Here is a 56,599-nt window from a genome sequence, read left to right as displayed (position 1 = left end):
CGGGCGACGATCAAGGTGCTGTGCATGGGCGTGCCTACCCTTCTTCGGGGAATGGTCGGGCCGTTCGCGGGAGGGCGTCGTCCGCGCGGATGTGCGGGGCCGTGGACGGCGGCCCGGGTACGGGGCTCCCGCCGCCGACCGGGTTTATCGGTCGGATTCCATGGTTGGGCCTCGGCGCGACACTATTCAAGGCGCGCCAATTCAGTCTTCGGTCAGGAAACGCAAAGACGGAAGGGGATTGTCGGCGCTCTGCCACGGCAGCGTCAGGGAAACGTCAGATGCCGAGGTCGCGCGACGCGGGCGCGCCCGGGGAAACCGTACGGGCATGAGAAAGGCGGGCCCCGGAATCGGGGCCCGCCTTTCTCATGGAAGCGCTGTATCTCCGTACGGGGACCGGGACGGTTCGGTACCCGGCCGGTCGCCGTGAGTATTCCCGGGGTGTTCCGGCGCTGTTTCGTCCGCTGTTTCGTCCGCTGTTCCGGAAGGTGTCCGGGCCGGTGTTTCCGAGCGGCGTTCCCGGCGGTGACCCCCTTGTCGGCGCCGGTGTTCCGCCGGCCGCGTCAGGGGTGGCCGAGACGGAATCCGACACCCCGGACGGTGATGATCCAGTCGCTGCCCCCGAGTTTGGTCCGCAGGCTGCTCACGTGCGTGTCGACGGTGCGCCTGGACCAGGAGTCGCCCCACACCTGCTGCATGATCCGCTTGCGCGGGATCACCGTCCGCGGGTGGGAGGCGAGGAGGCACAGCAGGTCGAACTCCTTGCGGGTCATCTCGACCTCCCGGCCGTCGAGGCTCACCTCCCGCAGGCCGACGTCGATGCGCAGCGATCCGTGCGAGATCACCGCCGCGGTCTGCGGCTTGGCGTGGACGCGGCGCATGACCGCCTCCATGCGGGCCATCAGCTCGCGGCACCCGTAGGGCTTCACCATGTAGTCGTCGGCGCCCGCCTGGAGGCCCAGCACCCGGTCGAGTTCGCTCCCCCAGGAGGTCACCGCGATCACCGCCACGTCGGACAGCAGACGGATGCCGCGGCACACCTCCAGACCGTCCATGTCCGGCAGTTCCAAGTCGATCAGGACGATGTCGGCGTCCTCGCACGCCTGCAGTGCCGCCGACCCTGTACCGACTCCTTCGACCTGATGGCCGTGCCGATGCAGTTCCCCCCGTAAGGCTTCCATGGCCCCACGGTCCTTCTCAACAACGAGTACGCGCCAGGCCTTCGATGAACTCTGCGGGAAGTCTAATCCGCGTGGCATGGAGATACCCGTAACGCGTTGACTCACTACTATCCCCCAATTTGGTTGCCCAGTCATCTGTGCAGCTCAAGTCAACGGAGGCAACTCTACAAACCAGCCCATCGGTTTGTCAGTAAAATACCGGCCAAGGATGAACGGGGCAAAGCGCGCATCGGGTGCGAAGTGTGCGCAATCGTATGCGGTGTTCATCGCCGTGAAGATCTGTTCCACCATCCCGCACAATGTATTCCGGTTGCAATGCTTACCCCGGGGAAAGTGTCGCCGAACAGGTAATTACACAGCGTTTCAGTCGTGCGCAAGATCGACCGTTCCCTGGCGGAATCCAAGATTCCCGGCGGCGTGTTCGCGCAGAGTGCGGAAGCCCTTTCGCGGCGTTGCCGGAGCGCCCGTCCGGGGCGTTTTCCCCCCGCTCGGCGGGCCGTGTGGCGGGCGCGGCGCGGCGCCCGGCGCGCGGCGCGGCGTGACGGGTTGTGGCTCCGTCGGGACCGGGTGTGCCTGGTCACCCGCCTCCGGCTCGTCGGCGCGTGGCCGAAACCCGCTGCCGGGATGCGGATGAACGACCGAGTGGTCGCACGGCGGTTCGAGCGGGCGGTCGCGTCGCCCGGCGGCCCCGGCGGTCCGTGGACACCCCCGGCCGGGCGGCGGTACGCTGAGCCGTTCGGGCGGTCCACATGCCCGGCGAGCAGGGACCTCCACGTTCGGCATACTCGCTACCGGGAGGGATGCAGCCGAATGAACAGTGACATCCAGGTGGTCGAACCCGGGAGCCCTGAAGAGGCCTGCCCGATCGGCCCGGTCGTCGAGATCGTGTTCAGCCGGTGGACCACACCGATCCTGTGGACGCTCAACGAGTGCGGCCGGCTGCGCTTCGGTGAACTGGAGCGCCGCGTCATGACGATCACCCCCAAGGTGCTCACCGACACCCTGCGGAAGCTCGAACGCGACGGCCTCGTCCTGCGCACGTCCCACCCCGGGGTGCCCCCTCGGGTGGAGTACGAGATCAGCGAACTCGGGCGCAGCCTCGCGGGCGTCTTCGAGGTCCTCGCGAACTGGTCGGGCGACAACCTGGAGAAGGTGCGCCGGGCCAGGATCGACTACGAGGAGCGCGAACCCGTGCGCCTGCGCCGCTGACACGGCCCCGGCCACGGACCCGCGGCACCGCGCACACGTACGCCCCGCCCGCCACCGGCACTTGCCGGGGCGGGCGGGGCGTACGCGCGTACGGGCGGGGAGGCCCGGGAACGCCGGGGCCGCCGGGGAGAGCGGCGCCGGTTACACCCGCGTCGCCTCGATCAGCCAGGTCGGCACGTGGATCTGCCCCCGGTCGTCGGCGTTCGGGACGACACCGAACTGCTTGAGGAAGACGGCCATGCTCTCCTCGACGCCGGAGAACGCGCCCATCTCCATGCTCGTGATCTCCCACCCGCCCGCGGCGATCGACGACGTCAGCTCGTCGTCGGGCACGGACATGGGGGCCGGCATCCCGCCGGGGACCGACGCGAAGACGAGCAGGTTCAGCCAGGCGCCCGGCCGCGTGGCGCGGTGGACGGCCTCCAGGTAGCGCTTCCGGTCGTCGGTGCTCAGGACGTGGTAGAGCGCGCTGTCGAGGACGGTGTCGAAACGGTTCTCATAGCCCGTCAGCTTGGTCGCGTCCGCGACGAAGAACTCGATGTCGAGCCCCTTGTGCCGCTCCTTCGCCAGCTTGATCGCCGTCGAGGAGGCGTCGAACGCCGCGACCTTGTGGCCGCGCCCGGCCAGGTACGCCGCGTTGTCCGCCAGGCCGCACCCGGCGTCGAGCACCGTGCCGTGGAAGCGGCCCCTGCGCTCGAACTCGACGGCCCCCGGCTGCGCCTCCTCGATGTCCCAGGGCACCCCCTTGGTGATCAGCCCGGGAACCAGCTCGCCGCCCTCGTAGACGATGTTGAAGTCGACGGATGCGAGGTCCACGTCCACCTGGGGCTGTGACTCGCTCATGGGTATCTCCTTCTCTGTTGACAGCTGCTGTGCCGCGCGCCGGGGCCGCGGAATCCGCACGGCCCCGGGAAAGCCGGTACGGCGCGGCGCGCTGGTGCGGTGCCGGGTGAATTCCCGGGCCGATACGTCCTCCGGGGCTTCCTCGCCGCGTCGCCGGACGGTAATACCGGCGCCCTTCCCGGAAAGGCGCGTACCCACAGCATTGCCCGTGCGGCCGACCCCGGTAAAGCGCCCGAGTGTCAGGACTTCCGCAGTTTTGTCAAATGTTCGACCCGGCCGCGCCGCCGCGGTCCCGGCGCCGCGCCCGTGAACGGCGGGCGCGGTACGCGGCCTGGCGCCGCCCCGCGTCAACACGCCGCCTACTCCGTGCAGTCGCCCCACCCGTCCGGCGCCGGGCCGCTGACCTCGGACTCCGCCGCCCCGACCCGCCGCAGCCCGTGCGCGGATCCTCCGCCGCCCCGGCCCGATACCGCACTTTCCGCTTGGTAACCGTAAGGAGCGTGCTGCTAGCGTCGCCTTGTCACTCCAGAAAGCACCGTGCTCCGAAAAGCACCGTGCTACGAAAAGCGCCGTGCTCCGAAAAGCGCCGTGCCACGAAAAGCGCCGTGCTTCGGCAAGTACCTCGCTCCGGAAAGCGCCCTGCCGCTCCGCACTGTGCCGTCTCGCTCCGAAAGGCAAAGAGGAGACACCCGATGACCTCTCCCCGCGCGGACGCGTCCGCGCCCGCAGGCGATGACACGAAGAGCCCGGGACTCATCCTGGCATTCCTGTGCATCGCGCAATTCATGGTTTTCCTCGACGTCTCGATCGTGAACGTCGCCATTCCGTCGATCGAACGGTCACTGGACATCTCGGCCGCCGATCTGCCCTATGTGGTCACCGCGTACGGCACGTTACTGGGCGGCTGCCTGATGCTCGGCTCGCGGCTCGCGGACACGTTCGGCCGCCGCAGGGTCCTCCAGGTGGGGCTCGCACTCTTCGGCCTCGCCTCCCTCGCGGGCGGCGCCGCGCAGGAACCGATCCTGCTGTTCGTCTCCCGGGGCGTGCAGGGCCTCGGGGCCGCGATGATCGCCCCCGCCGCCCTGAGCACCCTGACCGTCACCTTCGCCGAGGGCGAGGCGCGCAACAAGGCGCTCGGCATCTGGGGCGGCCTGGCCGGCATCGCGTCCGTCGCCGGTGTCGTGTTCGGCGGGCTGCTCACCGAGGGCCCCGGCTGGCGGTGGATCTTCTTCGTCAACGTGCCGATCGCCGTCGCCGCCGTCCTGCTCGCGCCGCGCATCCTGCCGGAGAGCAAGGGCGAACGCCGCCCGTTCGACATCCCGGGCGCCGTCGTCATCACCGGCGGCCTCATGCTGCTCATCTACTCGCTCGACGAGGCGATCACCTACGGCTGGGGCTCGGCGCGGGTCGTCCCCGGCCTGGTCGTCGCCGGGCTGCTGATCGCCGCCTTCGTGGTGATCGAGCAGCGCAGGCGCGACCCGCTCGTGCCGTTCGGCATCTTCCGGCTGCCCACGCTGCGGACGGCGAACATCGCGACGGTGTTCTTCCTCGGCAGCGTGGTGACGCTGTTCTTCTTCGCCAGCCTCTACATGCAGCAGATCCTGGAGTACGACGCCCTCCAGACCGGCCTGGCCTACGTGCCCCTCGCCGTGATGGCCGGTGTCGCCGCCGGTGTCGCCTCGCAGCTCGTCACCAAGGCCGGTGCCAAACCCGTCCTGATGGCGGGACTGGTCTTCGCGACGATCGGCCTGTTCCTCCTGTCGCGGGCCGACGCCGACGCCGCGTACGCCTCGGGCGTCCTGCCCGCGTTCCTCCTCTTCGGCCTCGGGATGGGCTTCTCCTTCGTGCCCCTCCAGATCGCCGCCCAGATGGGGGTCCCCGACCGGCAGGCGGGCCTCGCCGCCGGTCTGATCAACACCAGCCAGGAACTCGGCGGCGCCCTCGGCCTCGCCGTCGCCGCGACCATCGCCTACCAGAACCTCCCCGACCAGATCGCCGCCGCGCCCGCGCGGGCGCAGGAGCTGCTGATGGACGCCTTCCACCAGGCCTTCCAGGTGGGCGCCGTCCTGACGCTCGCCGCGTTCGTCCTCGCGCTGCTGCTCCCCAGGCTCAAGGCCGGGCCGCAGCCGGCGGCGGAGGCCCCGGCGGACGAGACGGCGCGGGCCCATGCCTGACGGCCGCCGGCGGGACGGGACGGGCACCCGGCAGATCCCGCGACTCCACCCGGGCGCCGACCGCTTCCTCGCGGGACCCCACTCCGGCGTCCTCACCACCCTGCGGCCCGACGGCTCGGCGCACCTCGCGCCCGTGCGGTTCACCTGGGACGACACCGCCGGGCTGATCCGCGTCATGACGACCGCGGCACGCGTCAAGACCCGCAATGTCCGCGACAATCCCGGCGCGCGCGCCGCCATCTGCCAGTCGGTCCAGTTCCGCTGGATCACGTTCGAGGGCCCCGCGACCGTCTCCAGCGACCCGGCGCGGGTCGCCGAGGGGGTGCGCCGTTACCTCCAGCGGTACGCGTCGCCGCCGCCGAACGTGCCCCGCATGGTCGTCATCGAGGTGGCCGTGGACCGCGTCATGGGGCTCTGGTAGCCGCAGCAGGCCCCGTCAGCTGTCCCCCCGGGGGACAGGGAACCGCAACAGAGAACAGGACATCATGAGCGACACCCAGGCAACGCCCTCCCCCTCCGGCGCCGACCCGCGACCGGGCTTCTTCCGGGCCGCGGCCCTGGCGGGCGAGACCATCGCCGCCGTGCGCCCCGACCAGTACGGGGCCGCGAGCCCCTGTCCCGACTTCGACGCCGAGCAGCTCGCCAGGCACCTGATCGCCGTGCTGCGCCGGGTCGCCGTCAGCGGCGGCGGCGGGCACCCGTTCTCCGTCGACTCCTTCGCGGACGTGCCCGCGGGCGAGTGGACCAAGGCGTGGCAGGAGGCCACGGCGGAGGCCGAGGCCGTCTGGTCCGACCCGTCGATCCTCGGCAGGACGTGCGAGCTGGGCTTCGTGACCCTGCCCGGCGCCGCCGCGATCGTCGTCTACACGACCGAGATCTCCCTGCACACCTGGGACCTCGCCAGGGCCACGGGCCAGGAACCGGCGTGGGACGACGCCGCCCTCGCCCCGTCGGTGGCCGCCATGCGGTTCGCCGTCCCGGCCGAACCCCGGGGCGGGCCCGTGCCGTTCGGCCCGGTCGTCGAGGTGCCGGACGACGCGCCGCTGATCGACCGGCTCGCGGGGTGGTACGGGCGGCAGCCGTGACGGGGTGACCGACGTGCCCGGCGGCGGGAGCCCCCGTCCCACCGCCGGGCCGCCGTCCGGGCGGGCACCCGACGCGGCCGCCGCCCGGACGGCAGGGACCAGCACCGCCCCCCGCGGTGCTGGTCCCTCCCCATCCCGCCACGCGCCTCCCCAGGACGAGACAAGGAGGTTGACCGTGGGAGAACGCCAGGGACGCGCCCTCCTCACCCGGCGGGCCCTGATCCGCTCCGCGGCCCGCCGCTTCGACCGGCACGGCTACGCCCGCACCAAGGTCAACGACATCAGCGCGGGCGCGGGCGTCAGCCCCGGCGCGCTCCACTTCCACTTCGAGAACAAGGCGGCGGTCGCCAGGGCCGTCGAGGCGGCCGGGGCCGGCATGCTCTGGTCGGCCGGCCGGATCGCCTACCGCGCCAACCCCGGGGCGCTCCAGGCGCTCACCGACATGTCGCAGGCGTTCGCGCGCCTGCTGCTGTGGGACGTCGTGGCCCGCGCGAGCTTCCGCCTCGGCACCGACACCGGCTGGGCGCCCACGCAGGCGCTCGACCACGAGTGGCACAACTGCGTCGAACGCCTCCTCGCCGAGGCGGCGCGCAACGACGAGCTGTCGTCGCACGTCGAACTCGTCGGCAGCACCTGCGCCGTCGTCACGGCCACCACCGGCGTCGGCCTGCTGATCGAGGAGGGCGCGCGGGAGCAGGCGCGTACGGCCCTGACCGGCTTCTGGCAGGTGTTCCTGCCCGGCCTCGCCAGGCCCGAGGTCGCCGCCCGCCTCGAACCGAACGGGCGCAGTTCCGTGCTCACGGACGCCGTCGCCGTCTCGGGCAGCGCCTTGGCGCGGATGCGGGAGACCGAGCCGGGCGTCGTACGGCGCGTCCCCTCGCCCTGAGGAGCCGCACGGCCGGCCGTCGCCGCGCGCGTCAGTCCGCGCGGTCGCCCGGCCGTGCGCGTACGGCCCCCGACCCCAGCCGGTAGCCGACCCCGCGCACCGTCACGATCCAGTCGCCCGGCCCCAGTTTGCCCCGCAGCGTGCTGACATGGGTGTCCACCGTCCGGCTCGACACGGACCACTCGTCCGCCCACACCTTCGCCATCAGGTCGCGGCGTGACACGACGGTCTGCGGCAGCGAGGCCAGCAGGTACAGGAGGTCGAACTCCTTGCGGGTCAGGCCGACCACCCGCTCGCCGACGCGTACCTGCCGGCCCCGCGGGTCGATCCACAGGGCGCCGCGCCGCAGCACCGAGGTGCTGCTGGGCGCGGTCGTCCTGCGCAGCACCGCCCGCATCCGCGCCACCAGCTCGCGGTACCCGTACGGCTTGACGAGGCAGTCGTCCGCCCCGGCCTGGAGGCTGAGCACGCGGTCCAGCTCCGTGTCACCTGCCGTCAGCGTGATCACCGGCGTGGTGCCGCGGCCGCGGATCTGCGCGCACACCTCCAGGCCGTCCATGTCGGGCAGCCCCAGGTCGAGGATCACCAGGTCGCAGTGGCCCCAGGCCACCAGCGCGGCCTGCCCGGTGGCCGCCGTCCCGGCCCGGTAGCCGCTGCGCGCCAGCCGCTCGGCCAGCGCGGTGGCGGCCCGTTCGTCCGGGTCGACCACGAGAACGCGCGTCTTCACTGTTCGCTCCGCATCGTCCCGCCGCAGGCCGTCCTGCGTGAGGGCGTTACTCGCCGGCCGTGCGGGTGTGCACCACCCGGTAGGAGTTGCCGTCCCGCGCGACGGCCAGCGCGTCCACGCGGGCCTCGGACGCGATGCGCTCGGCGGGCTGCGCGGACTGCGGCGCCGTCCGGAACGCGTCGTACGCCGCCTTGTCCGCCCACTGCGCGTACGAGACGACGAACGCGCCGTCCAGCCCGCGCGCCCGCAGCCCCCGCAGCACGGTGTGGCTGCGGAAGCCGGGCACCTTGAGCAGCCACTCCTGGGACGGGCCGAGCGCCTCGACCAGCGCGTCCTGGTCCTCCTCCGCGACCGTGAACACCTCGATGACGGTGTGGTCGTCGCGCGTCGGCGAGATCTCCGTGACGCCGCCGAGCTCCGGCGCCCGCAGGGTGTGGACCACCTCGTTCTGCAGGAGCCGGATGGACGTGGTGATCTCCGAGAACAGCGGCAGGGTGCGGTGCTTGAACTCCTCGCCCTGGTAGCGCTTCTCCAGGTCCTCGGTGCTGCGCCACTGGATCAGGTTCGCGGTGCCGAACCGGTCGGTCCCGCTGTGCACGGTGCTGGAGATCCACCCCGGGTACGCGGCGGAGTCGACGATCTCCCGCATGGCGCCCAGCAGGCTGTCCTGCTTTTCCGCCGCGTCGGTCGAGAACAGGTTGAGAACGGTCAGGTACTCACCGTCGGCTGCGATCTTCGGCATTGTGGTCGGTGCCTTCCATTCGGGGAACGGCGGTTCGGGATCGTGCCGCACAAGCATCGCCGCGCGGGGGCGGGTAAAGAAAGCGCGCCCGGTTCAGGACTTCTCGCGGAATGGTCAACTCTTCCCGAGTTCCGTCAAGTCTTGCGCCGCTTCGTCAGGTCTGTGAAAACCGGCCTTGGGCGGCACTCGGAATGGCGGCCATGCTCGGACAATGCATTCCGACCCGCCGGCCGCCGGTGCGGCCCAGCTGCTCGACCGCTATCTCCTCAGTCTCGACGACGACGACAAGCTCGACGACACGTGGGCCCGCGCCCTGTTCACCGACGACGCCGACGTCGCCTTCCCCATGAGCCGGCACCGGGGGCTCGCCGGGCTGGCGCAGTGGCACCGCGACGCCCTGGCCGCGTTCGCCGGGACCCAGCACCTGGGCGGCCCCGCCGTCCTCGACCCGCTCGGCCCCGACCGCGCGCGGCTGCGCGCCAACCTCGTCTCCACGCACGTCCACCACCCCGGCACGCGGGGCGAACCGCTGTTCACCACCGGCACGTTCGTCACCGGCGAGGCCCGGCGCACCGCCGACGGGTGGCGGCTCGCGGCGCTGTCGTTCCGCGTGGTCTGGACGACGGGCACCCCGCCCGTGGCCCCGCCGGCGACCCCGGGGGAGGCGCCGTGACCGGCCCGGAGCCCGGCGGCGCCGTCGGACTGGCCGCCACGTCCCCCGACATGCTGACGGCGGTGATGCTCGTGGACATCGCCCTCGTCCTGCTCGCCGGGATCCTCCTCGGCCGCCTCGCCAGGCGGCTGCGGCAGCCCGCCGTGATCGGCGAGATCACGGCCGGCATCCTGCTGGGGCCGAGCCTGCTCGGCCTGCTCCCCGGGGACCTGCCGCAGGAGATCTTCCCCACCGACGTGCGGCCGCTGCTCAACGCGGTCTCGCAGGTCGGCCTCGTCCTCTTCATGTTCGTGATCGGCTGGGAGTTCGAGAAACGGCTCATCAGACCGCACGCCAGGCTGGCGGCCGGGGTCTCGTTCTCCTCCATCGCCCTCGCGTTCGGCCTCGGCGTCGCCCTGGCCACCCTGCTCCACCCGGACCACTCGACGGTGGCGGGGGAGCACATCTCCTTCGCCGCGTTCGCCCTGTTCATGGGCACGGCGATGTCCGTGACGGCGTTCCCCGTGCTGGCCCGCATCCTGTCCGACAACCGGCTGCTCGACACCAGGGTCGGCTCCCTGGCCCTGGCCAGCGCGGCCATCGACGACGTCCTCGCCTGGTGCCTGCTCGCGTACGTCTCGGCGATGGTCAGCGCGGACGGCGACTACGGCGAGCTGGTGAGGATCGCGGCGTTCGCCGTCGTCTACACGCTGGGCATGTTCCTCGTCGTCAGGCCGCTGCTCGCCCGGCTGGTGTGGCGCTGGGCCGCGTCGGAACGCTGGGCGGCGCTGCTCGTGGTGCTCAGCGCGGGCGCCATGACCTCGGCGTGGCTGACCTCCTGGGTGGGCGTGCACGCGATCTTCGGGGCGTTCCTCTTCGGCTTCGTCACGCCGCGCGAACCGGCGCAGCTGCTCGCCGTCCACCTGCGCAAGCCGCTGGCCGACATGTCGCTGGTGCTGCTGCCGGTGTTCTTCGTCGTCACCGGGCTCGGCGTCGACCTCGGGTCGCTCACCTCGGGCGACGTGCTCGCCCTGGTGCTCATCGTCACGGTGGCCTGCGCGGGCAAGCTGCTCGGGGCGATCGTCCCGGCACGCGTCGCCGGGCTCGGCTGGCGGGAGTCGAAGGACCTCGGCCTCCTGATGAACACCCGCGGCCTCACCGAGCTGATCATCCTCAACGCGGGGGTCTCCCTCGGCGTCCTGGACGGCCGCATGTTCACCATGATGGTGATGATGGCGCTGGTCACGACGGTGATGGCGGCGCCGCTGCTGTCCGCCCGCGACACCCTGGCGGGGCTGACGCCCGGGGGAGCGGGCGACCGCCCGCCGGAGCCTCCCCGCGAGGCCGCGCTGTCGAAAACCGCTTCCCGACGGACGGAAGGTCTGCCGTGACATCCGCATCGCTCCCCTCCGCCCCGCACCTCTCCCCGGCCGCCGGGCCGCATCCCCGGCCGCCCGTCGACGGCAAGGCGCTGCGCGACGCGTGCAGCGCGTTCGCCACCGGGGTCACCGTCATCACCACGGGGACCGGCGCCGCCGGGCGCACCGAGAGCATGACGGTGAACTCCTTCACCTCCGTCTCGCTCGACCCGCCGCTGGTGCTGTTCTGCCTGCACCGGCACTCACGCCTCGGGCCGGTCCTGCGCGAGGCGGGCGGCTTCGTCGTCAACTTCCTGACGTACCGCCAGCAGCACCTGGCCTGGGCGTTCTCCGGCCGCGACTCCGCGCGCGTCGAGGAGGTCCCGCACCACCGCACCCCCGAGGGGCTCCCCGTGCTGACCCAGGCGCTCGGCCACCTCGTCTGCCGGGTGCGCGCCGAGTACGACGGCGGGGACCACGTGATCGTGCTCGGCGAGGTGGTCGAACTCGGCCCGCCCCGCGACGCGTCCGCGCGCGGCGAGGACCCGCTGATCTTCTACCGCGGGGCGATGCACGCCCTGCCCGGCGCCCCGTAAGGGTCGGCGCGGGACAGCAGACGCGCCCCTGTCCCGCCCCTGTAACGCCTCAGGAAGTCCTGACGAACTTGTCAGAGTTCTGTACCGCGGGCCGTTCAGCTCCGTGAGTTCCGTCGGAATACTGGAGAAAACCCAGGAGAAAGAGGGAAGATGGACACGTTCGACACCGATGTGTTAATCGCGGGGGCCGGTCCCTCGGGTCTTATGCTGGCCGGTGAACTCCGGCTCGCGGGAATTCCGGTCGTCGTGCTCGACCGGCTCGCCGAACCCATGCAGCAGTCCCGCGCGCTCGGCTTTTCCGCCCGTACCCTCGAAGAGTTCGGCCAGCGGGGTCTCCTGGCGAAATTCGGCGAACTCGACACCATTCCCTTCGGGCATTTCGGCGGCATACCGCTGGACTACCGGATCGTCGAGGGCGGCAACTTCGGGGTGCGCGGCGTGCCCCAGTCGTTCACCGAGAAGGTGCTCACCGACTGGGCGGTCGGCCTCGGCGCCGACCTGCGCAGGTCGCACGAGGTGGTCGGCCTTGAGGCGGCGGACGACGGCGTCACCGCCGAGGTCGCCACCCCCGGCGGCACGCGGCGGCTGCGCGCCCGCTACCTGGTCGGCTGCGACGGCGCCCGCAGCGCGGTCCGCCGCCTCGCCGGGATCGGCTTCCCCGGCACGGACGCCACCATGGAGATGAAGATGGCCGACTTCACCGGCGTGCGGATACCGATCCGCCCGACCGGCCAGGTCAACGAGGCGGGCATGGTCGTCGTCCTGCCGCTCGGCCCGGCCGCGATCCGCGCGGTCGTCTTCGAACGCGGCGCGGGCGTGCGCCCCACCCAGGAGCCGCCCACCTTCGAGGAGGTCGCCGACGCCTTCCAGCGCGTCACCGGCGAGGACATCCACGGCGCGAAACCGCTCTGGTCCAGCTACTTCACCGACGCCAGCCGCCTCGCCGCCTCCTACCGCGCGGGCCGCGTCTTCCTCGCGGGCGACGCCGCCCACATCCACCTGCCGATCGGCGCCCAGGGCATCAGCGCGGGCATCGGCGACGTGGTCAACCTCGGCTGGAAGCTCGCCGCCACCCTCAAGGGCCACGCCCCCGACGGCCTGCTCGACACGTACGAGACCGAGCGGCGGCCGGTCGGCGCCGGGATCGTCGCCAATACCCTCGTGCAGCGCTCGCTCTACCTCGGCGGCTCCGAGACGCAGGCACTGCGCGAGGTGTTCGGCGACCTCATCAGGCTCGACCAGGTGCAACGCCGCCTCGTCGGCGCCGTCACGGGCCTGGACATCGTGTACGGCACGGGCGAGGGCCACCCGCTGCTCGGCCGCCGGCTGCCCGACCAGGAGCTGGTCGTCGGCAACGCCAAGACCAGCACGTACGAGCTGCTCACGCCCGGCCGCCCCGTCCTCCTCGACCTCCACGACAGCCCCGCCCTGCGCGCGGCCGCCGCCGCGTGGTCCGACCGCGTCGACACCGTCACCGCCGTCCGCCACGACCCGGCGGCGCCCGCGGCGAGCCTGCTGGTCCGCCCTGACGGCTACATCGCCTGGATCTCCCCGGACGGCTCGCCCGACGGGCTGTCCGACGCGCTGGCCCGGTGGTTCGGCGCGCCCCTCGCCGCCGCATGACGCCCCGGCCGCGCCCGTACGCGCCCACACAGCAGGCACAGCAGAGGAACAGGAGGAGGAGCGGACGTGACCAGCAAGGCTGAGGCGGCGAAGCCGTCCCCCGCGCCCGGCGCGCGGACCGAGTGCGACGTGGTGATCCTCGGATCGGGGCTCGCCGGCTCGATCACCGGCGCGATCCTGGCGCGCAACGGCGCCGACGTGGCGCTGATCGACGCCGGGCACCACCCGCGGTTCGCCGTCGGCGAGTCGCAGAACCCGCAGCTCGTCGAGTGGCTGCACATCCTCGCGGTGCGCTACGACGTGCCGGAGATCAAGCACCTGCTCGACATCAACGCGGTCACCGAGAACATCGGCCCCCACCACGGCCGCAAGCAGAGCTTCGGCTTCGTGACGCACCGCCCCGGCCGCGAGCCCGACCCGCGCGAGGCGACGCTCTTCGTCATCCCGAAGATGCTCACCGAGGCCACGCACATGTTCCGCCAGGACACCGACTCCTACTACCTCAACGTGGCCGCCAAGTACGGCTGCACCGTACGGCAGGACTGGCGGGCCACCGACCTGGACCTGGACGACGAGGGCGTCACCGTCACCGGCGCGAACGGCGAGGTCTTCCGGGCGCGGTACCTGATCGACGCGTCCGGCTTCCGCTCCCCGCTCGCGCAGAAGCTCGACCTGCGGGAGAAGCCGAGCCGCCTCAAGCACCACGCCAGGTCGATGTTCACCCACTACGTCGGCATCAAGCCGTACGACGACGTGTGCAACTACCCGGAGGCGCTGCGCGCCCCGGCCGAGTCGCCGTTCCACGGCGGCACCCTGCACCACCTGATCGAACGCGGCTGGTTCTGGATCATCCCGTTCGACAACCACAAGGACTCCAGGAATCCGGTGTGCAGCGTCGGCCTGACCATGGACGAGCGGCTCTACCCGCGCGACACCACGATCACGCCCGACGAGGAGTTCCACCGCTTCCTCGACCAGTACCCGGCCGTGAAGCGGCAGTTCGAGGGGGCGCACCGGGTACGCGAGTGGGTGTCGGCGGACCGCATCCAGTACTCGTCGAAGCAGACCGTCGGCGACCGCTGGTGCCTGATGTCGCACGCCGCCGGATTCGTCGACCCGCTCTACTCGCGCGGCCTGTCCAACACCTTCGAGGTGGTCGACGCCCTCGCCTGGCGGCTGCTCGACGCGCTCAAGGACGACGACTTCTCCGCCGTGCGCTTCGAGTACGTCGAGCGCCTCGAACAGGGCCTGCTCGACTACAACGACAAGATCGTCAACAGCTCCTACATCTCCTTCTCCCACTTCCGGCTCTGGAACGCCGTCTTCCGCGTGTGGGCGTGCTTCACCACCCCCGCCACGATGCGGCTGCTGCGGGCGCGGCAGGACTACCTGCTCGATGGCCGCGACGACCGGCACTTCAAGGACATGGAGAAGGCCGCGTACCCGGGCCTGTGGTGGCCCGAGAGCCACAACTTCAAACACCTCCTCGACCTCACCGCCGAGACCTGCGAGAAGTACGAGGCGGGCGAGATCGACGGCGACAAGGCGGCCGACATCGTCTTCGAGGCGATCAGGGACTGCGAGTCGGTCAACACCCCGTTCGGCTGGAAGGACGACGAGGACCACCGCTTCTACCGGGCCACCACGCCCACGATGGTCAGGTTCATGTGGTGGGCCAACACCCGCGCGCCCGCGGAGATGCGCGACCTGGGCCGGGCCATGGTCACCGGCGTCGTCAAGTCGGCGCTGCGCGGCAGGAAGGTCACCTGACGCCCGGCCGCCCCGGCGCCGGACGTCCGCCGGGCGGGCGTCCGGCGCCGCACCCTCCCAGCACACCACCGCACGACACCAGACAAGGGGACAAGGCGTGACCACTCACCGAGACAACCCCACGGGCACGCCCCCACCCGGCGCCCGCACCCGGCCGCGCTTCCCCTGGTCGGGCCTGTCCCGCCGCCTCCGAGGCCGCGTCGTCCTGCCGGGCGACCCGTACTACCCCGTGGCCAAGCAGCTCGAAGTGGGCAACTTCGACCGCGTACGCCCCCAGGCCGTCGTCCACTGCGCCTCCGCCGAGGACGTGTCCCTGACGGTCCGCTTCGCCCAGGACCACGGGCTCCCGGTGGCGGTCCGCAGCGGGGGGCACAGCTTCGGCGGGTACTCCACCGGCACCGGCCTCGTCCTCGACGTCTCGCGCATGAACGAGGTCACGGTCCGCGACGGCGCCGTGGACATCGGCCCGGGCGCGCTGAACGTCGACATCCTCGCCACGCTCGCCCCGCACGGCCTCGTCGTCAGCGAGGGCGGCTGCCCGACGGTCGCCGCGGGCGGCTTCCTCCAGGGCGGCGGCTTCGGCTTCCTCACTCGCCCCACCGGCATGGCCTGCGACGCGGTGACCTCCGCCGAGATCGTCCTCGCCGACGGGCGCACGGTCACCGCCTCCGCCGACCGCGACAGCGACCTGTTCTGGGCGGTGCGCGGAGGCGGCGGCGCCTTCGGCGTCGTCACCCGCTTCACGGTCACCCCGCACAGCGGCGACCGCATGCTGATGGCCAACCTCGTCTTCGGCTGGGACACCGCGCCCCGCGTCCTCCACGGCGTCGCCCAGTGGCTGGTGGACGCGCCGCGCACGATCGGCGGCGGCGCGTACGTCGTCCAGCCGGACGCCGCGCCCGGCACCGTACCGGCGCTCAACGTCATGCTGGCCTCGCGCGGCACCGAGGAGGAACTCGCCACCGAGACCGCCAGGCTGCTCGCCCTGACCGGCCGCCCGGCCGCACGGCAGGGCGGCGCGATGACGTACCGGCAGCTGATGACGCTCGTCTTCCAGTGCGACGGACTGACCCTGGCGGAGAGCCGCCGCGCGGGCAAGACCGCCACCGGGAAGCTGACACGCCCCGCCTTCGGGCTGGAACGCAGCCGGTTCGCGCGCGTCCCGTTCGCGGAGAGCGACTGGGCCGCCGTGCTGACGGCCTTCGACGCCGACCGCACGCCGGGCCAGGCACGCTACCTGGACCTGCACATGTTCGGCGGCGCTGCGAACGACCCGGCCCGCACCGCCACCGCGTACGTGCACCGCGACGCGCTCTTCGCGGTCAACTACCGCGTCCTGGTGGACAACCCGGCCGACGTCACCCCGGCGAACACGGCCACCGCACACCACTGGACCGACAACGGCTTCACCACCATCGACCCGCTCTCGAACGGCGAGAGCTACCAGAACTGGATGGACACGAAACTGCCCGACTGGCGCGAGTCCTACTACGCCGAGAACTGGCCCCGCCTGCAAGCCATCAAGACATCCCACGACCCCAACGGCTTCTTCACCCACCCCCAGTCGATCTCCTGACCATCCACGCCTCCTGCCAGGGCCCGGCCGTCCATGCGGCGACCGCGAGCACGGACAAGACGGCCACCGCGTCCGGATCTTGAGGCGGGGCCCAGGCCGCTGCCGCACCGCACCGTACGATGGGGTGACTCAACGTCATCGCTGGCGATCAGGGAGTGGGGAGCCATGGAAGCGGCGAGCTGGGACACGGTCGGCGAGCTTGTGAAGTGGCTCGACAGGAATGACGCCAATTCGCAGGAGACCGTCCGGCTTCTGCGCATCCTCAAGATCCAGGAGGAGGCCGGGGAGGTCGCCGAGGCCGTTCATGGGGCCATGGGGTCGAATCCGCGGAAGGGAGCGAGCCACACGTGGGCGGACGTCGAGAGCGAACTCTGCGACGTCATCCTCACCGCCATGGTGGCCCTTGCCACACTCACCCCCGACGCGGAGAAGGCCTTCCGGCGCCACTTGGCGCACGTGGCCGACCGCTCGCTGAACTGAGGTTCGGGAATGGGTCAAGAAGAGCAGCATCGAAGTGAACGAACGTGGCCGTATTGCGGCCATCGTCCCAGACCGGCATCCGCTGATCGGTTCCCTCTCCTTGAGGGAGGGGCCACAGCGGTTTCAGCGGCTACATAGAGACGTGGCCGCCAAGAATAACGTAGGCAGGTTTCGTCGGACTGACCACCTTCGGTTTCCGACGGGCAGACATCGCCGATCGATTAATTCCTTTACGATGCGGCTGCTGCTTGCGGCTGAGGGCTCACGGGCGGCCTGAGTCACAGCGTTCGCGGCGACTCCCGAGACTTCTCGACGGCCTCGGCCATGCTCCGTCGTTTCACCGCAATACGAAAGCGGTTGCCAGTGCCAGAGACTGGGCCCGGCAGCCAGCGCTGAGAGACCGGACATGAAGAGCCGGTGCGAGCGAGCAGCACGGACCTCCACGTCCGGGCGTCCGCACCCCTGACGGAGCGGTAGCCGACCGACTCCGCCGCGCGCCATTTCGCTCCCCGCCGCCTGACCGGCCAGTCCGGACACGGGCCTTGTGCCGCGGCCGGCGTACTGCTGGGAGACGGGGCGGGTGTGCTGTACGACTGTCCACCAACGCTGCGGCTGATCGATCTGGCCGGAGAGCACCGGTTCGGCGACACCGTCCTGGTAGACGGCGATGCGGCCGCCGCGCTGGAGAAGACGGGACTGCGGGGTGCCGTCGATGACGAGAAACTGCCAGGTCGAGGTACCGGTCTGACAACAGCAAACGGCGAAGTCCGGTTTCAGCCAGGTGTCGATCAGGCCGACACGGCGCAGGCAGGCGTTCCGCACTTCGATGCGGTAGCCCGGAGATCAACTTCCCTTCTCGACGATGGCATCGCAAGGCTGGTGACCTAGTGGTTGTCGTCAGTCATACTGCGAGGCATGGGGGAGCGACACGAAGGTCACGGAGAACACCCGAACATACACAATGACTTCAGCGGTGACGCGGAGAATGTGGGGCAGTTCGGGTTCGTCAACGGCAATGTGAGTTTCAGTTCTGCTCAGGACCCTGACGTACTGGCCAGAGCGTTCGAAGAGGCTCTGATGCGGCATGAGCGCGAGAAGGCGGATGCCAGGTCGAGGGCGGAGCATGCTAGGCAAGTCGCTGAAGAGCGGGTCGCGCAGGCCAGACGAGACGCTGAGGAGAGAGTGCGGGAGCGCGCTTGGGCAGGGACTTGGATGGTCTCGGCGCTGTTTGGCGTCACGGGTCTCCTCCTTCTTGTGTGGGGCGGCGTGGCTCAGGGCTGGGCTTTCTCGATATCTGTGGCTCATTTCCTTTTTTGGGTCCGCATACTCGCTCCGCCTTCAAGGTAGATTCCTTCATCGCCTGGCGAAGATCGAGCAGGGGCGAAGCTTCCTGTCAGTAGGTCATATAGCGGGGGCGGGGGGTAAGGCGCACGCTGGCCGTGGCGCCCGCTGAGACGACACCGAGACCGATGACGGATTGGCCGGGTGGTGCTGCCGAGAGGGAGAGTCGGCAGGGGAGAAGGCTCGCACTGGAAGGCGCGGAACGATCATGACCTCGTGTGCGCTCGGGACTCCTTCAGGCTCCGTTACCCGGCCATGCCGGGCGATCCGCAGAACCCTGAACTCCCTGTCATCGCCGAGTGATCATTCCATCAGGCTTCTGATCACTCGCTCCCATGCATCAAGAGCGCCGTGCGGAATGCGGCCCGATTGGAACGTGAGGGTGCGCACTTCCGTCTCGGATGGGCGAGGTCGGCGAGCCGTGGCCTCAGAGATCTCCACAAGCGTCGAGACGAACGACTTGAGATCATCGCTCAGTTTCATGGGTTCGGCTTGGAGATCGCGCGTGAGGAGAAGGACTGATCCATTGATCCCGTCCAGGCAAAGAAATCCGTCAAGGAACAGCCCCAGCATCAGAACGCTGTCCGGCTTGGCCCAGGCCGGCAGCTCCAGGCCCGTCAAGAAGCGGCTGACGGGCACCATGCCGCGCGGGTTGATCACGGCGGCATCCCGTACGCTGGTCGGGACGCCGAGATTTTGCAGCGTCCATATCGCCTCTCTTTCCACCAGTCCTTCCGGTATTTCATTCGATCTGAGGACCGGCGCCAATGCGGGGCCGAAGATGCGCAACATGTCGGAGCGATTCATGTGCCTGGTATTCCGGTGATCGTTGAACGGGTCATACGAGGTCGACGCCATTCAGATGGTCCTGCGCCTCTTGTGTCAGCGCTTTCATTTTGCTCGCGCGTACTGTCGTTCGCGCGTGAACGCAGAGATGGTCGAATAGCTCCAGGAGGGAGGGAGTCGCCGTGTCGGGAGAGTCGGAACTCCGCGTGCTCGTGATCGCATCCACCGCGGCCGACGAGTTCGGAAACGCGCCGTCCTCTCCCCGGGCCACCTTGCACCGGCTCTCGCATTCTCCCGGCCCCGGCGGCGGTTCCGCGGAGACACTGTACACATCGTGGACGGCACGCGGGTCCCACCCATGACCGGGCCGTGGCCGCCGCCAGCAAGGACTGCCGCTACTCCACCAACCAGCAGGTCGTCATCGACGCCGATCGCGGATGTACTGACGAGCTTGTACGGGTCCATCGATGCGGGACGCTTCATCTGCACGAGGTGTGCGTCTGTTCACGCCGGGCCTCCGAGAGCCCCTGAACAGCAGAAAGACCCCGGCTCGGCCGGGGTCTTCGTGAGTGTCCGAGGGGGGACTTGAACCCCCACGCCCTTAAACGGGCACTAGCACCTCAAGCTAGCGCGTCTGCCATTCCGCCACCCGGACGAGGTGTGCGCGGGCCCGTGGGCCGCGGTGACACGGGCAACCATATCAAGTCCCGGGCAGTGTCACCGCCGCCAGTGCGGAGCGTGAGTGCGGGGGTGCGGAAGGTCAGGAGGCGAGCGACTTCAGCCACGACGGGCCGCTGAGCAGTTCCAGGAGGAGCAGCAGGCGGGTCAGCGGGTCCCAGTCGGGGTCGTCGGCCGCCGGGCCGTCCGAGCGGCCCGGCCGGTCGGGGTGCGACTCGTCCGACAGCAGCGCCCACACCGCCTTGCCGTGCCTGTCGGGGGTCGTCCAGCCCCAGTTGGCCGAGAGCGCCGACAGGACGTGCAGGCCGCGGCCCGACTCGCGCAGGTAGTCGGGCTCCTTCATGCGGGGCGCGCCGCGTCCCGGGTCGAAGACGGCGCACAGCACCGAGCCCTCGCAGTGCACCAGGCTGAGGAGGAACGGCTCGTCCGCCGTCGCGGGCGGCAGCGGGCGGTGGGCGCGGCTGACGGGCCTGCCGTAGCGGACCGCGTTCGTCACCAGCTCCGAGACGATCACCGACGCGTCGTCCACCAGGCGGGCCAGGCCCCAGCCGCGCAGCGTCCTCGCCGTCATCCGGCGCGCCTCGCCCGCGGCCCCGGGGGAGCAGCCGAACGGGAGGGTGGCGAATCCCGCGGCGTCGGCCGCCCCGCCCGGGGACGGCGGCACCTGCTGGGGCGCCATCGTGGCGAACGGGAGAGCTGTCATGAACGACCTCCGCGACGTGCTGGCTCCGCCCTGGGGCGGCGGCTCCGCTAAGTCCATCCTCATCCAGCTCAGCGTATCCCTGCAAGTACATCTGAAAGGACGAATGCAAGAACACCTGCAAGAACAGATGCAAGAACGCTCACAGTTGAGGCACTATTCGGTCAGTGGCCGTCCACACCCCACAAGGGACGGCCGGACCGACGGAACGTAGGAGTACGACATGCCGCAGCTCGTCAACGGTGTCCCGGCCGGCCTCATAGAAGGGGCCGCCTGGCGCAAGAGCGGACGCAGCAACCCCAACGGCAACTGCGTGGAGGTGGCGGGGCTGCCCGACGGCGCCGTGGCCGTGCGCAACTCGCGCGACCCCGAGGGCCCGGCCCTGATCTACACCCGCGCGGAGATGACCGCCTTCGTCCTCGGCGCGAAGGACGGCGACTTCGACGACCTGGTGGACCGCGCCTGACCGATTCGCCCCGAGGTGCCCGGTGTTGCCCGGGAGCAACTGTACGACTGGCTGCAACAGTGCGACACTGGGCCCGATTTCAACAACCCAGGGGACAAGACTCATGGCGTCAGCTCAACCAGGCAACGCCTCCTCGGTGCGGGACCTCCTCGCCCACCCGAGAGGCGGACCCACGGTCCTGCGGATCGTGCTCGGCACCCACCTGCGCCGCCTCCGCGAGGAGTGCCGCATCAGCAGGGAGGCCGCCGGGGACGCCATCCGGGGCTCGCACGCCAAGATAAGCCGCCTGGAGCTGGGCCGGGTGGGTGCGAAGGAACGCGACGTCGCCGACCTGCTCACGCTCTACGGCGTGCACGACGAGCCGCGCCGCGGACAGCTCCTCGCACTCGCCCGGCAGGCCAGCACGCCGGGCTGGTGGCAGAAGTACAGCGACGTGGTGCCGAGCTGGTTCGAGACGCTGATCGGCCTGGAGGAGGCCGCGTCGGTGATCCGGACGTTCGAGGTGCAGTTCATCCCCGGCCTGCTGCAGACGCCCGACTACGCCCGCGCCTGCATCAGGCTCGGCAACCCGCGGGCGAGCGAGCGGCAGGTCGAGCGCCGCGTCGAACTGCGCATGGAACGGCAGAAGATGCTGTTCAAGGAGCACGGGCCCAAGCTCTGGGCCGTCGTGGACGAGGCCGCGCTGAGCCGCACCCTGGGCTCCCTGGAGACGATGCGCGGCCAGATCCGCCACCTGCGGGACCTCGCCGACCGGCCGAACGTGACGATCCAGGTGGCGCCGTTCCACATGGGCGGCCTCGCCGCCGCGGGCGGACCGGTCACCATCCTGCGCTTCCTGGAGCCCGACCTCCCCGACATCGTCTACCTGGAGCAGCTCAACAGCGCGCTCTACCTCGACAAGCGCGACGACGTCGAGGACTACCTGGCGGTCATGGACAGCGTGTGCGCGACCGCCGAGCCGCACAGCAAGACGCCCGACCTGCTCGACGGGCTGCGCGTGCTCGACGGTCTGAAGAACAGGCCCTGAACCGCGGACGGCCGCCCGCCGCTCACTCCGGCAGGCGGTCGTCCAGCCACGCGGCGATGTCGTCCCGCACCTCGGCGCGATTCGTCTCGTTGAGGATCTCGTGCCGCGCGCCGGGCCAGGCGCGCCATGTCAGATCGCGCACGCCGCCACGCGCGAAGTCGTCCAGCAGCTCGTGGACCTGCGTCATCCCCGCGTTGCACGGGTCCTGGTCGCCGACCACCACGCGCACCGGCAGGCCGCCCGGGACGCGCGCCTGCTGCTCCGGGTCGTTGATCTTCAGCACGCCCAGCACCCAGTCGAGGCTGAGCCCCGCGCTGAACGGAAAGCCGCACGCCTCGTCCGCGACGTACGCGTCCACCTCGGCCGTGTCCCGCGACAGCCACTCGAAGCCGGTGCGGTACGGGTACGGGTCGTTGAACGACGCGAACAGGTCCGGCACGAACGACGATTCCGCTCCCCGCCCGTTCGCCTCGGTCTCCGCCCGCAGCCGCTCGGCCGCCGCCTCCAGGTCGCAGCCGGGCAGCGACCTGAACGTGCCCGACAGGACCAGCCCGGCGAGCCCGTCCCCGTGCTCCTGCGCGTAGTCGCGGGCCAGCTGGGAGCCCATGCTGTGGCCGAGCATCACCAGCGGCACGCCCGGCAGTTCGGTCTTCGCGCGCTCGCTGACGGTCCACAGGTCCGCGACCGTCGCGCGCCAGCCCGAGTCGCCCACCACGCCGATGCCGCCGGTGTGCGGGGCGGTCGCGCCGTGCCCCCGGTGGTCCGAGGCGACGACGGCGTAGCCGCGCGCGTTCAGGTACCGGGCGAACCCCTCGTAGCGCAGGGCGTGTTCCGCCGCCCCGTGCACCAGCTGCACCCACGCGCGGGCCGTGTCGCCCGGCGGCAGCCAGGTGTACGCCGCGACGGGCACGCCGTCGGACGCGAGGACGAAATCGGTCCTGGCGCCGTGCTCGTGTCCGGTGTCCATGGTCACTCCTCTGTTCGGGCCGGCCGCGTCGTCCGCGCCACTCTCGAACGCCGGTACCCAGGAACGCGGCCATCCGTGCGAGACCGGCCGGAGCATCTGTGCTCCACGCCGCATATCCCGTTGCGGGCCGCCCGCGCGGCCGAGGAGCATCGGCTGATGGCAGAGCCGCGACAGCTGCATCCCGAGATCCTCGCCTACTACTCCCGGGGCGACGAGGACGGCCGTCTGGCGGACGCCGACGGACACCCCGCCGCCGCCCGCCTCGAACTCCTGCGCACCCAGGACATCCTGCGGCGCACGCTCCCCGCGCCGCCCGCCCGCGTGCTCGACGTCGGCGGCGCGGGCGGCGTGCACTCGCGCTGGCTGCGCGACGACGGGTACGGCACCGAACTCCTCGACCCCGTACCGCTGCACGTCGAGCAGGCGCGCGCCCACGGCCTCACCGCCCGGCACGGCGACGCACGGGAACTCCCGGTGCCCGACGCCTCGTTCGACGCCGTGCTGCTCCTCGGACCGCTCTACCACCTGCCCGACCGCGCCGACCGCGTCCGCGCCCTCGCCGAGGCCAGGCGCGCCGTACGCCCCGGCGGGCTCGTCGCCGCCGCGGCCATCAGCCGCTTCGCGCCGCTGACCGACGGCCTGCTCCAGGGCCACGCGTACGCGCCGGGGCGGCTCGCCAGGATCCTCGGGCACGTCCGCACCGGCCACCTCCCGGACGGGCGCGGCGGCTTCACGACCGCCTGGTTCCACGAACCGGCGCAGCTCGCCGCCGAGTTCGCCGAGGCGGGCCTGCCGGGCGCCGTCACGCGTGGCGTGGAGGGGCCCGCCTGGCTGATCGGCGGCATGCGGGAGCGGCTGGACGACCCGGCGGCGCGCGCCACCGTGCTCACCGCCCTGCGCGCCGTCGAGACCGAGCCCGCGCTGCTCGGCGCCAGCTCCCACCTGCTGACGACGGCGCGCGCGGCCTGAGGGCCCGTGTTGACGGACGCGGGAGCGCCGGGCGATGCTCCATCGCGCCGTCACGGCACCGGACGTCCCGTGCGGTGAGGGCGCAGCGGACACAGCCGAGGGAGAGTCGAGGCCGCGTGAGCGAGAGCAGGACCAGGGTCACCGTCGTCGGCGAGGCCCTCGTCGACCTGCTGTGGCGCCCCGGCGCCACGGAACTGCGGGCCGTGCCCGGCGGCAGCCCCGCCAACGTCGCCGTGGGCCTCCACCGCCTCGAACGGCCCGCGACGCTGCTGACCACCTGGGGCGACGACCCGCCCGGCGCCCTCGTCGCCGCGCACCTCGGACGCATCGGCGTGGACGTGCGGCGCGTCCCGGCGGGCTCCGGCCGCACCACGGTCGCGCTCGCCTACCTGGACGACGACGGCGGCGCGACGTACGACTTCCTCACCGCCTGGGACCCGCGCGAGCTGCCCGTCCCCGGCGACACCGCCGTCCTCCACACGGGCTCGCTCGCCGTCGTCGTCGAGCCGGGCGCCGCCCGGGTGCGCGACCTGTGCCGCGCCCAGCGGCAGAACGGCGTCACCGTCGCGGCCGACCTGAACGTGCGGCCCGCCGTCCAGCCCGACAGGAACGCCTACCGCGCCGCCTGCCTGGCCCTCGCCGGCTCCGTGGACGTCCTCAAGGCCAGCGACGAGGACCTCGCCTGGCTGCACCCGGGCGTGCCGCCCGCCGACGCGGCCAGGCTGCTGCTCGACGCCGGGCCGCGGCTCGTCGTCGTGACCCTCGGCGCGCGGGGCGCGCTGGCCGTCACCGCCGCCCACGAGGTACGGGTCGCGGCGCCGGAGACCGAGGTCGTGGACACGGTGGGCGCCGGGGACGCCTTCCAGGCGGCGCTGCTCGACGCCGTCGCCGGGCAGGGCGGGCCGCCCACCGACCCCGGGGTGCTCTCCGCCGTGCTGACGCACTGCGCGACCGCCGCGTCCGTCACCTGCACGCGGCCGGGCGCCGATCCGCCCACGCGCGCCGAGCTGGCCGCCCTCTGACGACGGCGGCCCGCCGGGACGCGTCAGCCGTCCACCTCGCTGTCCAGCCGGAAGCCCACCTTCAGGCCCACCTGGAAGTGGGCGACCGCGCCGTCCTCGATGTGCCCGCGCACCTGCGTCACCTCGAACCACTCCAGCAGGCGGAGCGTCCGCGACGCCCGCTCGATCGCGTTCCTGACCGCCGCGTCCACGCTCTCGCTGGACGAACCGACGATCTCCGTCACCCGGTAGATGTGCTCGCTCACCATGGCCTCCGGTCGGTGGTGCGGCTGTCGGCACCGCATCTCCACCGTGCACCGGACCTGTCCGTTCCGCGACCTCGGCACCCGCCCCCGGGGGGACGCGATGCTACCCTCGCAGCGGGCCGTGACTGGCGCGTCGAAGATGGACAACCATTGGGGAGCGGCCCCTTCGGAGCGATGAGGAGCCGTGCGCCTGGGCCGTCGCGACTCACACTCAGGAGGCCCCGTCATGACCATGGATTCCCCGCAGCGATCCACCGCCGAGACGGCGTCCGCGGCGTTCCGCGACAGCCTGGACGTCATCCGCGGCGTCGAGCCGCGCATCGCCGACGCGATCGGCCGCGAGATCGACGACCAGCGCGCCTCGCTCAAGCTGATCGCCAGCGAGAACTACGCCTCGCCCGCCGTCCTGCTCACCATGGGCAACTGGATGAGCGACAAGTACGCCGAGGGCACGGTCGGCCGCCGCTTCTACGCCGGCTGCCGCAACGTGGACACCGTCGAGTCGATCGCCGCCGAGCACGCCCGCGAGCTGTTCGGCGCGCAGCACGCCTACGTCCAGCCGCACTCCGGCATCGACGCGAACCTCGTCGCGTTCTGGGCCGTCCTCGCCTCCCGCGTGGAGAGCCCGGCCCTGGAGCGCGCGGGCGTGCGCCAGGTGAACGACCTCAGCGACGCCGACTGGTCCGCGCTCCGCCGCGAGCTGGGCGACCAGCGCATGCTCGGCATGTCCCTCGACGCGGGCGGCCATCTCACGCACGGCTTCCGGCCGAACATCTCCGGCAAGATGTTCGACCAGCGCAGCTACGGCACCGACCCGGAGACGGGCCTGCTGGACTACGACGCGGTCCGCGCGGCGGCCCGCGAGTTCCGCCCGCTGATCCTGATCGCCGGCTACTCGGCCTACCCGCGCCTGGTCAACTTCCGCATCATGCGGGAGATCGCCGACGAGGTCGGCGCCACGCTGATGGTGGACATGGCGCACTTCGCCGGTCTCGTCGCGGGCAAGGTGCTCACCGGCGACTTCGACCCGGTGCCGCACGCCCAGATCGTCACCACCACGACGCACAAGTCCCTGCGCGGCCCGCGCGGCGGCATGGTGCTGTGCGACGACTCGCTCGCCGACCAGGTGGACCGCGGCTGCCCGATGGTGCTCGGCGGCCCGCTGCCGCACGTGATGGCCGCCAAGGCCGTCGCGCTGGCCGAGGCGCGCCAGCCAGCGTTCCGCGACTACGCGCAGCGCGTTGTGGACAACTCGCGCGCTCTCGCCGAGGGCCTGACGCGGCGCGGCGCCCGCCTCGTCACCGGCGGCACCGACAACCACCTCGCGCTGATCGACGTCTCCGGCTATGGGCTCACCGGCCGCCAGGCGGAGGCGGCGCTGCTCGACGCGGGCATCGTCACCAACCGCAACGCCATCCCGCGCGACCCGAACGGCGCCTGGTACACCTCCGGCATCCGCATCGGCACCCCCGCGCTCACCACCCGCGGCCTGGACACCGACGGCATGGACGAGGTCGCCGACCTGATCGACACCGTCCTGCGCCGCACCAGCCCCGGCACGGCCAAGAGCGGCGCCGCCTCCAAGGCCACGTACGTGCTGGAGGACGGGGTCGCCAAGCAGGTCGCCGAGCGCTCCGCCGACCTCCTCGCCAAGCACCCTCTGTACCCGGGCATCGACCTGAGCTGACCCGTGCACGTCCACACCACCCCGGCCACCGAGGAGGAGGCGACCGCCGCGCAGCTGCGGCTGCGCGCGCACGTCGTCCTCGACTCGTCGGGGCCGCCACCCGGCGGCCCCGGCACCCTGGTGGCCGGGGTGGACGTGGCGTACGACGACGACCGGGGCGTGGTCGCCGCCGCGGCCGTCCTGCTGGACGCGGCCACCCTCGCCGTCACCGAGACCGCCACCGCCACGGGCCGCGTCCCCTTCGCGTACCTCCCGGGGCTCCTCGCCTTCCGCGAACTGCCCGCCGTCCTCGACGCGCTCGGCAGGCTGCCCCGCGCGCCCGACCTCGTCGTCTGCGACGGCTACGGCATCGCGCACCCGCGCCGCTTCGGACTCGCCAGCCACCTCGGCGTCCTCACCGGGCTGCCGACGATCGGCGTGGCCAAGACCCCGTTCGTCTTCGCGTACGCGCAGCCCGGGCCGCGCCGAGGCGACCGCTCGCCGCTGCTCGACGGTGACGAGGTGGTCGGCGCTGCACTGCGCACGCGTGACGGCGTGAAACCCGTCTTCGTCTCCCCGGGCCACCGCACCACGACCGACGACGCCTGCGCGCACACCCTGCACCTGACGACACGCGGCTTCCGCCTCCCCGAGACGACACGCGCCGCCGACCACGCGTGCCGCGCCGCACTGCGCGCGACCGCCTGAGCCGCGATCCTCCCCCCGCCATGGTCACGGCGGATCGCCTCTGCTGTACTCGGCAGATGCCGCATTCCACCGCCGCCACCCGGGGCGCCGACTTACGGGGGCGCGCGTGCTGCCCCTCTTCCTGAGTTTCTGCCTGTTCCTCACCGCCTTCGGCCTGGGAGGGCATGGGCTGAGCACGCTCGGCAGGCGCTCCCCGGGCCGTCCGGCCACCCCACGGGTGCTGCGCGGCCTCACCGCGCTCTCCGCCGCCCTCACGACGCTGCTGTACGCCGGTGCCCTGGCGATCGTCGGAATGGTCTGGCTGGACGCGCACGACGGCGGTACCGACTCGGCGCCCGCCCGTCCGTGCCGCGTCGGCACCGCATGGCAGGAGACCGGTATCGCCCGGCACTACGCCACCTACCTACCGCCCCGGTACGTGTGCGAGACCGCCGACGGCAGCACCTTCACGACCGGCGACGTGCCCGCACGTTACGACTTCGTCCTGGCCGCCTCGGCGCTGACCACCGCCGCCCTCGCGGTCGCCGCCCGCCGGAAGTCGGACCGCCGGGACCGGACCGTCCTGACCACGGCCGACATCGGGCGGTTCACGCGTTGATGCGTCCTGCCATCGGACAGTAGGGTCGTCGAATGATCACACCCTGGGACTCCGGCGCGCCCGGCGTGCTGCGGCTGCCCTCCGGCCGCCTCGTCAGGGGCCGCGGCCTCCGCCACCCCCTGCCCGACGGCCCGGAGCCCACCTACGGCCTCTACCTGCTCGCGAAAGAGCCCCCGCCCGTCGCCTGGGAGTCCCGCCTGCTGCGCTGGCCCGACTTCCGCCTGCCCGCCGACCGGGACGACGCCGCCCGCGCCCTCCGCGACGCCTGGGATCGCGCCGCCGGCGAACGCGTCGAGCTGGCCTGCGGCGGCGGCAAGGGCCGCACGGGCACGGCGCTCGCCTGCCTGGCGGTCATCGACGGCGTGCCGCCCCGTGAGGCCGTCGCCTACGTGCGGCAGCACTACGCGCGCGGCGCCGTCGAGACGCCCTGGCAGCGCCGCTACGTCACGCGCTTCGGCGGCGTGGCCACCGGCGCGTAGCACCCGGCGGGCATCCCCGTGCGCACGCACACCTGGCAGCCGTACTGGTGGCGGATCACCCACCGGGGCGAGCGCGATCATCAGCGGCACCCGCTCGGCCCCGGCGGCCCGCGCCCCGTGCCCAACGCCGCGCTCGCCTCCGGCACGCTCGCCGACTGGGCCGCCGGACACCTCGCCGAAGCCGCCGGCGAACTGGCCGACCTGCGCGGCGAACTGCGCCTCGAATGCTTCCCCGCACCCACCGCCGAAGGCCCTTCCGCGCTCACCCTGACAACAACGCTGCACGGCTGACCCCCGCGGCCCCGGAGTGCAACGCCTCCCGCGCGGCGCGCACCCCGCCCCACGCGCCGTCACCTCTGCGGGCAATGGCTCCCACAGGCCCGCAATTCACCCCGTCTGCACAGTCCGTCGCCGTCCGGGAACGCTAAGGTGACGCCCGGCGCCGGGAGTCCGCGCCCCGTGAACCGGGAGATCGAGCCGCGTGAGGGACCTGGAGCCGCCCGACCCGCGGCGGATCGGGGCCTATCGGCTGCTGGCGCAGCTGGCCGAGGGCCGTACGGGCGTCGTGCACGTGGCCCGCACCCAGGGCGGCCCGCCCGTCGCGCTCAAGGTGATCCGGCCGGAACACGTCCACGCCCCCGGCTTCCGGCCGCGCTTCGAACGGGACGTCGCCGCCGCCCGCCACGTCCGGCACCGGTACCTGGTCACCGTCATGGCCGCCGACACGGCGGGCCGCATCATCTGGGCCGCCTACCCGCACTTCCCCGGCCCCACCCTGCCCCGCGCCGTCGCCACACGCGGACCCCTGCCCGTGCGTACCGTGCGCATCCTCGGCGCGGCCCTCGCCCAGGCACTGCGCGCGGTGCACGCCGCGGGGCTGTCCCACCGCGACGTACGGCCCGGCCATGTCCTCCTCGCGCCCGACGCGCCGCGCCTCACCGGCTTCGGCGGCAGCGGCATCCTCCCCACCGGACGCGACACGGAGGCACCCCGCGACATCCTCGGCCTCGGCCACGTCCTCGCGCTCGCCGCCGCGGGGCGCCCCGCGCACGCCCCCGGCGGGGAGGAGGCGCCCGACCTCGCCGACGTGCCGCGCGCGCTGCTCGAAGTCGTCCAGGCCTGCCTGGCGGCCGACCCCCTCGTACGGCCCACCGCCGCCGACCTCTGTGCCGAACTCGCCGAACGCCGCCCCTTCGGCTGGCTCCCGCCCGCCGTCGCCCGCGACGTCGTGGAACGGTACGCCGCGCCCCTCCCCGCCCTCTGCGCCGCCGACACGCGCGAGGACCCGGCGGCCAAGGAGCGGCCGGGGGAGGAGCGGCCGTCCACGCGGCCCTTCCCCCGGCGCCGCGCGGCCCTGCTGCTCGGCGCGGGGGCGCTCGCCCTCGCCGGGGCCGGCACCGCCGGTCTGGCGCGGCGCCGCACGAAGGCGCCGCGCGGCGAGCGGTACGTCATCGGACTCCAGGCCGACCTGACCGGCCCGCACGCCGTGCTCGGCACGGGACAGGAACACGGCGTGACCATCGCCGTCGAGGAACTGGCCGTCCTCGGGACGCTCCCGTTCGCCGTGGGCACGCGCGTCGTGGACGACGGCGGGGACCCGCGGCACGGCGCCGAGGCCGCCCGTGAACTCGCCGCCGACAAGGCGGTGATGGCCGTCATCGGACCGACCACCGACGCGGTGGCCGACGCGGTCGCCGCCGTCTACGGGCGGGCGCGGCTGCCCCTGTTCGCGCTGTCGGCCGCCGGTTTCGGGACCGGTCCCGGCACCGAGACCGTGCTGCGGGGCAGGCCCGGCGCGGCACGCGCCGCGCGGGCGGTGGCCCGGCTGCTCGGCGCCGAACTGGGCGCGGCGCGCGTCGGATTCGTCGAACCGGTGCCGGACGGCGGGACCGGTACGCGCCGCACCGACGCGGTGCGCACGGCGCTCGGCGGCAGCGGCGTCACGGCGCTGCCGACCGTACGGCCCCCGGCGGCGGGCGACATGGGCCCGGCCGCCGCCTGGCTCACGGCCGAGCACGCCGACGCCGTCCTCTACACGGGCCCTCCGGCGGGCGCGGGACGGCTGGCCGCCGCGCTGCGGGCGGCGGGCTTCACCGGCGCGGGCCTCGCCGGGCAGCGGGCGCTCGCCCCGCCGTTCTGGGCCGAGGCGGGGGAGGCGGCCGAGGGCTGGCACTTCGTCACGCCGTGGTGCGATCCGGACGCCGATCCGGCGGCCAGGGGCTTCGCCGCGGCGCACCGGGGGCGTTTCGGCATCCGCCCGGACCCGTACGCGGCGGAGGCATACGACGCGGTGCGCTTCCTGGCGGACGCCATGGCGCGGCTGCGGGGGAGCGCGGCGCTGAGCAGGCGCGGGCTGGTGGACGGGCTGCGCGCCGGTGCGCGCTGGGGCATCGGGCGGCAGCTGGCCTTCGACGCGGCGGGGAACTACACGGGCGCGGGTCCGGTGGCGTACCTGTACCGCGTGACGGGCGACGGTCTGGAGTACCGCGCGGCGGGGGTGTGACGGGCCGCCGGGCGGCGGGCGTTCCCGGGTCCGGGAAAGTTCCGGCGGTCACCGCGTATTGACATGCTCTCAGCATTCCGGAAACACTCCGAGGCATGGGAGAGCGCTCTCCCGCTCTCCCTCTCCCATCCCCCACTGGATCGAGGAGATCGCATGCCTCGCAGATCACTCCTGTCCTCAGGCCTGACGGCCGCCGCCGCGCTCGTGATGGTGGCGGGCGGCCTCGGTGCGATGAACAGCGCATCCGCCTCCGACGCGCCGGCCGCAGCCGTCGCGGCCTCCACCGCCGCGGCGCCCGCCGCCGTGGCCCCCGCCGCGCCCCCGCCGGGGCAGTGGATCCCCGTGAACCCGCCGGTCCAGGGCATCCCGCCGTCCCCCGACGTGCCGTACGCCTCGCACCACGAGTTCCAGGCCAACTGCTCCGTGAACCACACCGCGCCGGACGACCCGATCGTCTTCCCCGGGCTCCCCGGCGCGTCGCACGACCACACCTTCATGGGCAACGACACCACCTACGCGGGCTCGACCCTCAACTCCCTCCGGGGCGGCGACACGACCTGCAAGGTGCCGGGCGACCTGACCGCGTACTGGATGCCGACGATGTACAACGGCGACCAGGAGGTCCGGCCCATCGGTGAGCAGGTCATCTACTACAAGGCCGGGGTCACCGACTTCCGGACCGTCCGCCCCTTCCCGCCCGGCCTGCGCTACGTGGTCGGCGACCCGGGGCAGAGCGAGCAGGCGTTCCTGGACGCGACGGTCGAGGGCTGGGAGTGCGGGGACTCGTTCTTCAACTCCAACATCCCGGACTGGTGCGCGCCCGGTTCACAGCTGAACGTCCGCTACCAGGCGCCGAGCTGCTGGGACGGCCGGCACCTCGACTCGCCCGACCACAAGGCGCACATGGCCTACCCGGTCCCGGTGGCGAACAACCACGACGTCTGCCCGGCCAGCCACCCGGTGGCCGTGCCGATGATCGAGTTCAAGATGGCGTTCCCCGTCAGCGGAGACACGTCGCGGGTCAGGCTGGCCAGCGGTGAGGGCTACTCGTTCCACTACGACGTCTTCAACGCCTGGGACGAGCCGGTGCTCGCCCGGCTGGTCCAGCACTGCATCAACGGCGGGCTCCAGTGCGACGCGCGGGGCTTCGACCAGTACAAGCCGGAGCGCGGAGCCGCGTTGAACCAGAACTACGAACTGCCCTGACCGCTGCCCTGAGCACCGATCGGGGCCCGCTGACCGGGTCCGCGCGGTAGAGCGCTCTCTCACCCCCCTTGCGACAGGGGAGCCGCGCAGGGCCCGACCCACTGGCCCCCGGCCGCCGGATACGGCGGCCGGGGGCCAGTGCTGTGCGGGGAGGCACAGCCCCGTGGCGATCGGGAAGGAACCGGGAGGTGGGCCGCCCTGCATGTTGTCCTCGGGCGGCGCCTGCTGACCGGGCTTGCGCGGCGGAGTGTTCTCGCGCCGGTACCTCGAAACGCAGTCCCCCGCCCGCCGTCCACGGCGACCGGGGGCCAGTGCTGTGCGGGGAGGCACAGCCCCGGGGCCCGTCGGCCGGGCCCCGGGGTGGTCGGGATCAGGAGCGGTAGACGCCGAACTCGAAGAGCGAGTAGCCCCACCCGGTGCCGCGCTGGGTGCCGAGCACCCGCACGTACCTGCCGGAGCCGTTCACCGCCGCGGTGTCCACGCCGCCCGTGCCGTTCGTGACGGTGTGGATCGTGCGCCAGTCCGTGCCGTTGTCCGACGTCTGGACCTGGTACGCCCTGGCGAAGGCGCCCTCCCAGACGAGCTGCACGTTCTGGAACGTCGTCACCGAGCCGAGGTCGACCTGGAGCCACTGCGGGTCGCTCCAGTCGCTCGCCCAGCGGGTCGTGCGGTTGCCGTCCGTCGCGTTCGACGGCGGGAACGGCGCACCGTCGCCGACCGCCTGGTACGAGGACGCGGTGGTCGGGCGGCCCTGCGCGATGTTGGTGCCGGGCACCGGCGGCGGGACGACGTTGATGGTCGTCGTCTCGATGCCGACGTTGCCCCGGCCGTCACGGGCGAGCAGGTAGACCTTCCAGACGCCGGGCCGGGTCGGCGCGGTCACCGAGAAGTTGTTGCCCTGCCGTGTGAACTGGGCGTCTACCAGCGCGCCGTTGTTGTCGATGTACTTGCTGCTGAACGCGACGGACGGCGTGATCGTGTCGCCGTTCGGGTCCGTCAGCGACGCGCCGAGCGTGAACTGCCGACCCGCCGGGACCGCCGTGCGGCTGCCGGAGACGGTCAGGTTCGACACGACCGGCGGGGTGTTGGTGCCCACCGAGCCGCCGAAGATGTCCGCGACCGCGTAGTACGACAGCCGCCGCTCGCCGCCGGGCAGCAGGTTGAACCACACGCCGCCGAAGTCGCGTTCGGTGCCGTAGTGGAAGAGCGTGCCGCCCAGCGCCACACCCTCGTGCCCCATCAGGCAGTCCCACGCGTCGCGGTAGCCCTCGGCCTTGTCGACGTCGGTCGGCTCCTGCGGCACGCCGTTGACGTCGTCGTCGGTCTCCCACTCGCCGGCCGGGCCGCCCTCGGTGAGGATGTACGGGCGGTCGTAGCCGCCCGCGGTCCAGAACTCCTCGATGTCGCAGACGGCGCCGTAGGAGTTGACGGCCAGCAGGTCCAGCTCGGGGCTGTGCTCCTGGTAGTACGGCCACGCGCCGGTCCACGCGTCGGTGGAGGTGACGGGGTGGTTGGGGTCGAGCGCGTGGATCTCGCGGGCCGCGTCGTTGATGAACCGGGCGTACGCGTCGCGCTGCGCCTCCAGTTCGGCGCCGGAGTAGCAGTTCTGCAGGCCGAGCAGGGACTCGTTGCCGACGTTCCACATCAGCACGCCGGGGTGGTCCTTGTACGCGGCGACCCACTCGTTCATCAGGTAGAGCTGGTAGCCCTTGTAGTCGTAGTCGTTGACATAGTCCACGCAGCCGCCGCTGCCCGGCCCGCCGCCCGGCTGGAGCCAGAAGCCGGCGATGACGCGGATGCCGTTGGCGGCCGCCGTGTCGAGGAGCGGACGGGTGCTGGCGTCGGTGCCCCAGGTGCGGATGGTGTTGACGCCCATGGAGGCGAGGTCGGGCATGTAGCGCCCGGCGTCGGCGATGGCCGGGCCCCATGTGAGGCCCTTGACGGTGTACGGCTCGCCCTCGACGGTCAGCTGCCAGTTGCCCTGGCTGCCCGTCACCTCGACGGTGCCGCCCTCGACCGGGCCGGTGCCGCCGGTCTCGCCGTAGACCTGGAACTCCCAGAGCGAGTAGCCGTATCCGGTCCCCCGCTGGGTGCCGAGGAGGCGGACGTAGCGGCCCGTGCCGCTCACCGCGATGGTCTGGTTGCCGCCCGAGCCCGCCGTCTCGGTGTGGACGGTCGTCCAGGAGCCGCCGTCCTGCGATGTCTGGATGCGGAAGGCCCTCCCGTACGCGCCCTCCCAGTTGAGGACGACGCGGGACAGCGTGGCGCTCGATCCCAGGTCGACCTGGAGCCACTGGTCGTCGCTCCACTGACTGGCCCAGCGGGTGCCGGTGTTGCCGTCCACGGCGAGGGAGGCGGCGTAGCCCGCGCCCTCCTGGGACGAGGCGGTGGCGGTCTTCCCCTGGGACAGGAGCTGTTCGGCGGCGACGGCGCGCCCTGGCTGGAGCATGACGAGCGCCCCGGCGAGCAGGGCGAGGACCGACAGGATGAGTGCGGGCGGCCTGGCGAGGCCGCGCAGGGGTGTACTGCGGACAAGCACGGATGTCTCCTCGGTACGGAAGACGGCGGCGCCCGACCCGTCCTGGCAGGGGCGTCGCCGTGGTGAGGTGGGGGGTTGGGAGAGCGCTCTCCGCTGAGACTGGCTTGCGGTATGACGGGTGTCAACGCCCGTGACGTGAGAAGTCGCGGTTCCGGAACGCGGCGCGCGTCCTGCCCGTCGGCTAGGCCGACTTCCGTACCACCAGGGAGGGTTCGAAGATGACCGAGGCCGGGCGGCGGTCCGGCGTCTCGATGCGGTCGAGCAGCAGCCTGGTCATCTCGGCGGCCATCTGCTCGATCGGCTGGCGCACCGTGGTCAGCGGCGGGCGGCAGGCCAGCGCGGCGCTGCTGTCGTCGAATCCGACCACCGCCACGTCGCCGGGGACCGCGCGGCCCGTCTCGCGCAGCGCGTGCAGCGCGCCCTGGGCCATCAGGTCGTTGGCGACGAAGACGCCGTCGAGCCCCGGCTCCTCGGCCAGCAGCCGGTGCATCGCCGCCTCGCCGCTGTCGAGCGTGAAGTTCCCCTCGGCGCTGGGGACGTACGGATGCCCGTGCCGGGCCATCGCGTCGCGGAAGCCCGCCAGCCGGTCCTGGCTCGCCAGCACATCGAGCGGCCCGGTGACCGTCCCCACCATGCGGCAGCCGCGCGCGACGAGGTGGTCGGCCGCCAGCCGCGCCCCGTCCTGGTGCGCCAGGTCCACGTAACTGACCGGCGCGGGCCGAGCGGGCCGCGCGAAGAGGACCACGGGCAGTCCGGCGGCGACGAGTTGGCGCGGCAGCGGGTCGGCCGGGTGCGTCGAGACGAGCAGCGCGCCGTCCGCGTGGCCCTGCCGCAGGTAGGCGAGGACCTGGCGGCGCGCCTCGTCCGAGTCGGCCAGCATGAGCACGGGGTGCATGCCGCGCGGGCGCAGGGAGCCGAGCACGCCGCCCGCGATGCGGCCGAAGAACGGGTCGCCCGGCAGTCCGGCGCCCTCCCCCTCGTCCCCGGCGCCCGAGACGACGAGGGCGACCGTGCCCGCGCGCCGGGTGACGAGCGTGCGCGCGGCGGAGTTGGGGACGTAACCGGTGTCGGCGATCGCCTGGCGCACCACCTGCTGGATCTCCGGGTCCACGTTGCGGATCCCGTTGATCACCCGGGAGACCGTGGCCCGGGAGACGCCGGCCTCCCGGGCCACGTCCTCCAGCGTGGGAGAGCCCTTGGCCGCCCTGTCGCTCATGGGCGTCTTTATAACACAACTGGAAAGCGCTCTCCCGTCAGTCCGCGGCGCGGGATAGGTTGCTCTCGAAGGGCACACGGGTGAAGACATGGGTGAAACGAAGCGCCGGACAGTGCGCGATCTGCGGCGCGCCAACCGCGCCGCCCTGCTGCGGCATCTGTACTTCCACGGCCCGCTCAGCAGGCACGAGCTGGGGCTCGCCACCGGGCTCAGCTCGGGGACGGTCAGCACCGTCACGTCCGGGCTGCTCGCCGACGGCCTGCTGTGCGAGGCGGGTTCGGTCGACTCGGACGGCGGCCGCCCGCGCACGCTGCTGCGCGTCGATCCGTCCTGCCACCGGCTGATCGGCGTGGACGTCGGCGAGACCCGGGTGCGCGTCGAGCTGTTCGACCTGGCGCTGACCGAACTGGCCCGCGTCGAGTACCCGCTCGGCGGCGAGGAGGCCGCCGCCCGCGCCCCGCACGGCGCGGGCCACGACGTCGAGCTGATCGTCCAGTACGTGCGCGACGGCATCGCCACCGTCCTCAAGGCCGCGGGCGCCCCGGCCGAACTGCTGCTGCTCGGCGTCGGCGTGGGCGTCCCCGGCGTCGTCTCGCGCGACCCGGACAGCGGCCTCGGCGCCGTGGTGCACGGCCAGACGACGGGCTGGGACGCGGTCCCGCTCGAACGCCTGCTGCGCGGCGCCGCGGGCCTGCCCGACCGCGTGCCCATCCACGTGGCGAACGGCGCGCGCACCTGCGGCCAGGCCGAGTTGTGGTTCGGCGCGGGCCGTGGCGCCCGCGACGCGGTGATCGCCCTGCTCGGCTCGGGGGTGGGCGCGTGCATCGTGACGGACGGCGTGCCCTACGGCGGGGCGAACAGCGGCGCGGGGGAGTGGGGGCACACCACGCTGAGCGTCGGGGGCCGCCTGTGCCGCTGCGGCGCGCGCGGCTGCCTGGAGGCGTACGTGGGCGCCGTCGCGCTGCTGGAGCGCTGGCGCGAGGCGGGCGGCGACGTGCCGGCCACCGGGCAGGAGGCGGGCATCGCCGCGCTGCTCGCCGCGGCCCGCGCGGGCGACCCGCGCGTGGTCGCGCTGCTGGACGAGACCGCCGAGTACCTCGGCGCGGGCATCGCCGACCTCGTGAACCTCTTCAATCCCGAACGGATCGTCCTCGGCGGCTGGATGGGCCTGCTCCTCGGCCCGTACCTGCTGCCCGCCGTCCGGGAGGCGGCGGGCGCGTACGCCCTGCGGCACCCCGCCGCGCGCGCCACCATCGAGCTGGGGCTGCTCGGCCCCGACGCCGTCACCGTCGGCGCCGCGACCCTGCCGCTCGCCGGACTCCTCGACCACGGCGGCACGTCCTGGTGATCCCGGACGCGCCGGACCGCCGCCCGGCCGCCCTTGTGCGCCCGCCGGGACCGTTCCTATCATCGCCCCGTCCGCCCGTCGCCCCGCCATGGGCGGCGGGTCCGCGCGCACACCCGGGAGCCCGATGGCAGCAGGGACGCGAGAGGACGGGCGCGGCGCCCCGGCCGGGCCGCTCGACGGGGTGCGCGTCCTGGAACTGGGCGGCATCGGCCCCGGCCCGTTCGCCGGGATGCTGCTCGGCGACCTCGGCGCGGACGTCGTACGCGTCGACCGCCCCGGCCGCGGCCCCGGCCCCGACGGGACGGCGCTCGACCCGCGGGCCGACCTGACGCGCCGCAACAAGCGGTCCGTCCTGCTCGACCTCGGCACCGCAGGCGGCGCGCGCACCGCGCTCGCCCTCGCCTCCCGCGCGGACATCCTGGTCGAGGGCTTCAGGCCGGGCGTCGCCGAACGCCTCGGCATCGGCCCCGCCGCCTGCCACGCCCGCAACCCCCGGCTCGTCTACGGCCGGATGACCGGCTGGGGGCAGGACGGCCCGCTCGCCCCGCGCGCCGGGCACGACATCGGGTACCTCGCCCTCAGCGGCACGCTCGGCATGATCGGCCCGGCCGACGGCCCGCCCGCCGTCCCCGCCAACCTCCTCGGGGACTACGCGGGCGGCGCCCTCTACCTGGTCACCGGCGTCCTGGCCGCCCTCCACCACGCCCGCGCCACCGGCCGCGGGCAGGTCGTGGACGCGGCGATCGTGGACGGCGCCGCGCACCTCGGCACGCTGTTCCACGGCCTGCTCGCGGCCGGGGCGTGGCAGGACCGCCGCGCGGTGAACGCCCTCGACGGCGGCTCCCCGTTCTACGCCGTCTACACTGCCGCCGACGGCGGTCACCTCGCCGTGGGCCCGCTCGAACCGCGCTTCCGCGCCGCGTTCCTCGACCTCCTCGGCATCGCCGACGACGCCCCCGACCCCGACGACCCGGCCAACGCGCCCGCGCTCCGCGCCCTGATCGCCGCCCGCCTCGCCACCCGCGAACGCGACGCCTGGGCCGCCCACTTCGCCGGAACGGACGCCTGCGTCGTTCCCGTCCTGTCGCTCCGCGAGGCGGCACGCCACCCGCACCTCACCGCCCGCGGCACCTTCACCGACCACGGCGGCGTCCGCCAGCCCGCGCCCGCCCCGCGCTTCTCCGCGACCCCCACCGCCGTCCGCCGCGGCCCCGCCCTCCCCGGCGACGGCGCCGCGTCCGTCGCGCGAGACTGGGACCTCCCCGACGACCCCGCACCAGGAACGGCCACCGATGCAGCGTGACGTCTTCACCTCCGACCACGACGCGTTCCGCCGGACCGTCCGCACCTTCCTCGCCAAGGAGGTCGCGCCCCACTACGACGCCTGGGAACGGGCCGGCATCGTCTCCCGCGACGCCTGGCGCGCCGCCGGACGCCAGGGCCTCCTCGGCCTGACCGTGGACGAGGCGTACGGCGGTGGCGGCGCCGACGACTACCGCTTCTCCGCCGTCCTGGCCGAGGAGTGGTCGCGGGCCGGCGCCCGCGGCTTCGCCGTGCCGCTGCACAACGACGTGATCGGCCCGTACCTCACCTCCCTCGCCACCGACGAGCAGAAGCGCCGCTGGCTGCCCGGCTTCTGCTCGGGCGAGCTGATCACCGCCGTCGCCATGACCGAGCCGGGCGCCGGGTCCGACCTCCAGGGCATCCGCACCACCGCCACCGACCAGGGCGACCACTGGCTGCTCAACGGCGCCAAGACGTTCATCTCCAACGGGCACCTCGCCGACCTCGTCCTCGTCGTCGCCCGCACCAGGCCCGAGGGCGGCGCGCGCGGCCTGTCGCTCCTCGCCGTCGAGCGCGGCACGCCCGGCTTCGAACGCGGCCGCAACCTCGACAAGATCGGCCAGCACGCCCAGGACACCGCCGAGCTGTTCTTCCAGGACGTGCGCGTCCCCAAGGGCAACCTCCTCGGCCGCCTCCACGGCGGTTTCGGCCACCTCATGGACCACCTCCCGCAGGAACGCCTCACCATCGCCGTCGGCGCGGCGGCGGCCGCCGAGCGGCTGGTGGAGATCACCACCGCCTACGTGCGGGAGCGCGAGGCGTTCGGCCGCCCGCTCGCCGCGCTCCAGCACATCCGCTTCGAGATCGCCGAGATGGCCACCGAGTGCGCCGTCACCCGCGCGTTCACCGACCGCTGCATCGCCGCCCACGCGGCGGGCGGCCTGGACGGCACCGAGGCGGCGATGGCCAAGTGGTGGGCCACCGAGCTGCACAAACGCGTCGCCGACCGCTGCCTCCAGCTGCACGGCGGCTACGGTTACATGAGGGAGTACCCCGTCGCCCGCGCGTTCACGGACGGCCGGATCCTCACCATCTACGGCGGCACGACCGAGATCATGAAGGAGATCATCGGCCGCTCGCTGCTCGCCGACCGCAGGGCCACCGACGAGAAGGGGACCCCATGACCGCAGGCACCGTCCCCGAGGCGTACCTCTACGACGCCGTACGCACCCCGCGCGGCCGCGGCAAGGCGGGCGGCGCGCTGCACGGCACGAAGCCCGTGGACCTCGTCACCGGCCTGCTCCACGCCGTCCTGCGCCGCAACCCCGGGCTCGACCCGGCGGGTGTCGACGACGTGGTGCTCGGCGTCGTCAGCCCGCACGGCGACCAGGGCGCCGACATCGCGAAGGTCGCCGCCCTGGCGGCCGGGCTGCCCGACACGGTCGCGGGCGTCCAGCACAACCGCTTCTGCGCCTCCGGCCTCGACGCCGTCAACTCGGCGGCGGCCCGCGTCCGTTCCGGCTGGGACGACCTCATCCTCGCGGGCGGCGTCGAGTCGATGTCCCGCGTGCCGATCGGCTCGGACGGCGGCGCCTGGATGATGGACCCGATGACGAACCTGCGCGTCGGCTTCGTCCCGCAGGGCGTCGGCGCCGACCTCATCGCCACGCTCGACGGCCTGAGCAGGCATGACGTCGACAGCTACGCCGCCCTGTCCCAGGAACGTGCCGCGCACGCCTGGAAGGACGGCAGGTTCGCCCGTTCCGTCGTCCCGGTGACGGACGGCGCCGGGCTCGTCGTCCTCGACCACGACGAGCACATGCGGCCGGGCACCACCGCCGAGAGCCTCGCCGGGCTGCGGCCCGCGTTCGCCCGCGCCGGAGCCGAGGGCGGCTTCGACGCGGTGGCGCTCCAGAAGTACCACTGGGTCGAGCGCATCGAGCACGTCCACCACGCGGGCAACTCCTCCGGCATCGTGGACGGCGCCGCCCTCGTCCTCGTCGGCTCCCGCGCGGCGGGGGAGCGGCACGGCCTCACGCCGCGCGCCCGCGTCGTCTCGGCGGCCGTCACCGGCTCCGAGCCGACCATCATGCTGACCGGCCCGGCCCCCGCCGCCCGCAAGGCGCTGGACCGCGCCGGGCTCACCATGGACGACATCGACCTCGTGGAGATCAACGAGGCGTTCGCCGCCGTCGTCCTGCGCTTCCTGCGCGAGACGGGCGCCGGCGCCGACCGCGTCAACGTCAACGGCGGCGCCATCGCCATGGGCCACCCCCTGGGCGCGACCGGCGCCATGATCCTCGGCACGCTGCTGGACGAGCTGGAACGCCGCGACCTCCGCCGGGGCCTGGCCACCCTCTGCGTCGGCGGCGGCATGGGCATCGCCACCGTGATCGAACGCGTCTGACGCGCCCGCCGCCACAGCCGCCCGCCGCCCCAGACACTCAGGAGAGCCCCGTGCCCGACTGGCACCGCGACCCCGACGGCATCGTCACGCTCACCCTCGCCGACCCCGGCGACCCGGACGCCCTCACCTCGGCCGCCGACCGGCTCGCGGCGGAGGCGGCGACGCTCCGCGGCGTCATCCTCGTCCTGGCGGGAGACGCGTTCCTCACCGGCGACCCCGCCCGCCTCCACGACGCGGGACCCGACACCGCCCGCCGCGTCTTCGACGCCGCCACCCGCGCGGCCCGCGACCTGCGGCGCATCGAGACCCTCGGCCGCCCGGTCGTCGCGGCGCTGGGCGGCGACGCGCTCGGCGGCGTGCTGGAGACGGCGCTCGCCTGCCACCGCCGCGTCGCCGTGGACGCCCCCGGCAGCCGCGTCGGCCTGCCCGGTGTCCGCCTCGGCCTGCTGCCGGGCGGCGGCGGCGTCACCAGGACGGTCCGCCTCCTCGGCATCGCCGACGCGCTGCGCCACGTCCTCCTCGACGGCGCGCCCCACACGCCCGCCCGCGCCTTCGAGATCGGCCTCGTCGACGAACTCGCCCGCGACCACGACGACATGACCGCCCGCGCCCGCGCCTGGATCGACTCCGCCCCCGACCCGCGCCAGCCGTGGGACACCCCCGGCCACCGCATCCCCGGCGGCACCCCGGCCGATCCGGCGTTCGCCGCGCTGCTGCCGTCGCTCCCCGCGCTGCTGCGCCGCAGGACCGGCGGCGCGCCCGCCCCGGCGCCCCGCGCGATCCTGGCGGCCGCGGTCGAGGGCGCGCAGGTGGACCTCGCGACGGCCGTGACCGTGGAGGCCCGGTACGCGGCCGAGGTCGCCGCCGGGCCCGTCGCGGCGGACATGGTCCGCGCGTTCCACACCGAGCTGGCCGCCGTGCGCGCCGCCGCCCCGCGCCCGGCCGCCGCGTCCGGCGGCCGGATCGCCGTCCTCGGCACGGGGGCGCGCGGCGAGGAGACCGTCCGCCTGTGCGCGGAGGCGGGCGCCGATGTCGCGGTGGGCGACCCCGCCGGGTGCGACATCGTCCTCGTGACGGGGGACGGCGACGCCGCCGGGACCGGCGCGCTCCTGCGCCGGGCCGAGGAGAGCGCCGTTCCCGGCGCGCTGCTGTGCGCGACCGGTCCGGTGCCGCCGCTCGCCGACCTCGCGAAGGAACTGCGCGGGCCTCACGCGCTCGTGGGCCTGCGCCTGCACGCCGTCGTGGACGGCATGCCGCTGGCCGAGATCGTGCGCGGCGCCGCGACGGACGACGCGGCCGCGGCCCGCGCCGGCGAACTGGCCGTACGCCTCGGCCGTACGCCGCTCGTCGTGCGCGGCCCGTTCGCCGACCGCCTGACGGGCCGCTTCCTCGCCGAGGGCCTGGCCATGGTCGCCGAGGGCGTCCCCGCCCCGTCCATCGAACAGGCCGCCGCCCAGGCCGGTTTCCCGACGCCGGTCCTCGCCCTGGCGGACGAGCTGGGCCCGACGCTGCTTCCCGCCTGCGCGGTGCTCGACCGGATGTCCGGCCTGGGCCGCCCGGGCCGCGCGGCGGGCGCCGGTTTCCACGAGTACGCGGAAGGCCGCCGCACCCGCCTGTGGCCCGGCCTGCGTGAGCACTTCGAACGCGCCGGTGACGCCCCGCCGTTCGCCGATCTGCGCGAACGGCTGCTGCTCGCCCCGGTCATCGAGGCACTCCGCCTGCTGGACGAGGGCGTCGTCTCCTCCGCGGCGGACGCCGACATCGGCTCGCTCCTGGGCGCGGGCTTCCCCACCTGGACGGGCGGCGTCATCCGATTCGCCCTGTCACAGCCCGACTTCGCCGCCCACGCCACCCGCCACGGCGAACGCTTCACCCCACCCCCCAACCTCCCCGACCTCCTCGCACACGCCACCGGATGAGACGTACCGGCACCCGCCGCCGTGATCCGACGCGCCCTCGGGAAGAAGTCGGCCCGCGCATGCGTTCTCGGTGAGCGAGAGGTAACGGAACGTCGATCAGGAGGATCCAGCCGTGGCAGTGCCGTTGGACGAGGAGACACGCAGGCTTCTGGACGGGAGGAACTTCGCCACCGTCGCGACGCTCAACCGGGACGGCGGGCCGCAGACCTCGCTGGTCTGGATCGCGAGAGACGGGGACTCGGTGCTGTTCTCCACCACCGAAGGGCGGCAGAAGGCCCGGAACATCAGACGGGACCCGCGGGTCAGCCTCACCGTCTACGACAGCGGGAACCCGTACCACTCGGTGGACATCCGGGGCACCGCCGAAGTGATCGAGGACCCAGGGAAGTCGCTTCCGCGCACGCTCTCGCGCAAGTACCTCGGCGAGGACCCGCCCGCCGAGCCGGACGACGTCGTCCGGCTGATCGTCCGGGTGACGCCGCTGAGGATCTCCGGCTTCTCCGTCTGAGGCCGGCGGCGCGCGGAACCGGGGGAGAGCGCTACCGGTACCCGGCGTCCGACGAGACGCGGACCCAGACGCGCTTGCCCTCGTCCGTCCGCTCGAAGCCCAGCTCGTCGGCCATCTCCCGCAGCAGCCACAGGCCGCGGCCCTCCTCGGCGGTCCAGTCGGGGAGGGTGATCCGCGGCAGCACCGGCGACCGGTCGTGCACCGTCACGCGCACGGCGCCGCCCAGGTCGGTGAGTTCGAGGGTGCAGCGCGGATTGTCCACGTGCCGCGACACGTTCGCCAGCAGCTCGGTGACGCCGTGCAGCACCACCTCCACCACGTGCGGCGGCTGGTCCCACGCGCGCAGCGCGACCGAGGCCAGGCGGCGGAAGCGCGCCAGGTCCTCCCGGCGCGCGGTCAGCAGCCAGCTGTGGGTGAGCCGCCGGGTTCCGGTACCCGGGGTGGTGAGCGTCATGGTCCCTCCTGAACTCGTCTCTCCGCGAACGGCGGGCGGCAGGGAGATACAGCCACGCGTGGGGAGTTCATATCACTCGCGGGACAGTCCAGTTGACTGACGATCAGGTTCCGGAACGCGCGGCGGCGTCTTCGCGCCGTGCGTCAGCGCCCGTCGCCCCGCCAGTCGGCGGCCAGAGCGGAGCGGAGCGCCGCCATGTGCGCGTCGGCCGCGCCGACCAGCCGCTCGGCGTCGACACTCAGGTCCCCGTCCCAGCTGAACACCGCCTGAAGTGCGGTCACGAAGTAGACACCCGCCAGCAGCGTCGGCCGCGGATCACCCGGCGCCGTGCCCTCCCGGCGCGCCAGCACCGTCCCCAGCAGCAACTGCTCCTCAAGCCCGAACCGCAGACAGGCCACCCGTGCGCCCGGGTCCGCGCAGATCACCCGCAGGGCTGACAGGCACAGCCCCATCGGTTCCTCGACGATGCCGGTGACCGTGACGCGGGCCCCCTCCCGCAGCGCCTCGAACGGCCCCTCCGCGGCGGGCCTGCGCGCCACCTCGTCCCGGAACGCGCTGCTGGCGTCCCGCAGCGGGTGGAGGACCAGGTCCTCCTTGCTCGCGAAGTAGCGGAAGAAAGTGCGTTCGGACACATCGCCACGCTGCGCGATGTCGCTCACCGTCGTCCGGCCGTACCCGTGCGCGAGGAAAAGATCGAGCCCCGCGCGCAGCAACTCGTCGTGGGTGCGCTGCTTCCGGACCTGGCGCAACCCAGGGGACGTCCCGTCGGAACCCATGCAGGCATCGTACGGGGACCCGCGCGCCCCGCCCGACCCTCCGCGTGCCGGCGACCACGCGGAGCGAGCCCACCGGCCGCGGCATCAGCGGTGCGTGACCGGCACGCGACGTGCCGCGTGCGGCGGGAACCCGCCCGTTGTCGGCGGCGCCTGTCAGAATGCACAGCGCGGCGCACAGGGCGCCGGGAAAGCGGAGCGTGATCGTGACACAGTCCGTCGCAGGCCGGTCCATCGAGAACAGGATCGCCGAGGAGCTGGGCGTACGGGAGGGGCAGGTCCAGGCGGCCGTCGGCCTGCTGGACGGCGGCGCGACGGTGCCGTTCATCGCCCGCTACCGCAAGGAGGTCACCGGCACCCTGGACGACGCGCAGCTGCGCACGCTGGAGGAACGGCTGCGCTACCTGCGGGAACTGGAGGAACGCCGCGAGGCCGTCCTGGAGTCCGTGCGCTCCCAGGGCAAGCTGGACGAGGCACTCGAAGCCACCATCCGCGCCGCCGACACCAAGGCGCGCCTGGAGGACATCTACCTCCCGTTCAAGCCCAAGCGCCGCACCAAGGCCCAGATCGCCCGCGAGGCCGGTCTCGAACCGCTGGCGGACGCCCTGCTCACCGACCCCGCCACGGTCCCCCAGGAGGCCGCCGCCGCGTACGTGGACGCCGAACGGGGCGTCGCCGACGCCGACGCGGCGCTCCAGGGCGCGCGGGCCATCCTCACCGAGCGGTTCGGCGAGGACGCCGACCTCCTCGGCGAGCTGCGCGAGAAGATGTGGACCTCGGGCCGCGTCGTCTCCGCCGTCCGCGAGGGCAAGGAGACCGAAGGCGCCAAGTTCGCCGACTACTTCGCCTTCTCCGAGCCCTTCACCGACCTGCCCTCGCACCGGGTCCTCGCCATGTTCCGCGGCGAGAAGGAGGGCGTCCTCGACCTGACGCTCGACCCCGAACCGGCCGCCGACGCCGCCGCGACCGGCCCCTCCTCGTACGAACGGGCCATCGCCCACCGCTTCGGCGTGCAGGACCGCGGCCGCCCCGCCGACGCCTGGCTCGCCGAAACGGTCCGCTGGGCCTGGCGCACCCGCATCCTGGTCCACCTCGGCATCGACCTGCGCACCCGCCTGCGCACCGCCGCCGAGGACGACGCGGTCGGCGTCTTCGCCGCGAACCTCCGCGACCTGCTGCTCGCCGCCCCCGCCGGGACCCGCGCCACCATGGGCCTCGACCCCGGCCTGCGCACCGGCGTCAAGGTCGCCGTGGTCGACGCCACGGGCAAGGTCGCCGCGACCGACACGATCTACCCGCACGCGCCGCACCGCCGCTGGGACGAGGCCCTCACCCGCCTCGCCGCCCTCGTCACCGCGCACCACGTCGAGCTGATCGCCATCGGCAACGGCACCGCGTCCCGCGAGACGGACAAGCTCGCCGGCGAACTGATCGCCAAGCTCCCGGACGCCGGGCTCTCCCGCATGGTCGTCTCCGAGGCCGGCGCCTCCGTCTACTCCGCGTCCGCCTACGCCGGGCAGGAACTCCCCGACCTCGACGTGTCGCTGCGCGGCGCCGTGTCCATCGCCCGCAGGCTCCAGGACCCGCTGGCCGAACTGGTGAAGATCGACCCGCGTTCCATCGGCGTCGGCCAGTACCAGCACGACCTGTCCGAGGTGAAGCTGTCGCGCTCGCTGGACGCCGTGGTCGAGGACTGCGTGAACGGCGTGGGCGTGGATGTCAACACCGCGTCCGTGCCGCTGCTGGCCCGCGTCTCCGGCGTCAGCGGCACGCTGGCCGAGAACATCGTGGCCCACCGCGACGCCAACGGCCCGTTCGCCAGCCGCCGTTCCCTGAAGGACGTGGCCCGGCTTGGCCCGAAGGCGTTCGAGCAGTGCGCGGGCTTCCTGCGCATCCGGGGCGGCGACGACCCGCTCGACGCCTCCTCGGTGCACCCGGAGGCGTACCCGGTCGTCCGCCGCATGGTGACGGCGACCGGCGGGGACGTGCCCGCGCTCGTCGGCAACACGGCGGCGCTCCGCGCCCTGCAGCCCGCCGACTTCGTGGACGACACGTTCGGCCTGCCGACCGTCACGGACATCCTGCGCGAGCTGGAGAAGCCGGGCCGCGACCCGCGACCGGCGTTCCGCACCGCGCAGTTCAAGGAGGGCGTCGAGAAGATCGGCGACCTGGAGCCGGGCATGGTCCTGGAGGGCGTGGTGTCCAACGTCGCCGCGTTCGGGGCCTTCGTGGACGTCGGCGTGCACCAGGACGGCCTGGTCCATGTCTCGGCGATGTCGCGGAAGTTCGTCTCCGACCCGCGCGAGGTCGTGAAGCCGGGCGACATCGTGAAGGTCAAGGTGCTCGACGTGGACGTGCCGCGCAAGCGCATCTCGCTCACGCTGCGCCTGGACGACGAACGGCCCGCCGGTGGCGGCAGGACGCGCGAGGACCGCGCCGACCGTGGCGAGCGGCCCGACCGTGGCGACCGGCGCGGCGGCGCCCCGCGCCAGCGCGACCGGAGGGGCGGTGGCGGCCAGCAGCGCCGCGACAGCGCCCCGCCGCCCGCGAACAGCGCCATGGCCGACGCGCTGCGCCGCGCCGGTCTCGTCCGCTCGGACCGCAAACCGCGCTGACGGACCGCCCACCCGGACCTCCCCGCGCGAGTACGCTGCGGCGCGGGGAGGTCACGCATGGATGCGACGACGGTGGGCGTACGGCTGGCTTCGAGCGCGCTCGGACCGCTGGTGAAACGGCTGTTCAGGCCCAAACTGCCGGGGGCGGGGCTGGCGGACCGGCCGGTGAGACTGGACGCGCTGGTCGCCCTCGGCGCGGAGAAGGACGCGCTGACGCCGGACGATCTCCGGTCGCTCGCCGGGGAGATCACCGACCGGGGGCTCGCCGCCTTCGGCCCGGAGGCGGCCGGGCTGCAGAAGCAACGCGACGTGCTGACGGACGTCCTGGCGGCCCGCCTCGGACGGCTCGGCACGCTGGACATGGACGACGTACAGGCCGTACGCCTCGGCCCTGACGCCCTCGCGCGGGCGCTCACCGAGCCGGCCACGGAGACGGCCCGCCGGGGCCTCAGCGCCCGCGAGGAGGACTTCTGCGCCTCCATGACCACGCTCGCCTGCCTGCACATCATCAACTTCTTCACGCGCCGCTCGACGTTCATCGCCCGCACCCTGGTCGAGCAGACCCGCCAGAGCGAACGCGCGCTCAACGCCCTCAAACTGCTCGCCGCACGGCTGCCCGACCGGGCATCGGAGGACGCCGCGTTCGAGGAGCGCTACCGCCGCTATCTCGTGGGCCGCCACGGGCGGTTGACGGTCTTCGGCCTCGACCTGGACGACGACTGGCCGCTGGACGACGCGTACATCCAGCTGGAGACGACCAGGAGTCGGCCGATGGGCGACGTGGCCCAGGCCCCGCAGCGGGCGGAGGAGGCGCTGCGCGGGCGGGAACGCGTCCTGCTGCGCGGCATCGCGGGCGCGGGCAAGACGACGCTCGTCCAGTGGCTCGCGGTCACCACGGCCGAACACCGCGTCCCCGAGCCCCTCCACCACCTGCTGGGCTGCGTCCCCTTCGTCCTCCCGCTGCGCACGCTGACCCGTGGCGACCGCGAACTGCCGCCGCCTGGCGACTTCCTGTCCGCCGTGAACTGCCCGCACACCCCACCCGCCGGATGGGTGGAACGCATCCTCGCGGACGGTCGCGGCCTGCTGCTGATCGACGGCATAGACGAGATGCCCGAGGAAGGCCGCGCGACAGCGAAGACCTGGCTACGGGAACTTCTCCGCGAGTTCCCGGGCAACGTCACACTGGTCAGCGGCCGTCCCTCGGCCGTGGGCGAGGACTGGCTGGCGGCCGACGACTTCATGGAACTGTCCCTCGCCCCGATGACGCGGCAGGACGTGGCGACCTTCATCCGCCGCTGGCACCGCGCCGCCGGGGCACCCGATGAGGACGCCGGGGACCTGCTCCGCGCCGTACGCTCCCGGCAGGATCTCGCCCGCCTCGCCACCAACCCGCTGATGTGCGCCGTGATGTGCGCGCTGTACAGGTCGAGCAACGGCTATCTGCCGCACGGCCGCACGGCCCTCTACGAGGCCGCGTTGCGCATGCTCCTGGAACGCCGCGACCGCCAGCGGGGCATCCAGTCATCGATCCGCCTTGACGCCGAGACACAGACCCTCCTCCTCCAGAAACTCGCGTACTGGCTGATCCGCAACGGCCACGCGGAGATCGACAGGAGCGACGCCGAGGCGGTCATCGACGCGGTGCTGCCGCTGATGCCCCAGGTCTCCGCCCAGGCCGACGCCTCGGCAGTCTGCGGCTACCTGCTGGAACGCTCCGGGCTGCTGCGGGAACCGGAGGAGGGCCAGATCGAGTTCGTCCACCGCACGTTCCAGGACTACCTGAGCGCCCGTGAGGCGATCGAGGCCCGCGACATCCCGTTCCTGGTCAGGAACGCGCACCGCGACCAGTGGGAGGACGTCGTTCGCATGGCTGTCGCCCACGGCCGCCCGGAAGAACGCAAACGGTTGCTGACCGCCCTGGTCAAACGCGGCGATACGACGAAACGCCACCGCGTACGCCTGCACCTGCTGGCCATGGCCTGCCTGGAACAAGCCACCCAACTCGACCCGGCGACCCGCGACCTGGTGACTTCCCGCGCGGCAACACTGCTGCCACCCCGAACGTACACGGAAGGCTTCGAACTGGGCAGGATCGGCCCTGTGGTCCTGGAACTGTTGCCAGGACCGGACCGTGTGCCCGCGGAGGAGGCCACCCCCGTCATCTGGGCGATGTGCCATATCGGTGGGGAGGCCGCTCTGACCTGCCTACAGCCGTACTGCCGTTTTGAGGACGGCGACGTGCAACAGCTTCTCGCCGAAGCCTGGATCTACTTCGACGCGGACGCCTACGCGGACACGATCCTGCCGGCTTTGGGGCCTGAGGTGAGTTTCCACGTGAACTCGGAGGCTCACATCCCGCATCTGGCAGGCCGGAATCAGGCTTTCCACGCCTGGAGCATCGATCCCGCGCTCCTCGTGGAGGCCGATCTCGCCCCGCGATGCGTGTACCTGTGCGTGAGCGAACCGTGGGCTGCCGGAACTCTCGGCCATTTCACAAAGCTGCGGGAGTTGTTGCTCATCGATGAGGGCGTGCCGCCGGATCTCTCCGATCTCGTCGGGCGGGGCATCGAGAGGATCTCCATCCGCCTCGACGAGCACCGGCCTCTTCACGGACTGGAACGCCTCCGAGACATCCCGGAAGTGAGCCTCAACCTCACCGGCGCACGGGACATGGGTCCCCTGCCGCCGCACGCAGCGGTCACCGAACTGGGGTGGTCCCACTCGCTCACCGGCCTCGCGCAGATCGCCACCTGGCCGCGTCTGCGGATGCTGTGGTTCGGTTACTCACGGACGCGATTCACCGCCGACGACTGCCGGGCCATCGACCAGGCTGGCGTCAAGGAGTTGAGGCTGAACGAAGAGACGTTCCGGGCATTGCTGGGTCAGCGAGTGGAACTGCCCCAGGTCACGGAACTGAGGCTGTGGGGCTCCCTGCGCACAACCGATCTCGATCGGATCGCGCGAGTACTTCCCCATATCGAGACGCTGGTGTGTGAAATGCCGGAGGGCCACGAGGTGACCACGCTCACCAGCCTGCGGCATCTGCGCAGGCTGGTGGCCACCGCGCAACCGAACACGGTTCTTCCCGACCTCCCGACGGGTGCGGAGGTGTCCGTTGTGCCCGCGTCCCGGTACGGGCTGAGCCTTTGACCGTGCCATGCCGAGCGTCGCCGAAATCACGTTCGCGCGGGCCCCGCTTCCCTTGCCACAGGGGCCTGTGACAACTTACGGTGCCGTAACCTACGGTCTCGTAGGTAGTTGTCGTCGTCCCCCGCTCAGGAGCTTTCGTGACCTCCACCCCCTCTCCGATAACCAGGCAAGGCGATTGGTCCGACGTCCGTCTGATCCATGCCCTGGAGGAGGTGGTCGAGCGGGAACTGAACCGGCACCTCGCCGTCGCGAAGGACTGGATGCCCCACGAGTACGTGCCGTGGAGCGACGGCCGGAACTTCGACGGTCCCCTCGGGGGCGAGCCCTGGGACCTCTCCCAGTCCAAGGTCACCGACGTCGGCCGCACCGCCCTCGTCGTGAACCTCCTCACCGAGGACAACCTCCCCAGCTACCACCGCGAGATCGCCAACATCTTCGGCCAGAACGGCGCCTGGGGCACCTGGGTGCACCGCTGGACGGCCGAGGAGGGCCGCCACGGCATCGTGCTGCGCGACTACCTCCTCACCACCCGCGCGGTCGATCCGGTCGAGCTGGAGAACTTCCGGATGTCCCACATGTCGGAGGGCTACGAGTCCGACAACAACCACTCCATGCTGCACTCGGTGGCCTACGTCGCCTTCCAGGAGCTGGCCACCCGCATCTCCCACCGCAACACGGGCCGCGAGTCCGGCGACCCGGTGTGCGACAAGCTGCTGGCCCGCATCGCCACCGACGAGAACCTGCACATGGTCTTCTACCGCAACCTCCTGCGCGCCGCGTTCGAGCTTGCCCCCGACCAGACCATGTGCGCCGTCCGCGACGTCGTCACCCGCTTCCGCATGCCGGGACACGGCATCCCCGGCTTCGAGCGCGCCGCCGCCCGCATGGCGCTCGGCGGGATATACAACCTGCGCATCCACCACGACGACGTGCTCCAGCCCGTCCTCCGCTTCCTCAAGGTCCTCGAAGTCTCGGGACTGGGCCCCGAGGGCCTCAAGGCCCAGGAGGAACTGGGCCTGTTCATGAACGGTCTCGACGCCGAGGCCCGGACGTTCGAGGAGCGCATGGCCGCCCGCGCCGCCCGCCTGGCCGCGCGCGGCCAGAAGACCACCCCGTAACCCCCCCCGTACACCGCAGGAAGATCCGGCGGCGGCCCTGCCCCGCCGGAATCCGGTTGCCCCCGCACGCCGCACCCCCGTACCGTCGGGGCGTTCTGTCGTCGCACGGGGGAGAGGCCGTTGAGAAGCTGAGGTCGCGGACACCGTGAGCACGTGGCAGGCGTACCGGTAGGTACGTCCTCCAGCCGCGCGCCGCGCCACCGACCTCGCACGCGAACGGCCCCGGCACGCGCCCGCGCGCCCGCCCGTTCCCGTCGTCTCCGGTCAGCCCCGCCCGGTCGGCTCAGCCCCCGGCTCCGGTGTCTCCACGTCGCAGGTCACCCCCGTACTGCCTCGGACACCTCAGGAGACCCCGCATGAGCGCTTCCGCCGTGCACATCACCTGCACCCGCCTCACCCACACCTGGCCGGACGGCACCCCGCTGTTCGACGGGCTCGACTTCGCCGCCGGGCCGGGCCGCACCGGACTCGTCGGCCTCAACGGCAGCGGCAAGTCCACGCTGCTGCGCATCGTCGCGGGCGAACTGACGCCCGCCTCCGGCTCGGTCCGCGTCGGCGGCGAGGTCGGGTACCTGCCGCAGAACCTCACCCTCGACACCACGCGCCGCGTGGACGACGTCCTCGGCGTCGCCCGCACCCGCGTCGCCCTGCACGCCATCGAGAACGGCGACGCGTCGCCCCGGCACTTCGACGCCGTCGGCGACGACTGGGACATCGAGGAGCGCACCCGCGCCACCCTCGACCAGCTCGGCCTGACCCACGTCGCGCCCGACCGCACCGTGGGCCAGGTCTCCGGCGGCGAGACCGTCCTGCTGCGCCTCGCCGCGCTGCTGCTGCGCCGCCCGTCCGTGCTCCTGCTGGACGAGCCGACCAACAACCTCGACCTCGCCGCCAGGCACCGCCTGTACGACACGGTGACCGCCTGGCGGGGCGTCCTGGTGGTCGTCAGCCACGACCGCGAGCTGCTGGAACGCGTCGACCGCGTCGCCGACCTGCGCGCGGGCGGCATCACCTGGTACGGCGGGACGTTCTCCGCGTACGAGGCGGCGCTCGCCGTCGAGCAGCGCGCCGCCGGGCGCGCCGTACGGTCCGCGGAGGCGGACGTGCGCCGCCAGAAGCGCGAACTCATCGACGCGCACGACAAACTCGCCGGCCGCGCCCGTGGCGCGCGGAAGGCGTCCGAGAACGCCCGCGCGCCCCGGATCGTGATGCGGGCGCGCAAGTCCGCCGCCCAGCAGAGCGCGGGCAAGTTCCTCGGCCTCCACCAGGAACGGCTGGCCGGGGCCAGGGAACGCCTCACCGAGGCCGAGGACGCCGTCCGGGACGACGACGCGATCCGCGTCGACCTGCCGCACACGCAGGTGCCGCCGCGCCGCCGCGTGCTGAGCGTGCGGGACCTGGCGGTCCGGGACGGCGCGCCCGCCTCGCTCGACGTGGTGGGCCCCGAACGGATCGCGCTCGTCGGCCCGAACGGCGCAGGCAAGACGACACTGCTCGACACGCTCGCGGGTCTGGCGGCCCCCGCCGCGGGCACCGTCGAGGTGCACGTGCCGCTGCGCTACCTGCCGCAGCGGCTCGACCTCCTCGACCCGGCGGCGAGCGTCCTGGAGAACGTGCGCCGGTTCGCTCCCGACGCGCCCCCGCAGGAGGTGCGGGCGCGGCTCGCGCGGTTCCTGTTCCGCGGGGACCGTCCCGACCAGGCGGTCGGCACGCTCTCCGGCGGCGAGCGCTTCCGCGCCTCGCTGGCCGCCCTGATGCTGGCCGAGCCCGCGCCGCAACTCCTGCTGCTCGACGAGCCGACCAACAACCTCGACCTCGCCGGGGTGCACGCCCTCACGACGGCGCTGGAGTCGTACCGGGGCGCGCTGCTCGTCGTGAGCCACGATCTGCCGTTCCTGCGCGGCCTGGGCATCACGCGCCGCCTCACGCTGGACGGCGGGCTGACGGAGGGCGGGCCGCTGTGACGCCGGGGGCGGCCGGTGGGGCGGCCGGACGGGGTGTCCGGCCGCCCCCGGGCCGCTCAGGTCATCTGGCGGGCCTGGAGCCGGGCGTACGCGCCGCCCAGCCGCAGCAGCTCGGCGTGCGTGCCGATCTCCTGGATGCGGCCCTGCTCCAGCACGATGATCCGGTCCGCGTTCCGCACGGTGGACAGGCGGTGCGCGACGACGAACACCGTCCGCCCCCGCATCAGCCGTGCCATGGCCTCCTGCACCAGCGACTCGGAGCGGGTGTCGAGCGCGGACGTCGCCTCGTCCAGGACGAGGATGCGCGGGTCCCTGATCAGCGCCCGCGCGATCGCGATGCGCTGGCGCTGCCCCCCGGACAGCCGCGCGCCGCGTTCGCCGACGACCGTGTCGAGCCCGGCGGGGAGCCGGTCCACGAACTCCAGGGCGTTCGCGTCCGCGAGCGCGGCGCGCACCGCCTGGTCGTCCACGTCCGGCAGGCCGTAGCCCACGTTCTCCCGGATGCTGCCCTCGAAGAGGACCGACTCCTGCGGCACCACCGACAGGAAGCGCCGGTAGCTGCGCAGGTCGAGCGAGGACATGTCCGTGCCGTCGAGCAGGATGCGCCCCGACACGGGTCTGATGAAGCCGATCAGCAGGTTGAGCACGGTGGACTTGCCCGCGCCCGACGCGCCGACCAGGGCGACCGTCTCGCCCGGCCGCACCGACAGGTCGAAGTCGGTGACGGCGGCGGTGCCCTCGCCGTCGTAGCGGAAGTCGACGTGCTCGAAGTCGAGCCGGCCCTTCACGGCCGACACCTCGGTCTTGCCCGCGTTGATCTCCAGGTCGGGCGCCTGCAGGACCTCGCCCGCCGAACGCACCGACTCCAGGCCCTTGGTGATGATCGGCGCGAGGCCCATCAGCATCGTCATGGAGCCGGTGAGCGTGGTGAAGAACGTGCTGAGCATCACCACGTCGCCCGCGGTGATCGGCAGCCAGGCGTAGTACGAGATCAGCGCGGCGCCCGACAGGAAGCCGATGCCGATGGTGTTGAGGAGGATCCAGGCGATGGCGCCGAAGTGCCCGTTGAGCAGGTCGAGCCGTATGCCCGCCGACAGGACCTGCCGCAGCGTGCCGTCCACGCGGACCAGCGCGGCCCGTTCCAGGCCGTGGGCGCGCGTCACGGGGATCAGGCTGGTCATCTCGCCGACGCGCGACGAGAGTTGCTCCACCTGGCGGCGGTACTTCTCGTTGTGGCTGCGCAATCGGCCGCGCAGCCTGCGGACCAGGAGGGTCGCGGCCGGGACGAGGACCACGAAGGCGGGCAGTGCCGCCGGGACCCGTACCGCGATGACGACCAGGCCGCCGACGAGCGTGATGACGGCGGCGAGTCCGGTGTCCGCGCTCTGCTGGACCGACTGCTCGATGTTCTCGACGTCACGGATCACCTTGGTCTGGAGAGCGCTTGCGCTGACGCGTGAGTGGTAGCCGATGGACAGCTCCTGCATACGCCGGCACAAGGCCGAACGCAGGCCGGTGCCCACGCGCCGGACACTGCCGTGCATGCAGCGGACGTAGAGCAGATGGGTCGGGTAGTTCAACAGCAGGACCACCGTCACCACAAGGGTGTTGGCGCCCATTTCGGAGATGGGCCGCTGCTCCACGACGATGTCGATGATGTTGGCCGTGATCAGCGGCAGCAGCCACACCGGGCTGTGCTTGACCACGAATGCCAGCACCGCGGTGAGAAGCCGCAAGCGGTCTTCCCGGAAGAGGTAGGCGAGGGTCCGCACCGGGTGTTCCCCCTGGTAACGGTGTTCCAGAGGACCTTGCGGAAGAGCCATGACAGCAGCACTCCAACGTCCAGGGAATGAGTTGGGATGACCTTGCCCCCGAAATGGATCGAACACTCACCGAAATGTCGATAGCGGGTGGACTCTTCCCTTTTCCTTCAGGTTCGCGGTAATTCATATACATGGTGAGAGTAGCCATGTATGGAGCCAACTCTTTCCGAAACGGCGGCGGTGTCATCCCCCAGCGGTCCGATCTCGCAACTTCCGTATAGTCGCGCAACACGGCATGGCGTGCGCCCCCGTGCCATTCCGCCGGGCGTTCGCAACCACGCGCCTCGGCCGGTCGGGTGACCGGGGGCGCGAAAGGCGCGAGGGCGCTCCGGCCGAATCCGTTCTAAATAGCGCCAATATCGAAAGAGTGTGCTCGAATTCCGCTCGATATACGACGAGTTGGGGTCACTGCGTCATGCCGCCCTGGCACATGCCAACACTCGGACCATGGACAGCAGATCCGGCGCCCCGCCCGCCCCGCTCCCCTCAGGTCCCGCAGCGACGCCCGCGCCCCACGCCGGTGCCTGGCGCTTCACCGTCCCCCCGGACGACCTGTCGGTGCCCCAGGTCCGGCACGCCGTCCGCGACCTCCTCCGCCGCAGAGCGGCCCCCCTGTCGGCCGACATGCTCGGCAACGCCCTGCTGATCCTCTCCGAGCTGGTCACCAACGCCGTACGGCACGCCGCCCTCCTCACCCCCCAGATCGGCGTGGAGGTGGCCCTGGACGCCCACTGGCTGCGGCTTTCGGTCGAGGACGGGCACCCCTACCGCCCCCGCGCCCTCGCCGTCACACCCGACCGGCACGGCACCGGAGGACGCGGCCTGCTGCTCGTCAAGGCGACCGCCGCCGAGACCGGCGGCTCGTGCGGCGTCGAACCCACCGCGGCGGGCGGCAAGGTGGTGTGGGCCGCCCTGCCGCTCGACCGGCTGTGAGCCCGGACCCGGCCCGCGCCGCCCTCACCACCCGGCGGCCGGGCCGGTGACCTCCCTGATCCCCGGCAGCGCCGCGTCGAGCACCGTCCCGAACCACGCCGAGAACGGCCCGCCCGCCCGCAGCCGCGCCAGCTCCCCCGGCGTCACGAACTCGGTCTCGGCGACCTCGGCCGGGTCGGGCCGCAGCGGCGCCGTGACGACCCCCGCGTACAGGTGGTTGAACTCCTGCTCCACCAGACCCGACGCGGGGTCCGGGTGGTTGTAGCGGACCGTGCCCGCCGTCCG

General features: G+C 72.7%; 51 protein-coding genes, 1 tRNA gene, 1 pseudogene and 1 riboswitch (2 of these 54 running past the window's edge). Of the genes and pseudogenes, 36 read left to right on the top strand and 17 right to left on the bottom strand.

Features of this window, described 5'->3' with window-relative positions; translation table 11 throughout:
* The 3 genes from ACIBPC_RS24895 to ACIBPC_RS24885 form a co-directional block, all read right to left on the bottom strand.
* Positions 1 to 26, bottom strand: partial view of a TcmI family type II polyketide cyclase gene (locus ACIBPC_RS24895; protein ID WP_362960026.1) — the 5' portion only. It extends 304 nt beyond the left edge of the window; only the first 26 of its 330 coding nucleotides appear in the window; the start codon lies at positions 24 to 26; its stop codon lies off the left edge, out of view.
* A gap of 534 nt (positions 27 to 560) precedes the next feature.
* Positions 561 to 1,256 carry a response regulator transcription factor gene (locus ACIBPC_RS24890; RefSeq protein WP_362960024.1) on the bottom strand — a complete coding sequence of 232 codons (696 nt, stop codon included), beginning with the start codon at positions 1,254 to 1,256 and terminating at the stop codon, positions 561 to 563.
* A 66-nt stretch (positions 1,257 to 1,322) separates the two neighbouring features.
* Positions 1,323 to 1,469, bottom strand: coding sequence for a hypothetical protein (locus ACIBPC_RS24885; protein WP_398847639.1), 147 nt, complete (start codon positions 1,467 to 1,469; stop codon positions 1,323 to 1,325).
* 519 nt (positions 1,470 to 1,988) lie between these two features.
* Between ACIBPC_RS24885 and ACIBPC_RS24880 the strand changes: the two genes are divergently transcribed.
* A complete protein-coding gene (locus ACIBPC_RS24880; protein WP_398847638.1) occupies positions 1,989 to 2,387 on the top strand; it encodes a winged helix-turn-helix transcriptional regulator in 399 nt (132 codons plus the stop codon).
* A 141-nt stretch (positions 2,388 to 2,528) separates the two neighbouring features.
* Here the strand turns inward: ACIBPC_RS24880 and ACIBPC_RS24875 are convergent, their stop codons facing one another.
* A complete protein-coding gene (locus ACIBPC_RS24875; protein ID WP_362960015.1) occupies positions 2,529 to 3,230 on the bottom strand; it encodes a class I SAM-dependent methyltransferase in 702 nt (233 codons plus the stop codon).
* 692 nt (positions 3,231 to 3,922) lie between these two features.
* Between ACIBPC_RS24875 and ACIBPC_RS24870 the strand changes: the two genes are divergently transcribed.
* The 4 genes from ACIBPC_RS24870 (at position 3,923) to ACIBPC_RS24855 (ending at position 7,375) form a co-directional block, all read left to right on the top strand.
* Complete coding sequence (locus ACIBPC_RS24870) at positions 3,923 to 5,404, top strand: MFS transporter (protein WP_398847635.1); 1,482 nt, start codon at positions 3,923 to 3,925, stop codon at positions 5,402 to 5,404.
* Complete coding sequence (locus ACIBPC_RS24865) at positions 5,397 to 5,825, top strand: pyridoxamine 5'-phosphate oxidase family protein (protein WP_398847634.1); 429 nt, start codon at positions 5,397 to 5,399, stop codon at positions 5,823 to 5,825. Before ACIBPC_RS24870 ends, ACIBPC_RS24865 begins: the two co-directional genes overlap by 8 nt.
* Positions 5,826 to 5,889: 64 nt before the next feature.
* Positions 5,890 to 6,489: a TIGR03086 family metal-binding protein gene (locus tag ACIBPC_RS24860; protein ID WP_398847632.1), complete on the top strand. Its 600-nt coding sequence runs from the start codon at positions 5,890 to 5,892 to the stop codon at positions 6,487 to 6,489.
* Positions 6,490 to 6,664: 175 nt separating this feature from the next.
* Positions 6,665 to 7,375, top strand: coding sequence for a ScbR family autoregulator-binding transcription factor (locus tag ACIBPC_RS24855; RefSeq protein ID WP_398847630.1), 711 nt, complete (start codon positions 6,665 to 6,667; stop codon positions 7,373 to 7,375).
* A 31-nt stretch (positions 7,376 to 7,406) separates the two neighbouring features.
* Here ACIBPC_RS24855 and ACIBPC_RS24850 read toward each other — a convergent pair whose 3' ends face one another.
* Together ACIBPC_RS24850 and ACIBPC_RS24845 are read right to left on the bottom strand one after the other, a co-directional pair.
* Positions 7,407 to 8,102, bottom strand: a complete 696-nt coding sequence (locus ACIBPC_RS24850) for a response regulator transcription factor (protein ID WP_362960001.1) — start codon at positions 8,100 to 8,102, stop codon at positions 7,407 to 7,409.
* Positions 8,103 to 8,148: 46 nt separating this feature from the next.
* A complete protein-coding gene (locus tag ACIBPC_RS24845; protein ID WP_362959999.1) occupies positions 8,149 to 8,844 on the bottom strand; it encodes an antibiotic biosynthesis monooxygenase family protein in 696 nt (231 codons plus the stop codon).
* Between the two features lie 211 nt (positions 8,845 to 9,055).
* Between ACIBPC_RS24845 and ACIBPC_RS24840 the strand changes: the two genes are divergently transcribed.
* The 8 genes from ACIBPC_RS24840 to ACIBPC_RS24805 all read left to right on the top strand — a co-directional run bounded on the left by ACIBPC_RS24840 (position 9,056) and on the right by ACIBPC_RS24805 (position 17,787).
* Positions 9,056 to 9,517 (top strand): nuclear transport factor 2 family protein, encoded by a 462-nt coding sequence (locus tag ACIBPC_RS24840; RefSeq protein WP_398847627.1) that lies wholly within the window; start codon positions 9,056 to 9,058, stop codon positions 9,515 to 9,517.
* The gene (locus ACIBPC_RS24835) at positions 9,514 to 10,887 is read left to right on the top strand and encodes a cation:proton antiporter (RefSeq protein WP_362959994.1); all 1,374 of its coding nucleotides are present in this window, start codon (positions 9,514 to 9,516) and stop codon (positions 10,885 to 10,887) included. The genes ACIBPC_RS24840 and ACIBPC_RS24835 overlap by 4 nt, the downstream gene beginning before the upstream one ends.
* Positions 10,884 to 11,450, top strand: a complete 567-nt coding sequence (locus ACIBPC_RS24830; RefSeq protein WP_362959992.1) for a flavin reductase family protein — start codon at positions 10,884 to 10,886, stop codon at positions 11,448 to 11,450. Before ACIBPC_RS24835 ends, ACIBPC_RS24830 begins: the two co-directional genes overlap by 4 nt.
* Positions 11,451 to 11,600: 150 nt before the next feature.
* A complete protein-coding gene (locus ACIBPC_RS24825; RefSeq protein ID WP_398847625.1) occupies positions 11,601 to 13,073 on the top strand; it encodes an FAD-dependent monooxygenase in 1,473 nt (490 codons plus the stop codon).
* A gap of 66 nt (positions 13,074 to 13,139) precedes the next feature.
* Positions 13,140 to 14,843 carry an NAD(P)/FAD-dependent oxidoreductase gene (locus ACIBPC_RS24820; RefSeq protein WP_398847623.1) on the top strand — a complete coding sequence of 568 codons (1,704 nt, stop codon included), beginning with the start codon at positions 13,140 to 13,142 and terminating at the stop codon, positions 14,841 to 14,843.
* A gap of 97 nt (positions 14,844 to 14,940) precedes the next feature.
* Entirely contained in the window at positions 14,941 to 16,419 is a 1,479-nt protein-coding gene (locus ACIBPC_RS24815; RefSeq protein WP_398847621.1) for an FAD-binding oxidoreductase, read from the top strand.
* A 165-nt stretch (positions 16,420 to 16,584) separates the two neighbouring features.
* A complete protein-coding gene (locus ACIBPC_RS24810; RefSeq protein WP_398847619.1) occupies positions 16,585 to 16,899 on the top strand; it encodes a MazG-like family protein in 315 nt (104 codons plus the stop codon).
* Positions 16,900 to 17,481: 582 nt separating this feature from the next.
* Positions 17,482 to 17,787, top strand: coding sequence for a hypothetical protein (locus ACIBPC_RS24805; RefSeq protein WP_398847617.1), 306 nt, complete (start codon positions 17,482 to 17,484; stop codon positions 17,785 to 17,787).
* A gap of 756 nt (positions 17,788 to 18,543) precedes the next feature.
* Here the strand turns inward: ACIBPC_RS24805 and ACIBPC_RS24800 are convergent.
* The gene (locus tag ACIBPC_RS24800) at positions 18,544 to 19,098 is read right to left on the bottom strand and encodes an SUKH-4 family immunity protein (protein WP_398847616.1); all 555 of its coding nucleotides are present in this window, start codon (positions 19,096 to 19,098) and stop codon (positions 18,544 to 18,546) included.
* Positions 19,099 to 19,294: 196 nt separating this feature from the next.
* On the opposite strand from ACIBPC_RS24800, the pseudogene ACIBPC_RS24795 reads away from it, so the two are divergent.
* Positions 19,295 to 19,458 (top strand): annotated as a pseudogene (locus ACIBPC_RS24795) (IS5/IS1182 family transposase); the annotation flags it as partial.
* A 138-nt stretch (positions 19,459 to 19,596) separates the two neighbouring features.
* Here ACIBPC_RS24795 and ACIBPC_RS24790 read toward each other — a convergent pair.
* Together ACIBPC_RS24790 and ACIBPC_RS24785 are read right to left on the bottom strand one after the other, a co-directional pair.
* A tRNA-Leu gene (locus ACIBPC_RS24790) sits at positions 19,597 to 19,681 on the bottom strand.
* Between the two features lie 105 nt (positions 19,682 to 19,786).
* Positions 19,787 to 20,407 carry an ATP-binding protein gene (locus ACIBPC_RS24785; RefSeq protein WP_398847614.1) on the bottom strand — a complete coding sequence of 207 codons (621 nt, stop codon included), beginning with the start codon at positions 20,405 to 20,407 and terminating at the stop codon, positions 19,787 to 19,789.
* A 220-nt stretch (positions 20,408 to 20,627) separates the two neighbouring features.
* Between ACIBPC_RS24785 and ACIBPC_RS24780 the strand changes: the two genes are divergently transcribed.
* The gene (locus ACIBPC_RS24780; protein WP_362959971.1) at positions 20,628 to 20,870 is read left to right on the top strand and encodes a DUF397 domain-containing protein; all 243 of its coding nucleotides are present in this window, start codon (positions 20,628 to 20,630) and stop codon (positions 20,868 to 20,870) included.
* A 103-nt stretch (positions 20,871 to 20,973) separates the two neighbouring features.
* On the top strand, positions 20,974 to 21,897 hold the full coding sequence (locus tag ACIBPC_RS24775) for a helix-turn-helix transcriptional regulator (protein ID WP_362959968.1): 924 nt from the start codon (positions 20,974 to 20,976) through the stop codon (positions 21,895 to 21,897).
* A 22-nt stretch (positions 21,898 to 21,919) separates the two neighbouring features.
* On the opposite strand, the gene ACIBPC_RS24770 is transcribed toward ACIBPC_RS24775, so the two are convergent.
* On the bottom strand, positions 21,920 to 22,864 hold the full coding sequence (locus ACIBPC_RS24770; RefSeq protein ID WP_398847612.1) for an alpha/beta fold hydrolase: 945 nt from the start codon (positions 22,862 to 22,864) through the stop codon (positions 21,920 to 21,922).
* A 156-nt stretch (positions 22,865 to 23,020) separates the two neighbouring features.
* On the opposite strand from ACIBPC_RS24770, the gene ACIBPC_RS24765 reads away from it, so the two are divergent.
* Entirely contained in the window at positions 23,021 to 23,833 is an 813-nt protein-coding gene (locus ACIBPC_RS24765; RefSeq protein WP_362959963.1) for a class I SAM-dependent methyltransferase, read from the top strand.
* Between the two features lie 116 nt (positions 23,834 to 23,949).
* On the top strand, positions 23,950 to 24,855 hold the full coding sequence (locus ACIBPC_RS24760) for a carbohydrate kinase (RefSeq protein WP_362959961.1): 906 nt from the start codon (positions 23,950 to 23,952) through the stop codon (positions 24,853 to 24,855).
* Positions 24,856 to 24,878: 23 nt separating this feature from the next.
* On the opposite strand, the gene ACIBPC_RS24755 is transcribed toward ACIBPC_RS24760, so the two are convergent.
* Positions 24,879 to 25,100, bottom strand: a complete 222-nt coding sequence (locus tag ACIBPC_RS24755) for a dodecin (RefSeq protein ID WP_362959958.1) — start codon at positions 25,098 to 25,100, stop codon at positions 24,879 to 24,881.
* Between the two features lie 111 nt (positions 25,101 to 25,211).
* A riboswitch (ZMP/ZTP riboswitch) is annotated at positions 25,212 to 25,303 on the top strand.
* Positions 25,304 to 25,332: 29 nt separating this feature from the next.
* On the opposite strand from ACIBPC_RS24755, the gene ACIBPC_RS24750 reads away from it, so the two are divergent.
* From ACIBPC_RS24750 to ACIBPC_RS24720, 7 genes are all read left to right on the top strand, one after another.
* Entirely contained in the window at positions 25,333 to 26,787 is a 1,455-nt protein-coding gene (locus tag ACIBPC_RS24750) for a glycine hydroxymethyltransferase (RefSeq protein ID WP_398847675.1), read from the top strand.
* Between the two features lie 3 nt (positions 26,788 to 26,790).
* On the top strand, positions 26,791 to 27,474 hold the full coding sequence (locus ACIBPC_RS24745) for an endonuclease V (RefSeq protein ID WP_398847609.1): 684 nt from the start codon (positions 26,791 to 26,793) through the stop codon (positions 27,472 to 27,474).
* A gap of 106 nt (positions 27,475 to 27,580) precedes the next feature.
* Entirely contained in the window at positions 27,581 to 28,072 is a 492-nt protein-coding gene (locus ACIBPC_RS24740; protein ID WP_398847607.1) for a hypothetical protein, read from the top strand.
* 32 nt (positions 28,073 to 28,104) lie between these two features.
* The gene (locus ACIBPC_RS24735; protein WP_398847605.1) at positions 28,105 to 28,551 is read left to right on the top strand and encodes a protein phosphatase; all 447 of its coding nucleotides are present in this window, start codon (positions 28,105 to 28,107) and stop codon (positions 28,549 to 28,551) included.
* A gap of 18 nt (positions 28,552 to 28,569) precedes the next feature.
* Positions 28,570 to 28,842 (top strand): hypothetical protein, encoded by a 273-nt coding sequence (locus ACIBPC_RS24730; RefSeq protein ID WP_398847603.1) that lies wholly within the window; start codon positions 28,570 to 28,572, stop codon positions 28,840 to 28,842.
* 190 nt (positions 28,843 to 29,032) lie between these two features.
* Positions 29,033 to 31,054, top strand: coding sequence for an ABC transporter substrate-binding protein (locus ACIBPC_RS24725; protein WP_398847601.1), 2,022 nt, complete (start codon positions 29,033 to 29,035; stop codon positions 31,052 to 31,054).
* A gap of 153 nt (positions 31,055 to 31,207) precedes the next feature.
* Entirely contained in the window at positions 31,208 to 32,260 is a 1,053-nt protein-coding gene (locus ACIBPC_RS24720) for a DUF1996 domain-containing protein (protein WP_362959939.1), read from the top strand.
* Between the two features lie 370 nt (positions 32,261 to 32,630).
* On the opposite strand, the gene ACIBPC_RS24715 is transcribed toward ACIBPC_RS24720, so the two are convergent.
* Positions 32,631 to 34,709 (bottom strand): discoidin domain-containing protein, encoded by a 2,079-nt coding sequence (locus ACIBPC_RS24715; RefSeq protein WP_398847674.1) that lies wholly within the window; start codon positions 34,707 to 34,709, stop codon positions 32,631 to 32,633.
* Positions 34,710 to 34,980: 271 nt separating this feature from the next.
* A complete protein-coding gene (locus tag ACIBPC_RS24710; protein ID WP_362959936.1) occupies positions 34,981 to 36,015 on the bottom strand; it encodes a LacI family DNA-binding transcriptional regulator in 1,035 nt (344 codons plus the stop codon).
* An 88-nt stretch (positions 36,016 to 36,103) separates the two neighbouring features.
* Between ACIBPC_RS24710 and ACIBPC_RS24705 the strand changes: the two genes are divergently transcribed.
* The 6 genes from ACIBPC_RS24705 to ACIBPC_RS24680 all read left to right on the top strand — a co-directional run bounded on the left by ACIBPC_RS24705 (position 36,104) and on the right by ACIBPC_RS24680 (position 43,481).
* Entirely contained in the window at positions 36,104 to 37,363 is a 1,260-nt protein-coding gene (locus ACIBPC_RS24705) for an ROK family protein (RefSeq protein WP_362959933.1), read from the top strand.
* Positions 37,364 to 37,487: 124 nt separating this feature from the next.
* Positions 37,488 to 38,666: a CaiB/BaiF CoA transferase family protein gene (locus ACIBPC_RS24700; protein WP_398847599.1), complete on the top strand. Its 1,179-nt coding sequence runs from the start codon at positions 37,488 to 37,490 to the stop codon at positions 38,664 to 38,666.
* Positions 38,656 to 39,831: an acyl-CoA dehydrogenase family protein gene (locus ACIBPC_RS24695; RefSeq protein ID WP_398847597.1), complete on the top strand. Its 1,176-nt coding sequence runs from the start codon at positions 38,656 to 38,658 to the stop codon at positions 39,829 to 39,831. The genes ACIBPC_RS24700 and ACIBPC_RS24695 overlap by 11 nt, the downstream gene beginning before the upstream one ends.
* Positions 39,828 to 41,054, top strand: a complete 1,227-nt coding sequence (locus ACIBPC_RS24690) for an acetyl-CoA C-acetyltransferase (protein WP_398847595.1) — start codon at positions 39,828 to 39,830, stop codon at positions 41,052 to 41,054. The genes ACIBPC_RS24695 and ACIBPC_RS24690 overlap by 4 nt, the downstream gene beginning before the upstream one ends.
* A 50-nt stretch (positions 41,055 to 41,104) precedes the next feature.
* On the top strand, positions 41,105 to 42,973 hold the full coding sequence (locus tag ACIBPC_RS24685) for an enoyl-CoA hydratase-related protein (RefSeq protein ID WP_398847593.1): 1,869 nt from the start codon (positions 41,105 to 41,107) through the stop codon (positions 42,971 to 42,973).
* A gap of 112 nt (positions 42,974 to 43,085) precedes the next feature.
* Positions 43,086 to 43,481, top strand: a complete 396-nt coding sequence (locus ACIBPC_RS24680) for a PPOX class F420-dependent oxidoreductase (RefSeq protein WP_398847592.1) — start codon at positions 43,086 to 43,088, stop codon at positions 43,479 to 43,481.
* Between the two features lie 31 nt (positions 43,482 to 43,512).
* Here the strand turns inward: ACIBPC_RS24680 and ACIBPC_RS24675 are convergent, their stop codons facing one another.
* Both ACIBPC_RS24675 and ACIBPC_RS24670 read right to left on the bottom strand, forming a co-directional pair.
* Entirely contained in the window at positions 43,513 to 43,935 is a 423-nt protein-coding gene (locus tag ACIBPC_RS24675; protein ID WP_398847590.1) for an ATP-binding protein, read from the bottom strand.
* Positions 43,936 to 44,078: 143 nt separating this feature from the next.
* Positions 44,079 to 44,711, bottom strand: a complete 633-nt coding sequence (locus tag ACIBPC_RS24670) for a TetR/AcrR family transcriptional regulator (protein WP_398847588.1) — start codon at positions 44,709 to 44,711, stop codon at positions 44,079 to 44,081.
* A gap of 203 nt (positions 44,712 to 44,914) precedes the next feature.
* Here ACIBPC_RS24670 and ACIBPC_RS24665 point away from each other — a divergent pair, with 203 nt between their 5' ends.
* The 4 genes from ACIBPC_RS24665 (at position 44,915) to ACIBPC_RS24650 (ending at position 53,558) form a co-directional block, all read left to right on the top strand.
* Positions 44,915 to 47,323, top strand: coding sequence for a Tex family protein (locus tag ACIBPC_RS24665; RefSeq protein ID WP_398847586.1), 2,409 nt, complete (start codon positions 44,915 to 44,917; stop codon positions 47,321 to 47,323).
* A gap of 57 nt (positions 47,324 to 47,380) precedes the next feature.
* On the top strand, positions 47,381 to 50,476 hold the full coding sequence (locus ACIBPC_RS24660; protein ID WP_398847584.1) for an NACHT domain-containing protein: 3,096 nt from the start codon (positions 47,381 to 47,383) through the stop codon (positions 50,474 to 50,476).
* A 137-nt stretch (positions 50,477 to 50,613) separates the two neighbouring features.
* A complete protein-coding gene (locus ACIBPC_RS24655; protein WP_362959906.1) occupies positions 50,614 to 51,594 on the top strand; it encodes an acyl-ACP desaturase in 981 nt (326 codons plus the stop codon).
* Positions 51,595 to 51,950: 356 nt separating this feature from the next.
* On the top strand, positions 51,951 to 53,558 hold the full coding sequence (locus tag ACIBPC_RS24650) for an ABC-F family ATP-binding cassette domain-containing protein (RefSeq protein WP_398847582.1): 1,608 nt from the start codon (positions 51,951 to 51,953) through the stop codon (positions 53,556 to 53,558).
* A 56-nt stretch (positions 53,559 to 53,614) separates the two neighbouring features.
* Here ACIBPC_RS24650 and ACIBPC_RS24645 read toward each other — a convergent pair whose 3' ends face one another.
* Positions 53,615 to 55,381 (bottom strand): ABC transporter ATP-binding protein, encoded by a 1,767-nt coding sequence (locus ACIBPC_RS24645; protein WP_362959900.1) that lies wholly within the window; start codon positions 55,379 to 55,381, stop codon positions 53,615 to 53,617.
* Between the two features lie 447 nt (positions 55,382 to 55,828).
* Here ACIBPC_RS24645 and ACIBPC_RS24640 point away from each other — a divergent pair, with 447 nt between their 5' ends.
* The gene (locus tag ACIBPC_RS24640; RefSeq protein ID WP_362959897.1) at positions 55,829 to 56,314 is read left to right on the top strand and encodes an ATP-binding protein; all 486 of its coding nucleotides are present in this window, start codon (positions 55,829 to 55,831) and stop codon (positions 56,312 to 56,314) included.
* A 24-nt stretch (positions 56,315 to 56,338) separates the two neighbouring features.
* Here the strand turns inward: ACIBPC_RS24640 and idi are convergent, their stop codons facing one another.
* Positions 56,339 to 56,599 carry the 3' end of an isopentenyl-diphosphate Delta-isomerase gene (gene idi, locus ACIBPC_RS24635; protein WP_362959894.1) on the bottom strand. 309 nt of this gene lie beyond the right edge of the window, so only the last 261 of its 570 coding nucleotides appear in the window; its start codon lies off the right edge, out of view; it ends in the stop codon at positions 56,339 to 56,341.

Origin of the sequence: Streptomyces sp. NPDC049879 (assembly GCF_044461265.1) — a bacterium.
Lineage (GTDB): Bacteria > Actinomycetota > Actinomycetes > Streptomycetales > Streptomycetaceae > Streptomyces.
This window is presented reverse-complemented; position numbering and strand designations above follow the sequence as displayed.

Excerpts from the sequence above, each read along its gene's own strand:
- ACIBPC_RS24890 (WP_362960024.1), bottom strand. The coding sequence starts at position 1,256 with ATGCCACGCGGATTAGACTTCCCGCAGAGTTCATCGAAGGCCTGGCGC.
- ACIBPC_RS24885 (WP_398847639.1), bottom strand. The coding sequence starts at position 1,469 with ATGGTGGAACAGATCTTCACGGCGATGAACACCGCATACGATTGCGCA.
- ACIBPC_RS24880 (WP_398847638.1), top strand. The coding sequence starts at position 1,989 with ATGAACAGTGACATCCAGGTGGTCGAACCCGGGAGCCCTGAAGAGGCC.
- ACIBPC_RS24875 (WP_362960015.1), bottom strand. The coding sequence starts at position 3,230 with ATGAGCGAGTCACAGCCCCAGGTGGACGTGGACCTCGCATCCGTCGAC.
- ACIBPC_RS24870 (WP_398847635.1), top strand. The coding sequence starts at position 3,923 with ATGACCTCTCCCCGCGCGGACGCGTCCGCGCCCGCAGGCGATGACACG.
- ACIBPC_RS24865 (WP_398847634.1), top strand. The coding sequence starts at position 5,397 with ATGCCTGACGGCCGCCGGCGGGACGGGACGGGCACCCGGCAGATCCCG.
- ACIBPC_RS24860 (WP_398847632.1), top strand. The coding sequence starts at position 5,890 with ATGAGCGACACCCAGGCAACGCCCTCCCCCTCCGGCGCCGACCCGCGA.
- ACIBPC_RS24845 (WP_362959999.1), bottom strand. The coding sequence starts at position 8,844 with ATGCCGAAGATCGCAGCCGACGGTGAGTACCTGACCGTTCTCAACCTG.
- ACIBPC_RS24840 (WP_398847627.1), top strand. The coding sequence starts at position 9,056 with ATGCATTCCGACCCGCCGGCCGCCGGTGCGGCCCAGCTGCTCGACCGC.
- ACIBPC_RS24825 (WP_398847625.1), top strand. The coding sequence starts at position 11,601 with ATGGACACGTTCGACACCGATGTGTTAATCGCGGGGGCCGGTCCCTCG.
- ACIBPC_RS24810 (WP_398847619.1), top strand. The coding sequence starts at position 16,585 with ATGGAAGCGGCGAGCTGGGACACGGTCGGCGAGCTTGTGAAGTGGCTC.
- ACIBPC_RS24800 (WP_398847616.1), bottom strand. The coding sequence starts at position 19,098 with ATGGCGTCGACCTCGTATGACCCGTTCAACGATCACCGGAATACCAGG.
- ACIBPC_RS24785 (WP_398847614.1), bottom strand. The coding sequence starts at position 20,407 with ATGACAGCTCTCCCGTTCGCCACGATGGCGCCCCAGCAGGTGCCGCCG.
- ACIBPC_RS24780 (WP_362959971.1), top strand. The coding sequence starts at position 20,628 with ATGCCGCAGCTCGTCAACGGTGTCCCGGCCGGCCTCATAGAAGGGGCC.
- ACIBPC_RS24775 (WP_362959968.1), top strand. The coding sequence starts at position 20,974 with ATGGCGTCAGCTCAACCAGGCAACGCCTCCTCGGTGCGGGACCTCCTC.
- ACIBPC_RS24770 (WP_398847612.1), bottom strand. The coding sequence starts at position 22,864 with ATGGACACCGGACACGAGCACGGCGCCAGGACCGATTTCGTCCTCGCG.
- ACIBPC_RS24765 (WP_362959963.1), top strand. The coding sequence starts at position 23,021 with ATGGCAGAGCCGCGACAGCTGCATCCCGAGATCCTCGCCTACTACTCC.
- ACIBPC_RS24750 (WP_398847675.1), top strand. The coding sequence starts at position 25,333 with ATGGATTCCCCGCAGCGATCCACCGCCGAGACGGCGTCCGCGGCGTTC.
- ACIBPC_RS24735 (WP_398847605.1), top strand. The coding sequence starts at position 28,105 with ATGATCACACCCTGGGACTCCGGCGCGCCCGGCGTGCTGCGGCTGCCC.
- ACIBPC_RS24720 (WP_362959939.1), top strand. The coding sequence starts at position 31,208 with ATGCCTCGCAGATCACTCCTGTCCTCAGGCCTGACGGCCGCCGCCGCG.
- ACIBPC_RS24715 (WP_398847674.1), bottom strand. The coding sequence starts at position 34,709 with ATGCTCCAGCCAGGGCGCGCCGTCGCCGCCGAACAGCTCCTGTCCCAG.
- ACIBPC_RS24710 (WP_362959936.1), bottom strand. The coding sequence starts at position 36,015 with ATGAGCGACAGGGCGGCCAAGGGCTCTCCCACGCTGGAGGACGTGGCC.
- ACIBPC_RS24705 (WP_362959933.1), top strand. The coding sequence starts at position 36,104 with ATGGGTGAAACGAAGCGCCGGACAGTGCGCGATCTGCGGCGCGCCAAC.
- ACIBPC_RS24700 (WP_398847599.1), top strand. The coding sequence starts at position 37,488 with ATGGCAGCAGGGACGCGAGAGGACGGGCGCGGCGCCCCGGCCGGGCCG.
- ACIBPC_RS24695 (WP_398847597.1), top strand. The coding sequence starts at position 38,656 with ATGCAGCGTGACGTCTTCACCTCCGACCACGACGCGTTCCGCCGGACC.
- ACIBPC_RS24690 (WP_398847595.1), top strand. The coding sequence starts at position 39,828 with ATGACCGCAGGCACCGTCCCCGAGGCGTACCTCTACGACGCCGTACGC.
- ACIBPC_RS24675 (WP_398847590.1), bottom strand. The coding sequence starts at position 43,935 with ATGACGCTCACCACCCCGGGTACCGGAACCCGGCGGCTCACCCACAGC.
- ACIBPC_RS24670 (WP_398847588.1), bottom strand. The coding sequence starts at position 44,711 with ATGGGTTCCGACGGGACGTCCCCTGGGTTGCGCCAGGTCCGGAAGCAG.
- ACIBPC_RS24660 (WP_398847584.1), top strand. The coding sequence starts at position 47,381 with ATGGATGCGACGACGGTGGGCGTACGGCTGGCTTCGAGCGCGCTCGGA.
- ACIBPC_RS24650 (WP_398847582.1), top strand. The coding sequence starts at position 51,951 with ATGAGCGCTTCCGCCGTGCACATCACCTGCACCCGCCTCACCCACACC.
- ACIBPC_RS24645 (WP_362959900.1), bottom strand. The coding sequence starts at position 55,381 with ATGGCTCTTCCGCAAGGTCCTCTGGAACACCGTTACCAGGGGGAACAC.
- ACIBPC_RS24640 (WP_362959897.1), top strand. The coding sequence starts at position 55,829 with ATGGACAGCAGATCCGGCGCCCCGCCCGCCCCGCTCCCCTCAGGTCCC.